Origin of the sequence: Campylobacter concisus (assembly GCF_002165775.1) — a bacterium.
Lineage (GTDB): Bacteria > Campylobacterota > Campylobacteria > Campylobacterales > Campylobacteraceae > Campylobacter_A > Campylobacter_A concisus_E.
The window spans coordinates 115,343-173,013 of record NZ_NDYP01000001.1; the positions used below are offsets into that span (position 1 = coordinate 115,343).

The 57,671-nt window shown below is 35.9% G+C and carries 60 protein-coding genes (1 of these 60 cut by a window edge); 42 read left to right on the plus strand and 18 right to left on the minus strand.

Going from position 1 to position 57,671, the window contains the following annotated elements; all coding sequences use genetic code 11:
- Positions 1-82: 82 nt before the first annotated feature.
- The 7 genes from B9N66_RS00635 to rpsU all read right to left on the minus strand — a co-directional run bounded on the left by B9N66_RS00635 (position 83) and on the right by rpsU (position 5,039).
- On the minus strand, positions 83-580 hold the full coding sequence (locus B9N66_RS00635; RefSeq protein ID WP_021089472.1) for a YajQ family cyclic di-GMP-binding protein: 498 nt from the start codon (positions 578-580) through the stop codon (positions 83-85).
- Between the two features lie 16 nt (positions 581-596).
- The gene (locus B9N66_RS00640) at positions 597-1,355 is read right to left on the minus strand and encodes a hypothetical protein (RefSeq protein WP_087579460.1); all 759 of its coding nucleotides are present in this window, start codon (positions 1,353-1,355) and stop codon (positions 597-599) included.
- On the minus strand, positions 1,355-2,290 hold the full coding sequence (locus tag B9N66_RS00645; RefSeq protein WP_087579461.1) for a D-2-hydroxyacid dehydrogenase: 936 nt from the start codon (positions 2,288-2,290) through the stop codon (positions 1,355-1,357). Before B9N66_RS00645 ends, B9N66_RS00640 begins: the two co-directional genes overlap by 1 nt.
- Positions 2,291-2,292: 2 nt before the next feature.
- Positions 2,293-3,474 carry a glutathionylspermidine synthase family protein gene (locus B9N66_RS00650; protein ID WP_087579462.1) on the minus strand — a complete coding sequence of 394 codons (1,182 nt, stop codon included), beginning with the start codon at positions 3,472-3,474 and terminating at the stop codon, positions 2,293-2,295.
- A gap of 2 nt (positions 3,475-3,476) precedes the next feature.
- Entirely contained in the window at positions 3,477-4,094 is a 618-nt protein-coding gene (locus B9N66_RS00655) for a UPF0323 family lipoprotein (protein ID WP_087579463.1), read from the minus strand.
- On the minus strand, positions 4,091-4,723 hold the full coding sequence (locus tag B9N66_RS00660) for a DNA-binding protein (RefSeq protein WP_087579464.1): 633 nt from the start codon (positions 4,721-4,723) through the stop codon (positions 4,091-4,093). Before B9N66_RS00660 ends, B9N66_RS00655 begins: the two co-directional genes overlap by 4 nt.
- Positions 4,724-4,826: 103 nt before the next feature.
- Entirely contained in the window at positions 4,827-5,039 is a 213-nt protein-coding gene (gene rpsU, locus B9N66_RS00665; RefSeq protein WP_009294994.1) for a 30S ribosomal protein S21, read from the minus strand.
- 138 nt (positions 5,040-5,177) lie between these two features.
- Here rpsU and ccoG point away from each other — a divergent pair, with 138 nt between their 5' ends.
- The 14 genes from ccoG (at position 5,178) to B9N66_RS00735 (ending at position 26,063) form a co-directional block, all read left to right on the plus strand.
- On the plus strand, positions 5,178-6,503 hold the full coding sequence (gene ccoG, locus B9N66_RS00670) for a cytochrome c oxidase accessory protein CcoG (RefSeq protein WP_087579465.1): 1,326 nt from the start codon (positions 5,178-5,180) through the stop codon (positions 6,501-6,503).
- 30 nt (positions 6,504-6,533) lie between these two features.
- The gene (locus B9N66_RS00675; protein ID WP_087579466.1) at positions 6,534-7,160 is read left to right on the plus strand and encodes a TetR/AcrR family transcriptional regulator; all 627 of its coding nucleotides are present in this window, start codon (positions 6,534-6,536) and stop codon (positions 7,158-7,160) included.
- A 108-nt stretch (positions 7,161-7,268) separates the two neighbouring features.
- Positions 7,269-8,429, plus strand: a complete 1,161-nt coding sequence (locus tag B9N66_RS00680; RefSeq protein ID WP_087579467.1) for an efflux RND transporter periplasmic adaptor subunit — start codon at positions 7,269-7,271, stop codon at positions 8,427-8,429.
- 10 nt (positions 8,430-8,439) lie between these two features.
- Positions 8,440-11,565, plus strand: a complete 3,126-nt coding sequence (locus B9N66_RS00685) for an efflux RND transporter permease subunit (RefSeq protein ID WP_087579468.1) — start codon at positions 8,440-8,442, stop codon at positions 11,563-11,565.
- The gene (locus tag B9N66_RS00690; RefSeq protein ID WP_087579469.1) at positions 11,555-12,937 is read left to right on the plus strand and encodes an efflux transporter outer membrane subunit; all 1,383 of its coding nucleotides are present in this window, start codon (positions 11,555-11,557) and stop codon (positions 12,935-12,937) included. Before B9N66_RS00685 ends, B9N66_RS00690 begins: the two co-directional genes overlap by 11 nt.
- A 16-nt stretch (positions 12,938-12,953) precedes the next feature.
- Positions 12,954-13,181, plus strand: a complete 228-nt coding sequence (locus B9N66_RS00695; protein WP_084041844.1) for an ATP-binding protein — start codon at positions 12,954-12,956, stop codon at positions 13,179-13,181.
- A gap of 91 nt (positions 13,182-13,272) precedes the next feature.
- Positions 13,273-13,899: a hypothetical protein gene (locus B9N66_RS00700; RefSeq protein ID WP_087579513.1), complete on the plus strand. Its 627-nt coding sequence runs from the start codon at positions 13,273-13,275 to the stop codon at positions 13,897-13,899.
- Positions 13,900-14,037: a diadenosine tetraphosphate hydrolase gene (locus B9N66_RS00705; RefSeq protein ID WP_087579470.1), complete on the plus strand. Its 138-nt coding sequence runs from the start codon at positions 13,900-13,902 to the stop codon at positions 14,035-14,037. It abuts the gene before it with no gap.
- Between the two features lie 147 nt (positions 14,038-14,184).
- Entirely contained in the window at positions 14,185-14,790 is a 606-nt protein-coding gene (locus tag B9N66_RS00710; RefSeq protein ID WP_072593981.1) for a tRNA 2-selenouridine synthase, read from the plus strand.
- The gene (locus tag B9N66_RS00715; RefSeq protein ID WP_180382041.1) at positions 14,791-18,300 is read left to right on the plus strand and encodes an Mbeg1-like protein; all 3,510 of its coding nucleotides are present in this window, start codon (positions 14,791-14,793) and stop codon (positions 18,298-18,300) included. It begins immediately after the preceding gene.
- A gap of 2 nt (positions 18,301-18,302) precedes the next feature.
- Positions 18,303-22,076, plus strand: coding sequence for a hypothetical protein (locus tag B9N66_RS09635; protein ID WP_180382042.1), 3,774 nt, complete (start codon positions 18,303-18,305; stop codon positions 22,074-22,076).
- A 3-nt stretch (positions 22,077-22,079) separates the two neighbouring features.
- Positions 22,080-23,447 (plus strand): thioredoxin reductase, encoded by a 1,368-nt coding sequence (locus B9N66_RS00725; protein WP_087579471.1) that lies wholly within the window; start codon positions 22,080-22,082, stop codon positions 23,445-23,447.
- Between the two features lie 414 nt (positions 23,448-23,861).
- The gene (locus B9N66_RS00730; RefSeq protein ID WP_087579472.1) at positions 23,862-25,052 is read left to right on the plus strand and encodes a NifS family cysteine desulfurase; all 1,191 of its coding nucleotides are present in this window, start codon (positions 23,862-23,864) and stop codon (positions 25,050-25,052) included.
- A gap of 18 nt (positions 25,053-25,070) precedes the next feature.
- On the plus strand, positions 25,071-26,063 hold the full coding sequence (locus tag B9N66_RS00735; RefSeq protein WP_087579473.1) for an iron-sulfur cluster assembly scaffold protein: 993 nt from the start codon (positions 25,071-25,073) through the stop codon (positions 26,061-26,063).
- A 30-nt stretch (positions 26,064-26,093) separates the two neighbouring features.
- On the opposite strand, the gene miaA is transcribed toward B9N66_RS00735, so the two are convergent.
- On the minus strand, positions 26,094-26,969 hold the full coding sequence (miaA, locus tag B9N66_RS00740; protein WP_087579474.1) for a tRNA (adenosine(37)-N6)-dimethylallyltransferase MiaA: 876 nt from the start codon (positions 26,967-26,969) through the stop codon (positions 26,094-26,096).
- A 2-nt stretch (positions 26,970-26,971) separates the two neighbouring features.
- A complete protein-coding gene (locus B9N66_RS00745; protein ID WP_087579475.1) occupies positions 26,972-28,186 on the minus strand; it encodes an FAD-dependent oxidoreductase in 1,215 nt (404 codons plus the stop codon).
- Positions 28,187-28,291: 105 nt separating this feature from the next.
- On the opposite strand from B9N66_RS00745, the gene mqnP reads away from it, so the two are divergent.
- The 24 genes from mqnP (at position 28,292) to B9N66_RS00865 (ending at position 45,316) form a co-directional block, all read left to right on the plus strand.
- The gene (gene mqnP / locus B9N66_RS00750) at positions 28,292-29,152 is read left to right on the plus strand and encodes a menaquinone biosynthesis prenyltransferase MqnP (RefSeq protein ID WP_087579476.1); all 861 of its coding nucleotides are present in this window, start codon (positions 28,292-28,294) and stop codon (positions 29,150-29,152) included.
- On the plus strand, positions 29,149-29,670 hold the full coding sequence (locus tag B9N66_RS00755) for a hypothetical protein (protein WP_087579477.1): 522 nt from the start codon (positions 29,149-29,151) through the stop codon (positions 29,668-29,670). Before mqnP ends, B9N66_RS00755 begins: the two co-directional genes overlap by 4 nt.
- A gap of 9 nt (positions 29,671-29,679) precedes the next feature.
- The gene (locus B9N66_RS00760; protein WP_021091068.1) at positions 29,680-30,186 is read left to right on the plus strand and encodes a DUF6115 domain-containing protein; all 507 of its coding nucleotides are present in this window, start codon (positions 29,680-29,682) and stop codon (positions 30,184-30,186) included.
- Positions 30,187-30,321: 135 nt separating this feature from the next.
- Positions 30,322-31,290 carry a GTP 3',8-cyclase MoaA gene (gene moaA / locus B9N66_RS00765; RefSeq protein WP_087579478.1) on the plus strand — a complete coding sequence of 323 codons (969 nt, stop codon included), beginning with the start codon at positions 30,322-30,324 and terminating at the stop codon, positions 31,288-31,290.
- Positions 31,290-32,045 (plus strand): 7-carboxy-7-deazaguanine synthase QueE, encoded by a 756-nt coding sequence (locus B9N66_RS00770; RefSeq protein WP_087579479.1) that lies wholly within the window; start codon positions 31,290-31,292, stop codon positions 32,043-32,045. The genes moaA and B9N66_RS00770 overlap by 1 nt, the downstream gene beginning before the upstream one ends.
- The gene (locus tag B9N66_RS00775; protein ID WP_087579480.1) at positions 32,045-32,626 is read left to right on the plus strand and encodes a 6-pyruvoyl trahydropterin synthase family protein; all 582 of its coding nucleotides are present in this window, start codon (positions 32,045-32,047) and stop codon (positions 32,624-32,626) included. Before B9N66_RS00770 ends, B9N66_RS00775 begins: the two co-directional genes overlap by 1 nt.
- Positions 32,626-32,829 carry a hypothetical protein gene (locus B9N66_RS00780; RefSeq protein ID WP_084041593.1) on the plus strand — a complete coding sequence of 68 codons (204 nt, stop codon included), beginning with the start codon at positions 32,626-32,628 and terminating at the stop codon, positions 32,827-32,829. Before B9N66_RS00775 ends, B9N66_RS00780 begins: the two co-directional genes overlap by 1 nt.
- Positions 32,826-33,227: a hypothetical protein gene (locus B9N66_RS00785; protein WP_087579481.1), complete on the plus strand. Its 402-nt coding sequence runs from the start codon at positions 32,826-32,828 to the stop codon at positions 33,225-33,227. Before B9N66_RS00780 ends, B9N66_RS00785 begins: the two co-directional genes overlap by 4 nt.
- The gene (locus B9N66_RS00790; RefSeq protein WP_087579482.1) at positions 33,228-33,884 is read left to right on the plus strand and encodes a 16S rRNA (uracil(1498)-N(3))-methyltransferase; all 657 of its coding nucleotides are present in this window, start codon (positions 33,228-33,230) and stop codon (positions 33,882-33,884) included.
- 83 nt (positions 33,885-33,967) lie between these two features.
- Positions 33,968-34,168: a 50S ribosomal protein L31 gene (gene rpmE, locus B9N66_RS00795; RefSeq protein WP_002942443.1), complete on the plus strand. Its 201-nt coding sequence runs from the start codon at positions 33,968-33,970 to the stop codon at positions 34,166-34,168.
- Positions 34,169-34,171: 3 nt separating this feature from the next.
- Positions 34,172-34,987, plus strand: a complete 816-nt coding sequence (gene rsmI / locus B9N66_RS00800; RefSeq protein ID WP_087579483.1) for a 16S rRNA (cytidine(1402)-2'-O)-methyltransferase — start codon at positions 34,172-34,174, stop codon at positions 34,985-34,987.
- 110 nt (positions 34,988-35,097) lie between these two features.
- On the plus strand, positions 35,098-35,778 hold the full coding sequence (rlmB, locus tag B9N66_RS00805; protein WP_087579484.1) for a 23S rRNA (guanosine(2251)-2'-O)-methyltransferase RlmB: 681 nt from the start codon (positions 35,098-35,100) through the stop codon (positions 35,776-35,778).
- The gene (locus B9N66_RS00810) at positions 35,771-36,712 is read left to right on the plus strand and encodes a phosphatidylglycerophosphate synthase (RefSeq protein WP_087579485.1); all 942 of its coding nucleotides are present in this window, start codon (positions 35,771-35,773) and stop codon (positions 36,710-36,712) included. The genes rlmB and B9N66_RS00810 overlap by 8 nt, the downstream gene beginning before the upstream one ends.
- Entirely contained in the window at positions 36,706-37,488 is a 783-nt protein-coding gene (locus B9N66_RS00815) for a hypothetical protein (RefSeq protein ID WP_087579486.1), read from the plus strand. The genes B9N66_RS00810 and B9N66_RS00815 overlap by 7 nt, the downstream gene beginning before the upstream one ends.
- Positions 37,489-37,497: 9 nt before the next feature.
- Entirely contained in the window at positions 37,498-38,706 is a 1,209-nt protein-coding gene (locus B9N66_RS00820; protein WP_084109200.1) for an LL-diaminopimelate aminotransferase, read from the plus strand.
- Entirely contained in the window at positions 38,703-39,965 is a 1,263-nt protein-coding gene (locus B9N66_RS00825) for a homoserine dehydrogenase (protein ID WP_087579487.1), read from the plus strand. The genes B9N66_RS00820 and B9N66_RS00825 overlap by 4 nt, the downstream gene beginning before the upstream one ends.
- Before the next feature lies 1 nt (position 39,966).
- A complete protein-coding gene (locus tag B9N66_RS00830; RefSeq protein ID WP_087579488.1) occupies positions 39,967-40,308 on the plus strand; it encodes a YraN family protein in 342 nt (113 codons plus the stop codon).
- 72 nt (positions 40,309-40,380) lie between these two features.
- On the plus strand, positions 40,381-40,695 hold the full coding sequence (gene trxA / locus B9N66_RS00835) for a thioredoxin (protein WP_012001054.1): 315 nt from the start codon (positions 40,381-40,383) through the stop codon (positions 40,693-40,695).
- Positions 40,695-41,141, plus strand: a complete 447-nt coding sequence (locus B9N66_RS00840) for a hypothetical protein (protein ID WP_087579489.1) — start codon at positions 40,695-40,697, stop codon at positions 41,139-41,141. The genes trxA and B9N66_RS00840 overlap by 1 nt, the downstream gene beginning before the upstream one ends.
- A 9-nt stretch (positions 41,142-41,150) precedes the next feature.
- Positions 41,151-42,089 carry an NAD(P)/FAD-dependent oxidoreductase gene (locus B9N66_RS00845; protein WP_087579490.1) on the plus strand — a complete coding sequence of 313 codons (939 nt, stop codon included), beginning with the start codon at positions 41,151-41,153 and terminating at the stop codon, positions 42,087-42,089.
- 148 nt (positions 42,090-42,237) lie between these two features.
- Positions 42,238-43,008: a 4-hydroxy-tetrahydrodipicolinate reductase gene (gene dapB, locus B9N66_RS00850; RefSeq protein WP_087579491.1), complete on the plus strand. Its 771-nt coding sequence runs from the start codon at positions 42,238-42,240 to the stop codon at positions 43,006-43,008.
- A gap of 97 nt (positions 43,009-43,105) precedes the next feature.
- Positions 43,106-43,285 (plus strand): DUF2314 domain-containing protein, encoded by a 180-nt coding sequence (locus B9N66_RS00855; protein WP_374057411.1) that lies wholly within the window; start codon positions 43,106-43,108, stop codon positions 43,283-43,285.
- A gap of 34 nt (positions 43,286-43,319) precedes the next feature.
- Complete coding sequence (gene purF / locus B9N66_RS00860; protein ID WP_087579493.1) at positions 43,320-44,657, plus strand: amidophosphoribosyltransferase; 1,338 nt, start codon at positions 43,320-43,322, stop codon at positions 44,655-44,657.
- On the plus strand, positions 44,654-45,316 hold the full coding sequence (locus B9N66_RS00865) for a hypothetical protein (RefSeq protein ID WP_087579494.1): 663 nt from the start codon (positions 44,654-44,656) through the stop codon (positions 45,314-45,316). The genes purF and B9N66_RS00865 overlap by 4 nt, the downstream gene beginning before the upstream one ends.
- A 122-nt stretch (positions 45,317-45,438) precedes the next feature.
- Here B9N66_RS00865 and B9N66_RS00870 read toward each other — a convergent pair whose 3' ends face one another.
- The 8 genes from B9N66_RS00870 to B9N66_RS00905 all read right to left on the minus strand — a co-directional run bounded on the left by B9N66_RS00870 (position 45,439) and on the right by B9N66_RS00905 (position 50,750).
- Positions 45,439-45,990, minus strand: a complete 552-nt coding sequence (locus tag B9N66_RS00870; RefSeq protein ID WP_087579516.1) for a DUF2393 family protein — start codon at positions 45,988-45,990, stop codon at positions 45,439-45,441.
- A complete protein-coding gene (locus B9N66_RS00875; protein WP_180382043.1) occupies positions 45,990-46,541 on the minus strand; it encodes a DUF2393 family protein in 552 nt (183 codons plus the stop codon). Before B9N66_RS00875 ends, B9N66_RS00870 begins: the two co-directional genes overlap by 1 nt.
- Positions 46,510-47,244 (minus strand): bifunctional phosphoribosyl-AMP cyclohydrolase/phosphoribosyl-ATP diphosphatase HisIE, encoded by a 735-nt coding sequence (gene hisIE, locus B9N66_RS00880; protein WP_087579496.1) that lies wholly within the window; start codon positions 47,242-47,244, stop codon positions 46,510-46,512. The genes B9N66_RS00875 and hisIE overlap by 32 nt, the downstream gene beginning before the upstream one ends.
- 4 nt (positions 47,245-47,248) lie before the next feature.
- Entirely contained in the window at positions 47,249-48,367 is a 1,119-nt protein-coding gene (locus B9N66_RS00885; protein ID WP_087579497.1) for a prohibitin family protein, read from the minus strand.
- 17 nt (positions 48,368-48,384) lie between these two features.
- Entirely contained in the window at positions 48,385-49,299 is a 915-nt protein-coding gene (locus tag B9N66_RS00890; RefSeq protein ID WP_087579498.1) for a branched-chain amino acid transaminase, read from the minus strand.
- 102 nt (positions 49,300-49,401) lie between these two features.
- Positions 49,402-50,043, minus strand: a complete 642-nt coding sequence (locus B9N66_RS00895; RefSeq protein ID WP_087579499.1) for a thiol:disulfide interchange protein DsbA/DsbL — start codon at positions 50,041-50,043, stop codon at positions 49,402-49,404.
- Between the two features lie 9 nt (positions 50,044-50,052).
- Entirely contained in the window at positions 50,053-50,550 is a 498-nt protein-coding gene (bcp, locus tag B9N66_RS00900; protein WP_087579500.1) for a thioredoxin-dependent thiol peroxidase, read from the minus strand.
- Positions 50,547-50,750, minus strand: coding sequence for a tautomerase family protein (locus tag B9N66_RS00905; RefSeq protein WP_085657868.1), 204 nt, complete (start codon positions 50,748-50,750; stop codon positions 50,547-50,549). Before B9N66_RS00905 ends, bcp begins: the two co-directional genes overlap by 4 nt.
- A gap of 114 nt (positions 50,751-50,864) precedes the next feature.
- On the opposite strand from B9N66_RS00905, the gene B9N66_RS00910 reads away from it, so the two are divergent.
- A complete protein-coding gene (locus B9N66_RS00910; RefSeq protein ID WP_087579501.1) occupies positions 50,865-51,269 on the plus strand; it encodes a hypothetical protein in 405 nt (134 codons plus the stop codon).
- Here B9N66_RS00910 and B9N66_RS00915 read toward each other — a convergent pair.
- Complete coding sequence (locus tag B9N66_RS00915; RefSeq protein WP_087579502.1) at positions 51,266-54,574, minus strand: DUF748 domain-containing protein; 3,309 nt, start codon at positions 54,572-54,574, stop codon at positions 51,266-51,268. The genes B9N66_RS00910 and B9N66_RS00915 overlap by 4 nt on opposite strands.
- Positions 54,575-54,746: 172 nt before the next feature.
- Between B9N66_RS00915 and B9N66_RS00920 the strand changes: the two genes are divergently transcribed.
- The 3 genes in view from B9N66_RS00920 to B9N66_RS00930 are tightly spaced (at most 12 nt apart) and all read left to right on the plus strand, a layout consistent with a single transcriptional unit that may run on beyond the window.
- Positions 54,747-56,279, plus strand: coding sequence for an ABC transporter substrate-binding protein (locus tag B9N66_RS00920; protein WP_087579503.1), 1,533 nt, complete (start codon positions 54,747-54,749; stop codon positions 56,277-56,279).
- A gap of 12 nt (positions 56,280-56,291) precedes the next feature.
- Positions 56,292-57,230 carry an ABC transporter permease gene (locus tag B9N66_RS00925; RefSeq protein ID WP_087579504.1) on the plus strand — a complete coding sequence of 313 codons (939 nt, stop codon included), beginning with the start codon at positions 56,292-56,294 and terminating at the stop codon, positions 57,228-57,230.
- Positions 57,227-57,671: the 5' portion of an ABC transporter permease gene (locus B9N66_RS00930; RefSeq protein WP_087579505.1), read on the plus strand. The gene runs 356 nt beyond the window's last position; only the first 445 of its 801 coding nucleotides appear in the window; the start codon lies at positions 57,227-57,229; the stop codon falls past the right edge of the window. Before B9N66_RS00925 ends, B9N66_RS00930 begins: the two co-directional genes overlap by 4 nt.

The window sequence follows — 57,671 nt, forward strand, 5'->3', positions numbered from 1 at the left end:
GAAAAAATCAAGCGTGCGCTAGGCATATAGCCTGCGGAGCGATAATTTCTCTAGCTCATTTAAAGACACTCACGAGAAGCTATTATTTTAGGTTTTTAAAACTGATCGGAAGTTCTAAATTTAACCCCCTCACCAGCTTTATACACTCCTGCAAATCGTCTATGCTTTTGCTTGTCACCCTGATCTCTTCGCCCCTGATCTGCGCGCTAACCTTGATCTTTGAGTCTTTGATCGCTTTGGTTATCTTTTTTGAGTTTTCGCCGTCAAGCGTGTCGTTTAGCTTTAGCGTTGCCTTTAAATTTCCCCCACTTGCTGGCTCTCTTTTTGTCTCTGTGATCGCTACTGGTGGGATGTTACGCTTGATGAGCTTTGAGATCACTATATCTTTTAGCGCGTCGATCTTATTATCGCTTGAGCTAAGAAGCGTGATAAATTTCTCCTTTTCGTTTAGCTCGACTTCAGCTGCAAGCCCTTTAAAGTCATACCTCGCCGCGATCTCTTTTTTTGCCGTCTCCAGCGCGTTTTTGACCTCCATCATATCGACCTCGGCACTTATATCAAAACTATGTTCGGTTGCCATTTTTATCCTTTCAAATTTATTTAAATAGCCCTTTGATCTTCTCAAAAAGCGACTTTTTGCCAGTCTCTTCTTGATTTATAGCCTCGCCAATCTGCTTCACTGCGGTCTGTGCGTAGATGATAGCACCCTTTGGATCGCAGTTAAAGAGGTTTGAATATGAGCTTGATTTGTTTAGATCAAGTGGATTTGGCTCCACGACCTCTGTAGCCTCAAGTAGGCCTGTTTCTAGCTCGCATGCGTAGTTTAGAGCATCTAAAAATGCAGGTAAATTTTGCGCGTAAAAACCATCAACCGCCTCTTTTATCTCACCACCTGCTTCGTAGTCAGCCTTTATTTTAGCTACGTTTTTAGCACTCACATAAGCGCCACAGCAGTAGTTTTCGGTGATCTCATTATAAATTTCACCACTAAATTTATCCAAAAACTCACTTGGTAAAATTTCTCGCCAGTTGCTAATATAGTTTTTAAATTTCTCATTTTGCCGCGCCAAAGAGCTTAATGCTGTGCCGCGAGTGTAGAAATATTTTCTAAAAAATCCTTGTGTGACGGCGATACAAAAGCCATGAGTTTTGTTAAAAATTTCATCGTCTTTATATTGCAGTGCAGCTCTTAGCGTATCTTTGTACTTTTGCGCGTAAAATTCCTCTACTCCAGCTTTGCTAGCAAGTGCTAAAACCTCGTCAAATTTACTAGCCCTTGTAAGCTCAAGTGCCTCAAAATACCACTTTGAAATTTCATCTTCGCTAATGGCGTGATAGCTTATATCATAGCCCATTATCTACTCTCATTGATGAAATTTTCGATGTTTGCGACGATCTTTGCGATGAGCGTCTTTCTAGCCTCCAAGCTGCCCCATGCTACGTGCGGTGTGATGAGTAGATTTTCTTTATTTTTTACATTTAAAAATGGGCTATTTTCGCTCATTGGCTCGCTCTCCAAAACGTCGGTGCCAAAGCGCAAATTTCTCTCATCTATCGCCCTTGCCATCGCAGCTTCATCCACTATGCCGCCACGTCCTAAATTTAGCACTATTGCATCATCTTTTAGCAAATTTATCTCGTTTGCGCCCAGTAAATTTTTGGTCTTTTCATTTAGCGGTGCATGGATGCTGATGATGTCGCTGCTTCTTAGTATCTCGTCTAAGCTTTTTTGCTTAAATTCGCTATTGTTATTTGCTCCGCTTGTCGAATAGTAGCTCACGTTTGCGCCAAATGCACGTGCCACTGCCGCCACGCCGCGTCCTATCTCGCCAAGTCCGATGATGCCAAATTCTTTGCCAGCGATCTCGCTGATATCTGCGCCAAGATAGGTAAAAATTTCACTCTTCACCCACTCTCCGCTTTTAACGTATTCGTCATAAAATTTGATGTGATTTGTTAGCTCAAAAAGCATGGCAAACGTGTGCTGCACGACGCTTGCAGTCGAGTAGCCAGCAACGTTTTTAACAGCTATGTTTTTGGCTTTTGCATGCTCTAGATCAACATTATTCATTCCAGTTGCACTTATGCAAATGAGCTTTAAATTTGTCGCCTCCATCACGGCTTTATCGATGACGACCTTATTTGTGATGACTGCATCAACGCCCTTTAGACGAGGCACGATCTCTTCGCTTTTAGTTTTTTGGTAGCTGATAAACTCGCCAAATTTCTTAAAAACACTAAGATCAACGTTTTCTCCAAGCGTTGCCGCGTCTAAACAAACGATCTTCATCTTTAGTCCTTAATAAAATGTCCTACAAATTTAGAGTAGTTATCTAAAATTTTGCCACCTTTTCTATATCCAAGCGCGCACGCCTCATAAGCGTAAAATACGCCTGCTTGGTAGCTCTCGCCCCTCTCATCTTGGTTAAACTCGTAAAATTCTTGATAGATGGCTTTGTTTGAGTCGTATTCGCCATCGTTGCTTGCTATTTGTGCGCCGTTTTCATCGTATATAGAGACGTTTGCACCTTCTCTGCCAAATACCGGCTTTTTCACATATTTTTTGCCCTTTAGCGGCTCGTTTGAGGTCTCAAGCAAGAGCGGGTGATTTGGATAAAGATCCCAAAGGATTTTTAAAATCCCTTTGCTTTGGAAAAGTAGCGTGTAGGCAGGATTTATGATGATGGCTTTTTGGTTTTTGATGATATTTGAGAGTATGAGCGCTAGCTCGCCCTCATCGATCGCTATACTCTCCCAAGGCACAAGCTTAAACCAGTATTCGAAATTTTCATCGCCTTTAAAAATGCCCTCGTCATCGTTAAAAACGACCTCATCAACGTAAGCAAAGTCGGTTTTAAAGCCGGCCTCTTTTGCGATGTATTGCAGTAATTTCACGGTTTGCTCATCCTCGATACTACCAGCGATAGAGCTAAAGAGTATCCCCCAGCCCTCGTAAACATCCTCAAAATTTACATTATCATCGCCAAGCGTGATAAGGCGTTTAAAATTTTGCTTTAGAGCTTCGTAAAGGTTATTAAATTGCTCTGCTTCATCCATATGATTTAGTTTTAGCATCGCCCACTGAATGATCGCTGTCTCAAAGACTGCCGTTGGCGTATCGGCGTTAAATTCGATCAGTTTTATCGGCTTGCCATCAAGCCCACCAGCAAGATCAAATCTGCCATAAAGGTGCCAGTGAACGTCATTTTCCCAGCTTTTTTTTATACTATCAACGAGATTAAACGGTATGCCTATCTCGTGAAAAAGGTTATTGTCAATGACGTACTGAGCGGCATTTACATACATATCGTATAGCTCATTTGCCGCTTCGTAGTAAGCATCCGCCTCGCTTGCTTTTACCTGTACGATCTCATCTGCGATATATGAGCTGTTATCGTTATCTGTATGCCAAGCAAAGCCGATTTTTTCCATAAATTCGTTATTTAACGGAGTGATTTTTCTTAAATTTATCATTTTCAGCCTCCAAAGCTTGATGAGCTAGAGCTTGATTTTGAGCCACCACCGAAAAATCCACTCTTGCCGCCACTGCTTCTTGCAGCAGAATTTGCCGCTTTTTGCTTATTAAAGCTATCAACGCTTCTTGTGTATGCGCTTGGATTTTTGTAAGAATTTTGACGAGTAGCTTGGAAATTTTGATTTCCAAAAAGCTTGCTACCTATCCAGCTACCAAGTATCGCACCGGCTGCTGAGGCAAGTATCGTCTCACCAAGACTTAGCCCACCGCTACTTAGTTGTGCGTCACTCGTTTTTGTTAAATTTGAAGTGCCATTGTCGATATTTGCGTTTGCTTGAGCTAGGAGTTTATCGATCTCGTCTTTGCTTAGCACACGCTCAGTGCCGTTGATATCTTTTAACACGACTCTAGTTTCAGTACTTGGATACTCTTCTAAAATTTTATAAACTCCAGGTGCGCTCTCTTCTATGATAACAAAGGCGCCGTTTTTTTGCGCAACTTCGTTTAGTGCGTTTTCATCACCGCCATCATTGCTTCCACAGCCAGCAAGGCCAGCCATAACGATCGCACCAAATCCGCCTACCGCAGCATAAGTAGCTATCTTTTTAATGTGTTTCATATCTCTCCTATCAACTCTTTTAAATTTTTATGTCTTCTAACAAGTATCACGCCTCGTTTAAATTTGATAAATTTGGAGTGATGTATCGCTTTTATTATCTTTTCACTAGCTTTTTTCGTTGCCTTTGGCTTTAGATTTAGCTCCTTTAAGTACTCGCTTAAATTTATCCATTTTGACTCATTTTCTATCTCGGCCTCTATCGCTTCATTATTTGGCATATCGTCATTTTTTTGTGTTAAAAGCGGCCTTTGCATAGCATTTAGAAACTGCATGAGTTTCTCATCTCTGTCCTTATAAATTTGCAAAATTTCATTTTTTCGCTCGATTAGCATCTGCTCTTTTTCTTTAAAAAGCCTATCTTTATCGGCTTGCAAGTTTAAATTTAAGCTCTTTAATTCGCTTAACTCATTTAGCAAATAATTTACAAACTCATCATTTTGGGATTTGGTTTTTGTACTTTTTGGAGCGGATTTTGTGGCTTTTTCGCTACTTGGTTTCTCATCAAGGATGACAAATTTTGTGCCATTTTCAATGACTGTATTTATCGAACCACGGCGGATTCTATTATAGACTGCTTCTTTTGTTATGCCTAAAATTTCTGCAGCTTCGTTTATAGCTAGCTTTTGCATCGAATTTCCGTTTAAAATAAAATAAAAAATTTGCTTTGATTATAAAAAAATAAGGCTAAAAGAAGAGTTAAACAAAGAGAGCAAAGCCCTCTTTGTCTTGGTTTTAGAGTCTTGACTCGTAGCGTCTAAGCATATAAAGACGTTTAAGCATTTTCTTGCGAGCTGCAATTTTTTGTTTCTTGCGGATCTCAGTTTTAGGCTCAAAGAAGCGTCTAGCTCTTGCTTCAGTAACGACTAAATTACGGTCAGTTTGTTTTTTAAACTTTCTGTAACCCTCGTCAAATGACTCGTTAGGATGTACCTTAATACCAGGCAACGTCCTCACCACCTTTCAGATTAAAATAAGCCGTGAGTATAGTTTAATTTTCATAAATTTAAGCTTTTAACTATTTTTTTTTAAAACTCTTTTAATGCCATAAGCTTTATAATCATAAAATTTCAAAAAAGGCTTATTATGTCAAAGGATTTTCATCTTAGCTACGCCAAGAGGCGTTACATTTTTTTCGCCTGTATTACGCTATTTGTCTTTATTTTGCCATTTATCAGGGTAAATGATGCACAGCTATTTTTGCTAAGTTTTAATAAAAGTAGAGTTGATCTATTTTTTACAAAATTTGATATGCAAGAGCTTTATTTGCTGCCATTTTTATTTATCATTTTGTTCTTAAGCATATTTTTCCTAACGACACTTGCAGGGCGCGTTTGGTGCGGTTGGAGCTGTCCGCAAACTATTTTTAGAACGATATTTCGTGACCTTTTGCAAACTAAAATTTTAAAGATCAGAAAAAATATACAAAATAAGCAGAATGAGCCAAAAGGACAAATTTTAAAGCGTGCTTTAGCAGTTGGAATTTGGTGTATTTTAGCTCTTGTTATTTCGGCAAATTTTTTATGGTATTTTGTGCCACCGCTTGATTTTTTTGCTTATTTAAAAGAGCCAAGCGAACATGGAGTTTTGCTTGCATTTTGGCTTGTTATAGCTATTTGGTTAGTTTATGATGTCATCATTTTAAAAGAAAATTTTTGCATTTATGTCTGTCCTTACGCTAGGGTGCAATCAGTGATGTTTGATAACGATACGATCCAAGTTATTTACAACCAAAAAAGAGGCGGCGTAATCTATAACGGAAAAGAGAAATTTAAAAAGCCAAAAGAAGAGGGTGCGCTGTGTACTGGCTGCGAGGCATGCGTGAGGATATGCCCAACACACATTGATATAAGAAAAGGTATGCAGCTTGAATGTATAAATTGTCTAGAGTGCAGCGATGCTTGTGCTAAAGTGATGAAGCATTTTGATGAAAGCTCGCTTATTGAGTGGAGAAGTATAAACTCTATAAAAGAGCAAAAAAGAGTCAAAATTTTACGCTTTAGAACGGTTGCTTATCTCGTCATTTTGGGCATTGTTTTGACAGCTGGGGTATTGATGAGTGGCAAAAAAGAAAGCATGCTTTTAAACATAAATAGAACAAGCGAGCTTTATAAAATTTTAGGTGAAAATGAAGTCGAAAATTCTTACGTATTTTTGGTGCAAAACACACAAAACAAAGAGCACGCCTTTTACTTTGAAGTAGATGATAAGAATATAGAAATTTCTCGTCCAAATAAGCCATTTATATTAAAAGCTGGTGCAAAACAACGAGTAATCGTCACGCTAAAATCAAAAAATGAAAATTTAAGCGATAAAGATCTTTTAAAACATATAAATATAAAAGCCTATGCCACTGACGAGCCAGCTATCAGCGTGCAAAGGCAAAGTACTTTTATCTATCCTAAAAGATGATAAAATGGCAAAAATTTAACAGGAAGCAAGATGGCGATCTCAGAAAAGGGTAAAAAAAGATACGAACTTATCGTAAAAACAGCACTTGAGCTATTTTTAGAAAAAGGATACGAAAAGACAAGCTTAAGTGACATCGTAGCGATAAGTGGCGGATCGCTTTCTAGTATTTACACGTTTTTTGAGAACAAAGAGGGGCTTTTTGAGGCGATCGTTGAGCAAGAGATAGATAGCCTTATAAAAGAGATCGATGAGAAAATAGATCTTAAAATTTCTCACAGCTTGGAGGAATTTTTAACCAAATTTGCAACCATAATATTTTCTATTACTTGCAGCAAAAGGCATATCTCCCTTGGTAGGATAATGATGAGTGAGGGTTCTAAAAATGGTGGCAAACTTGGTAAGACGTTTTTGGATCAAATTTTAAAAAAGATCGATCTTGTGCTTATAAATTTCTTTGAAAGAGATGAGATAAAAGCCAAACTTGATCCAAAATTTTCAGCCAAATTTGCTGCAAAGTACTTTATACAAAGCGTGATAGGAGCTTATTACTACGATTCGCTTTTGATAAATGAAGAACCAAAGCTTAGTGAAAAAGAGCGTAAAAAGCATATTAGCTTGTGTGTTGAGTTGTTTTTGAATGGAGTTAGTAAAAAATAAAATTGACTTTTTATTTGTTTTCTAATAGAATCGAGAACTTTAAATTTTTGTAACAATTATTACAAAAACTAAATATGATATTAAAATTTAAAATTAAGAGAGGTTTTTATGGCAAATTTTAAAAGTGCTCTTGTGCTTTCGGTTGCAGTTTTATTTCTAAGTGGTTGTTTTGAAAATAAAGAGAATAAAGCGGCAGCAGGTCGCCAGATGCCACTATCTCACGTGGATATTTTTACCGCACAAAAAACAGACATACCTATTAGTTTTGACTACACGGCGACAGTTACAAGTAGTCAAGATGTTATTATCTATCCAAAAGTTGGCGGAACTATCATAAAGCAGTTTTTCAAACCAGGAAGTAAAGTAAAAGCGGGCGATAAGTTATTTTTGATAGACCCAGAAAAATATCAAGCTAGCTTTGACTCACTTGATGCTTCTGTTGGCGTAGCAAATGCAAATTTGAAAAATGCCGAGACCGAGTTTAAAAGAATTTCTGCCCTTTATAAGAAAAATGCAGTTTCTCAAAAAGACTATGACGCAGCAGTTGCAGCCTATGATATTGCAAATGCGAATTTAGTAAGCGCAAAAGCAAATTTAAAAAATGCGAAAATCGATCTAGGATACACGACTATTACAGCGCCATTTGACGGCGTAGTGGGTGATAACCAAGTAGATGTTGGCTCGCTTGTCGTAGCAAACCAAACAAAACTTGTAAGGCTTACAAAAATAAATCCTATTGAAGCAGAATTTTATATCGCTGATGTGGATAATCTAACTAGAAAGACAAATTTGGATAACGGCTCATGGCAGCAGCTAAATAGTGACGCTGTGTTAAGCGTCAATGGCGAAAATTTTAATGGTAAAGTAAATTTTATAGATAACGTCGTAAATACTGCAACTGGTAGCGTTTTGGCAAAGGCTAGTTTTGATAATAGTGAAGGTAAAATTTTACCAGGTGCGTTTGGCCATATAAAGATGAGCGGTTTTGTGCAAAAAAATGCCTTTAATATCCCACAAGTTGCCCTTCAACAAAGCGCTACAAACACTTATGTTTTGGTTGTAAAAGATGGCAAAGTGAGCCAAAAAAATGTAAAAATAGGATATCAAACAAAAAATATGGTAGCAGTCACTGAAGGTCTTGAAGAGGGAGATAAGATAATCGTTAATAACTTCCTTAAAATCGGAGTTGGTGCACCAGTTGAAACTGATAAAGACCTAAGTGCAGAATTTATAAACGGCAAAGATGCAAATGCTACAAGTAGCAAGTAAAGGCAGATAGATGTTTTCAAGATTTTTTATAAACCGCCCGATATTTGCGACTGTTATATCTATCATCATAGTTATAGCAGGTCTTATGGGTATCAAGGGGCTTCCAATAGAGGAGTATCCAAGTCTTACTCCACCTACTGTCTCTGTAAGTGCGACATATAGCGGCGCTGATGCGCAGACTATCGCCGACTCAGTCGCAAGTGCCATTGAAGATCAGATAAATGGTGTTGAAAATATGCTCTATATGCAAAGCACATCAAGCTCAGCAGGTACTATGAATATAAGTGTATATTTTAAGATCGGCTCATCAGCAAAACAAGCTACGATAGATGTAAATAACCGCGTGCAAGCTGCCCTTTCAAGGCTACCTCAAGAGGTGCAAAATATGGGTGTAACGGTGCGTGAAAGAAGCGGTTCGATCCTTCAAGTAGTTGGCTTTACAAATCCAAATATGGATTTGATCGAACTATATAACTATGTAAATTTAAATATTGCTGATGAGATAAAAAGGGTTAGTGGTATAGGTGATACAGTATTGATAGGTACTAAAGAGTATTCTATGAGAATTTGGCTAAAGCCAGATAGACTAGCTCATTTTAAACTAACTCCAAGCGACGTCATCTCTCAAGTAAAAATTCAAAACTCACAATACGCTGCTGGCAAGATAGGCGAACAGCCATCGGATGGTGGTAATCCTTATGTTTATTCTGTTCGTACCGATGGACGTCTTAAAAATGCAGCCCAGTTTGGCGATATAATAATTAAAAGTTCCGATGGATCAGTGTTGAAGCTAAAAGATGTAGCTACCATAGAGCTTGGAGCAGCTAGCTATGCTAACGACGCGATGTTAAACGGCAAACCGGCTATTCCTCTTTTGCTATTTTTACAAAACGATGCGAATGCTCTTGCTACCGCAAATGCTGTAAAAGAAAAGCTTAACGAGCTAAAGAAAACTTATCCCGTTGGCCTAGAGCACACCATAGCTTACAATCCAACAGAATTTATAGATGTTTCAATTGATGAGGTTATAAAAACTTTCATTGAAGCGATGGTACTCGTCTTAATCGTAATGTACTTTTTCTTAAAAAGTTTTCGCGCTACCATCATCCCGATGCTTGCTGTGCCAGTTTCTATCATAGGTACATTTGGCGGACTTTATGTGATGGGCTTTAGTATAAATTTGATCACGCTTTTTGCCTTAGTTCTTGCCATCGGTATCGTCGTAGATGACGCTATTATCGTCATAGAAAATGTCGAGAGAATTTTACATGAAGATAAAGAAATAAGCGTAAAAGATGCGACATTTAAGGCGATGGAGGAGGTGCAAACTCCGGTTATCTCTATCGTACTCGTGCTTTGTGCTGTTTTCGTACCGGTCTCTTTCATGGAGGGCTTTGTAGGTGTTATACAAAAGCAGTTTGCGCTCACACTTGTCGTTTCTGTTTGTATCTCAGGCTTTGTCGCTCTTACTCTTACGCCAGCACTTTGTGCGGTTATGCTTAAGAAACAAGAGAATAAGCCATTTTGGATAGTTCAGAAATTTAACGACTTCTTTGACTTTAGCACTAGACTCTTTACGGCCGGAGTGGCTAAAATTTTAAGGCATATTATTATTAGCTTTATTGTAATTGGTATTTTAGGATTTGCCACTTATAAGCTATTCGATGCTGTGCCAAAAGGACTTGTGCCTTCAGAAGACAAGGGTGCTTTAATGGTTATCACCTCACTTCCGCCTTCAACAAATATGCTAAAGACAAAAGAAGAAGTAGTCTCAATTAGCAACGCCATTTTAAGCAATCCAAATGTTGAGTTCACTATGGCTTTTGCAGGTTATGACATACTAGCTAGCTCGCTTAGGGAAAATTCAGCCGTTAGCTTTATAAAGCTAAAAGATTGGAGTGAGAGAAAAGGCGTTAACAATGGAGCTGATACATTGGCTGGCCAGTTTAATGGTATGCTTTGGAGCTCAAAAAACTCAATGACATTCGTTGTAAATTTACCACCTATCATGGGTCTTTCAATGACTGGTGGTTTTGAGATGTATCTACAAAATAAAAGCGGCAAGAGTTACAACGAGATAGAAGCAGACGCTAGAAAAGTATCAGCAATAGCTAATGCAAGGCCTGAACTAACAAATGTCAGAACTACGCTTGAGACAAATTATCGTCAGTTTAAGATAACAGTTGATAAAGAGAAAGCAAGGCTATTTGGCGTAAGCGAGAGTGAAATTTTTAGCACGATAGCAGCTAGCTTTGGCTCTTACTACATAAACGACTTCAACCTTGCAGGCAAATCTTACCGCGTATATGCAAGGGCAAGTGATAACTTTAGAAACAACCCTGAGGATCTAAGAAAAATTTTCGTTCGCTCATATGATGGCGGCATGGTGCCACTAAATTCAGTAGCAACACTTACAAGAACGATCGGACCTGACATCGTTGATAGATTTAACCTCTTTCCATCAGCTAAGATCATGGGCGATCCAAAACCTGGCTACACGTCAGGCGATGCGATCAGAGCGATCCAAGAGGTCGTAAATGACACGCTAAGCAGCGAGGACTACGCTATAAGCTGGGCGGGAACGGCGTATCAAGAGGTAAATTCTCAAGGAACAGGCACGGTCGCCTTTATCTTTGGTATGATCTTTGTCTTTTTGATCCTTGCCGCTCAGTACGAAAGATGGCTCATTCCGCTTGCGGTCATCACAGCCGTACCATTTGCGGTATTTGGCTCATTGCTAGCAGTTTGGATAAGAGGTCTAACAAACGACATCTACTTTGAGATCGGACTCTTGCTGCTCATCGGTCTAGCGGCTAAAAATGCCATTTTGATCGTAGAATTTGCTATGCAAGAGCGTGATAGCGGTAAGAGTATATTTGACTCAGCGATAAATGCAGCTAGACTTCGCTTTAGACCAATTGTAATGACATCAATTGCATTTACGCTTGGCGTATTTCCTATGGTTATAAGCACAGGTGCTGGTGCAGCTTCTCGCCACTCACTTGGAACTGGCGTGGTTGGTGGCATGATCGCTTCAACTACGATAGCAATATTTTTCGTGCCAATGTTTTACTATTTGCTTGAAAATTTAAATGAGAAATACTGGAAAAAGGGAGCAAAAAAAGATGAAAAATAAGGCGTTTATACTTATAACGGCGGCGTTTTTGGCTGGTTGCTCATTTCGTTCAGATATGCCAAAGATAGATACAAATTTCACTTCAACATATACTTATGAGACAAGTGATATAAGAGATTTTTGGTGGAAAGAATTTCACGATGAAAATTTAAATTCTATAGTAGAAAATGCACTCGAGAAAAATACAAATTTACGTGTCGCTTATTTAAATTTAGAGAAAGCAAAAGCAAGCCTTGGCGTAGCTGAGGCAGATTTGCTTCCTAGTATAAATTTAAATGTAGGCTACGAAAAAGCAAAAAGTAGTGGTGAAACATATACCAAGCAACCACAAACTCGTTATAGAAAATCAGATATAAATTTAGGATTAAACTATGAGATTGATCTTTGGGGTAGAGTAAGAAATAATGTAGCGGCAGCTGAAGAAAGCCTAAATGCAACCAAATTTGACTACGATAGCGCGAGACTAAGTATCAGCTCAAGTGTTGCGAAAAGCTACTTTGCGTTAGTTTCATTAAATATGCAAGAAGCTGTGCTAAGAGAGACTCTAAAAACTTATGAAGACACGTTAGCGCTTCGCAAAACACAGCTTGATCTTGGAAGCATAAATGAGATGACTTATTTGCAAAGTAAGGCAGCAGTAGAAAGCGCTAAGACCAATCTTACTTCTATATTAAATGCAAAGTCAAAAGCTATCACTTCACTAGCCATCTTGACTGGTAAAAGTAATAATGAAATTTTAAATGGAGCTGTTGCTAGCTCACAAAATTTACCAGCTTCTCCCGAGATAGGTGCTGGTATCAGCTCTGAAATTTTGCTAAGAAGAAGCGACGTGGCAAAGACACTGGCTGATTTAAAAGCTACAAATGCTCTTGTTGGTGTTGCAAAGGCCGAGTATTTTCCTACGATTTCACTTACTGGACTTTTTGGCTTTTCAAGTATTGATTTTGAAAATATCTTTGTTGGAAATGCCAATACATGGAGTATAGGTGGCTCTTTAGCACAGAAAATTTTTGATTTTGGTAGGATAAAAAATAATGTCGCAGTGGCTAAAACAAATGAACAAATTGCCGCTGTTAATTATGAAGCAGCGGTAAAATCGGCTCTTGGCGAAGTAAGAGATGCGCTTGTTTCAAGGCAAAATGCAAAAATTTCTTTGGAACAAGTGAAAATTTTGCTAAAATCCCAACAAAGAATTTACTCGCTTGCTAAAGAGCAATATGATGCTGGCTACATTGGACATTTAGAGCTTCTTGATGCACAGAGGAATTTGCTTCAAGCAAAATTACAAGATGTCTCGGCAAAGCTTGATGAGGTCGATAGTGCAGTCGAAGTTTATAGAGCTTTTGGTGGCGGTTTTAAGTTAGAAAAATAATTAAAAAGGAGAGAAATTGGGAACTAAGATATTAAATTTCTTGTTTTCTTGGGGTTTTTTCGTTTTTGCTATCGCTCTTGGCGTAGCATTATGGTTTGCGATAAATTACGTTGATACATTTAGGCTTGAGTCAAGCTTTTATGATATCGGTGAGATATTTATGATGGCGACTGTTTTTTGTATTGCTTTTTATGTGATCGCAGCAATATTTGTTATTCCTATTAGAGCGATCAAAAAATCTTAATCATTCATCTAAGGACGAGATCCTTAGATGAATCTTGACTTCATTGTGTAAAATTTTTAGATTTTTGATTATTTATTTTAAAAATTTATTTATGAAATTTACCGCATTTATATTACTACTTCTAACAAGTATATTTTTAATAGCTTGCTCAGCTAATCAAGCAAACAAAAAGATAAGTAACTCTGAACTAGAAAACTTAGCTAAACAATATGGTGGAGTATATATATTTAATCAAAAATTTGTTGATGAGATAGAGAGAAGAGAAAAAGAAAGAAGCGATTATATGGATGATTTCTTTAGAAATAACAAAAGAAATTTTAAAAGAGCTGACCTAGAAATCATGGATCAAAAACTCCCTCAAACCCTCTCAAATGGTAAAAGATATTATGAAAATTCAACAGACTATGAAAACCAAACCAAAAAAAAGATAAAAATTCCAACACAATACAAAGAAAAGGTTATAAATTTTATAGGTATAGATAATTACAACAAATATAAACCAGGATTTGATCTAGGTTATTTTTGTATAGATAAAGAAGGCAATATCGAAGTAATAGATATGACAGTTGATTACTATATTGTAAAAACAGATTATGGACTATTTGGTGACGAAGGAAGGGGATTTAGTTTTAAACAAAATAGATATGTAAATATAAGCGGTGGAAACAAATTTATTCTAATAAACAATAAATTTATAAAAGCAAACAAGGACAAGTAAGTGCAAACTAAAAAATCAAATAAAGAGCTAATAAATTGCTTTAAAGACTATATTGATATAGCTGATGCAAGTTATGCAATGCTTCATAATGTATTTGAGAATGAAAGAAATGGACTTGATGAGCTTTATGGTAAATAAACTAAGCTATGAAAATACCCGAAATAAATTTTTATCTGCATAATAAATTTTAATAAACCCCAAACAGCACATAATAAATTAATAATATTATAAATACAATAACAATAAAATATCCAAACTAAAATTTCAAACATAAAAGGATAATCAATGAAATTTCTAGCTATAACACTCTTACTTCTAACAAGTATATTCTTAATAGCTTGCTCAGCTAATCAAGCAAATAAAAAGATAAGTAACTCTGAACTAGAAAACTTAGCTAAACAATATGGTGGAGTATATATATTTGATGAGAAATTTGAGAAAGAGATAGAGAGAATAGAAGCTGAGAGGAAAGAGCTAAGAAAAAATACAAAAGGTAAAGATTTAGGTGGCGGTCTTTATGCTGTCAATACTAAGTTGGTAGATGAAAAATTCCCTCAAATCCTCTCAAATGGTAAAAGATATTTCCTAGGTGGAACATCTAGTAAAATTTCACAAAGTTGTTATGAAAAAATTTATAATTTCATAGGTCATGAGAATTTAAAAAAATATGAACCTTGGATATTTTCAAATTTATATTACAAAGATAAAGAGGATAATATAGTTCAAATTTCATGTACTGTAGTTTATGAAAGAGTAAAAACACAGTATGGCTTATTTGGAGATGAAGGTAGAGGATTTAGTTTTAAGAAAAACAGCTTTGAAAGTCTTGGTGGTGGAAACAAATTCATTCTAATAAACAATAAATTTATAAAAGCAAACAAGGACAAGTAAGTGCTAACTAAAAAATCAAATAAAGAGCTAATAAATTGCTTTAAAGACTATATTGATATAGCTGATGCAAGTTATGCAATGCTTCATAATGTATTTGAGAATGAAAGAAATGGACTTGATGAGCTTTATGATAAATTTGGTAAAGATAATGTCCCTGAAAACATTGTAAATTCTTATAGAGAAGATGAAATAAAAAAGCCTATTTGGAGATACAAAGATAACATAAGAAAAGGTGATATTTTAAATGGCGATATCCAAGATAAAGATGGAAATATAGTAAAAAAAGAAGGCGATCCCACTGCTTATGCCCTTTGTATAGAAGCTAGATTTATGGCTGACAAAGTAGTTAAGAAGCCAGTTGGTAAAAATGGAGAGATAAAAGATATAAAAATAGATAATGATGTTAAAAATTTTATCTACTATGATAAAGACACAAAAGAGCAAAGATTACTTGTTGGAAAAGATGAAATTTATAAAATCTCCCCTCGCACAAAACTTTTTGTTAATCGCTATGAGCTAGTAAAGCACATACCTAATCAAAAATCGGGTTTTAGCTCAACTATATTTTATGACACACTTAAGTCAAATTATATAATAGGTTTTAGAGGAACAGAGATGAAAATGAATGATCTCTTAGATGATGCCTTTATGGCTATCACATCAAGAGCGCTTATGCAAATATCTGCCTTAAAATCACTTCAATCCTCTATGCAAGAAGCTATAAATTCTCATAGTCAAAACTTAAGTGGTTTAGACAACACCGCCAAAGACATCATTTTATCAGGTCACTCATTAGGAGGTCATCTAGCTCAAATATATGCAGTAACTTTCAAAGATAGCGGAGTAAGAGAACTTTATACTTATAACGCTCCAGGAATTTATGGTGGCATATTAGCTTCAGCTTTTACTTGGAGCTTAAGGCTTCTTAGCTTTGTAGCCAAAGCCATAGCAAAAGGTGCAAGATGGATAGCAAGAGTCATAGACAAAGATGGCTTTATAGGAAAGATGGTAGGCTCAGTCTTTAACAAGATAAAAGGTATGTTTGGCTTTAAAGATGATAAGAGCAGCGTAGACGAATATGTAGATGTGGTTAAAAATAATGAACAAGCTCAAAAGACTCTTGCAGATAAAAAGGTGAGCTCTAATATAAATAAAGCTAGCAAAGAAAAAGATATAGACATAGAGATACATCACGTAGAGAGCGTTAAACAAAGCATCAATAGAGATGAAGATAGCTTTTCGAAAGATGTGGCTGTTTTGATAGAACCTACCTTTTCGGTCATATCTGATCTAGGCTATAAGCTAGGCATAGATACAACTGGCGAAGTAAAGTATGAAAATACCGAGAATAGACACTTGGTGAATATATTAATTAGATCTCACTTTTTAAAAGAGAGTGTTTTGGTTTTATATATGTTGTGTTATCTCTTGGAAAACAAAGAAAATGAAGCCAAGATAGAGGGCAAAGATATAGCTGAAGCACTTGACTATCTAAATGAATATATCCAGTCGCTTAAATTTAAACTAAAATGCATAAGATCGAAGTTAAATTTGGATTTAAATATAGATGATATAAGTGATGCTTCTATGCTAGATACGCCTTTATATATCTTTTATGCTTATTTAAATCTCTTTTACGAATATGGTAAATTTGGTGATGAAAATTTTAAGCAAGATATGGTCGGGTATATAATAGAAAATTTAGGCAGCAACATAGATAAAAATAGCAATAAAGAAGCACATCTAGTAAAGATACTAGATATAGATGATCTAGATAAACTAGATGCGACAAAGATAGTAAGTGATGCTAGAGCTGGCGATATAGATATGCTAGTGGCTATTTGTGCTTTGAATTTATTTGTATTTGAAAAAAAGATAGATGTAAATGAAATTGGCAAATACTTCTCTTATAGCAAAAATATCTATAAAAATATAACGATACTACGAGATAATAGAGTAGATACAGCGGAGGCTAGCATCTTTGTAAAAGATAGAATAGATATGCTAAAGAGTATAATAAATCTAAAATATGCGGATCTAGCAAAGCTAAAAGAAAATGAAAATTTCTTGGCTAGCATAGACTCTAAGGATATAAGCTCTAGCGATGAAGCCATAGTAATAGCTAATAATAAATCCGCTCAAAATAACGATGATGTAGCCTACAACAATAAAGTAGCAACCGATGATATAAAAGCTCTTGTGAATGAGAGCGTGGGAAGTATCTTTTATAAAAACAACGATACCCTTAGTGTAAGTGCAGTAGATAAAAGTATCGTTGATGTTGAGGTATTAAAGGAGATATTTAAGCTAGATAGTAAAAATATGAATCAAAGGATATATCTAAACTCTGCCCTTTTGTCTAAGGCCAATGAAGAGGAGGATTATCCACTTTATTTTAAAGACGAAAAATATAATAGTGATGAGAATATCCCTCTAAATTTTACTCATCAGCCAAGAGATGAGGATAAAGATATAGGAAGGCTAAATGTTGCTTATAGAAATTCTCAAGCAAATATATTAAATTATTCACTATTAAATAAGAGTCTAAATATCGATCTAAAACCAATGAGCAAAAAGACTAAAGAGGCTCTTTCAAATTTAAATCAAAGGCAAAATTTACAAAAAGATAATCAATCTAAAGAAATTTCATCTACTGCGACTTCATGCCCTGTCATAGAAGACGACACTATCATTTGCCCACACGGTGGTCATGTGATCTTAAAAAGTAGGGCAGGTAGGAGCATAAGATCAGACGATCAAGGCGTGATACTCGATGTTGATTTTATAAACTCGCCGATAGTAGGCTGCTCAGCTAGGATTCCATGCGTCATAGTAGCTTATGTACCAAGATCGGCACTTAGTCTAAAAAGTATGAATGATCACTACGCTGTAATGCAAGATCTAGTGCCAAACTGCCTAAGCAACACTGGATCTTCGCTAAGGTGCATAAAAAAAGAGAATAAACTAAAACTAGAGCATAGTTTAAGTAATCCTGGTATGCAAGATAGTAGCGAAATAATAAAAGATATAAATTTAAATAATGCCTACATAAGGCTTCATATAAAATCGGCCCTTAATCAAACAGATAATCTTGCTGTTTGTATATATAAGCTAAATGATGTGGAATATAAAAACCAAGAGGGATTTAAAGAGGTGGAGCTAAATTTAGATGAAGGCTCTGATATAAAAGATAAGAAGCTAAAAGAGTATCTAAAGGCCCGATTTAGAGATGATAAATTTAGTATCTCATCGTTTAACTTCAAATACTCGCTTATGGATAAAAATTTTATTTTTATTACCCCTAAATATACTGAGCCTATCTATAAAGATATGACGCTTCCTAAGAGTGGAATAGGATTTTTTCAATTTGTAGATGATATTAGCGACGATAATAACCTTATCTATATTACGCCAAGTAAGGCAAAAATAGTATGTATAAAATTTGCTTGTGGGTTGGATAGTGAATATAGCGATGATATAAATATAATTAAAACAGTAGTGGTGGCATAACGATGAATGATATAAATATAACCTACTCTTGCGAAGAGAGTTTAAAAAAGATAAAAGAGTATATGGCTGATGCAAAGAGCGTGACGCTTTATACGTCTAGTTTAAACTATCTCTCTTCATATTCTGGCAATATAATTGCGGAGATTGTCTCTGATCTTATCTATTTTAAAAGAAAAGATAAAGACATATCAATAATAACTGATTTTTATGTAGACAAAGAGAGCTTTAAAGATAGCAAACTAAATAGAGTAAGGGTGTTTAAATATAAAGGCATTCCAGTAAAAGTAGTTCATAAAAAAAGTGCTATTGATAAATTCTTTGAAAATTTAAGAGAAGGGCTTACTCCTTTACAAACAAAAATACATAATCAGGAGATATTGGATTTAGCTCAAGATGAGCATGATAGAGAGTTACTAAAAGATGGTAATGAAGTAGAAGATAAACCATCAAGTTTTTATCATATGTTTGAGCTTATTGTTTCTAATTATAATGAGGCTAAAAATATTTTAAGAGATTGTTTAAATACTCTAAAAAATGATCTACTAAATGACGCTAAATCATTGATAGCTAGCGAAGGATTAGACGAGGGCAAATTTGAAAGAAGCATAAAAGAGTGTTTTGATGAGCTAGATAAAAATTTAAAAGAGCTAAGCTCGGAAAATGGAGAATTTATAATAAAACAAATAGCTCTTTTTATATTAAGTCTAGTCGATATAACCGATCCAAAGGCCATAATAAAAAAATCAAATCTTGGTTTTGTGGCTTATGAGCTTGGAAAGATGACGTATGCAATTCATGAATATGATAGCAATAGGGCATTTTACGGTGTATCCTTACCAATACTAAGTTTTTTTACATCTAGGTTTGCTTCTGTCGTAAATACCTTAAATATAAGTTCAAACTGTAATGTCTTGGTGTTTAAAAGTGATAAAAATTCTAGATCTGGTTTTTTCTTGGACTTTACTCACTTAAATTTAGACTACCGCCCTTTTAAATATAGCATTAACGAAAAAGAGACAAACTATAATACAGATGAAGGATATAGTGTATATGGATATTTAGATGATGTATCTGTATTTGATTACTCCAAAGAGGTTTGCTCTTATGATGTGGTAAATAAAAATTTAGGCTTTGGCTCGAGTGATGATACTTTATTTAGTAGATTAAAAGATGAGATAAAAAGTACAAATGCAAATTTAAATTTTATCTGTGCTTCAAATTTTAACTCTATAAAGTTAGCTAATCTAATAGCAGATAAATCCGATAAAAATAATACCTCAGTAAATGATGAGATGAATAGTAAAGACTTCTCAAATTTAAATAAAAACTACATCGTTCTTTCAAACTCCCCTTTTAGATCAAGTGCAGGATTAAGAGAGGAAGTTATTAGCAAAAGTCTTGATCAAACTATAAAAGACGATATAAATAGATCAAAAAGTAGCAACCTGGTAAAACAAAAATTTAGTGACATAAAGACTCTAAATCCAGTAAAAGACTATAGCAAATATAGTATAGATATAGATCAAAACAATGATAAATCAACTCTTTTACTAAATTTATCTCCATTTGCAAGGATAGAAAAAAGCTATATAGATAATATTGAAGAGAATAGAAAAAAATATAGCGATATTCCTCGTAATGCTAATTCGAAGTATATAGATAATTACATGAAATATATCGAATTATTTGATATAAATATCTCTCATGTAAATGCTTATACAAAACAACCAAATGATATGGAGAAAATAAAAGAGAGTGAAAAAGAGTATATGGAAAAATCAACTATAGCATTTAAAGCAGTCTTTGATAGAGTTAATAAAAATGTTATTGACAGGATGAAATTTGAAGAGCATGACCACAATAAGACAGAAGAGGTAGAAGAATATAAGGAGTTAGAAGATATAGACTATTTAGTAAAGAAGGCGCTAGAAGATCAGCCAAGTCCGTACTACTCTCTTTTAGAAGTACTTTGCCTTGGCGTGGCTTACTTTATAATGACCAAAAGCTATTCAGGAGAGTTATTAAATAAATCTATAAAAAACTCCCGTGAATATATAAAAATAGGTGATGAAGAGATAAGTACTATAAATGCAAATTCTTTTGTAAAATTAGGTGATAGTGATATAAGATTATTCTTTTATAAAGATAGTGCTAAAAGTAGCGGATTAAGCAAAAATGAGTATCTATGTATAGAAGAGATTAGTGATTATATGGATGGTGCAGGAAATACTAAGAATGTATATAGTATAAAAGAACTTTTAGAAGAAAATGATAGTAGCGTAAATACAAATATAAAAGATCCTTTACAAAGTGATCTAATGAAGCTTCTAATAGAGCAAGCCAATGATATAGATGAAAGCTGCAAGAAAGATAAAACTTTGATAAAAGAAGTGATAGCTTCTAAGGATAAAGACGTCTTAAAAAAAGCCATAGACTTAGAATATAAGGCTTATCATAATGATAGAGATATGGATAAAGAGGTAAGCTCTTTACTTGTAAAAACAGCCATTGAAGGATTATTCCCAATAGCAGGCTTTGCAAGTGAAGATGGCATATCTAAAATTTATGAGATGCTTAGCTCTTTTATATTTGAAAGGGATGCAAAGAAATTAAAAGATGCCTTTTTAGACGAGCTTGGAGTATTAAATTTAATAAAGAAATTATTTAGTGCAAAAAAGACTAAACAAATAGATGAATATTTCTTGTATATCACAAGATTAAAAACTACAAATATAGTACTTCAAAGATCAAAGCTAAATTTAATTTTGCAAGCCCAAAATACCTCTATGCTTTATAGAACGATAGAACATTTTAAACTAAATATATCTTATAGCGAGATAACGACATATACTTTTATGAGATACACATATAGCTTTAATATAAGAGATGTAGAGCTTATGAAAAAAGAAATCAAAGACTATACTAAAACTCTTGGTAAAGACATAGGTATATCTATGATAACCGGTCTAATAGAACTTTATAAAACATCCTATGAAAAACTAGAAGAAAACTACAATGAAATAATGCACACAAGATACACATATAAATTTAATGAAGCTTACGCGCTAAATAATATCTCATATAAACCTATGTCTATAAAAGAAGCTTATGATAAAAATAGTACAAATACCTATTGCTACTATCCAGTAATGATCTATCAAAACTATATAAGTCTAAATTTAAATAGACTATTTCTAGGAGCTAATATAAGTAGTGGAGGATTAGACTATAACTCATTTATCTACTATGATATAAACAATAAACAAAGCAAACTCTCACATAACCTTGCTTCAAAGCTAGCACTAAATAACCTTAGTGCTTATCTATGTTTAGATGAACTAAGAGGAGCTGGTAATGAGATAGATGCAAACTACTTTAATTATGCAAGAAGTAGATATATTAACTCTGATGTAGAGATAAGAGGATTAAATTTAGATGTAAAAGAGGAGAAAGAAATTTATGATGTGTATAAGCAAAATATATTAGCAGGTGATAGTGAAGATGCCGAATACGCAATAGACTCTTATCAAGAAGCAGTAAAAATCATAAATTTATTTAAAAAAGGAATCTTTAACACCAGCGATGAAAACAACCACTCTAATCTCTCAAGAGATTTGGTAGAGGCTCTTGATACTATTGGCAACAATAACATTAAGGGCGTGTATGTGGGGTGTAAAATAGAGCACGGAAAAAGAACAAAAGAGAATATTCCTCCTCGTCTAATCGGTCGTCTAGCTACCACCATAGTCATGGAAGATGGTCTTTACATAGGATAAAAGATGAAAAAGATTATATTTACAGCTTTAGCTATCTTAGTAATAGCCATATCACTAATAGAAATAAATAAAAGAATAAATAAAGGAAATTTAATGGATAACAATAATACATATATAGTTATAGCTCCAAATGGAGAAGAGGTATTATTTGATAAAAAGACAAATTTGATTGTTTCTAAAACTAAAGATGACAATACAACAAAGTATTTTGAGGAAAAATCTAAAATGCTCCTTGAAGCTCGCTCCATCCTAGACTCATCTCCATATAAAAACTATAAACCACTATACTATAACCCTAAACCAAATTCTTTAGGTCAAACAGACTATCTATCATTTAAGCCATGGCTAGATATTAGCTATAAACCAAGCTCAACTAAACTATCACCTTGGACTAAATCAGAAAAAGCCTACTATGAAAGCTTAAAAGATAAAAGAGATAGATATATCTATCTAGTAAAAAGAAGTAATCTAAAATGCACTATGATAGATATTCCTGAAGATGCAATAGCTAGAGTAGATAGTAATGGCAAACTAACTAAACCAGAATATGCTGAAATTTATGATGAAGTAAATGCTAATAGAAATACTCTAAAATCAGAACTGTTTGCAGCAGAGTGGAATATATGTGCCGGAACTTTAGGAAATACGGCTGGATTTTCAAGAGGAGTTGGACTAGGATATGCAGGATTTAAAGCAAGAGCATATCAATCAATGTTTTTATCAGCCCAGCTTGGTAAAAAGGAAGCCCTAAGAGCTTTAGCTGATATGTTTGAATATTCTACATACCTAGCAGGTCTAAACAAAAATTTACAAATGGCAGAAGAGTTTAGAAAACTATTTACTAATCCTCCACTAGATGAATATGGTATGATGCCTTATCTTGATGAAATAGTAGGTAATTACTTTGTGATGGATTTTAATAGAGGCGGGATAGTGATTAATCCTACAGGATCAATGCATAGAGTTTTAAGAGAACTAGTAGAAGACAAGGGCGAGCTGCTAGACCCTAGAGACTTTGATGCCAATGAGACTACAAGAGAAAAATTTGTCTCTTATGTTAAAAAAGAACTGCCAGAATATGCAGAAATTTTTTCTGAAAAAGGCTATCCTGCTAATTATGAAGATAGAGACATAGACCTTTACATCGACTCCACCCTCCTAGAAGCAAAGATAATGTCTCTAACCCCACCAGAGGGATATCCTAATGCACCATACTACAACACACCAGAAGAGCTAACAAGACTATATGAGGCTGGTAAATTAGACAAAAAGCTAAATCCTCTAACGCCAGTGATGTATAGAGATAGCTTTCCTGAAGATCTTAGGCAAAAGATACTAAGTTATGCCAAAGAGCATAATATAAAGGATTAAAGAATAAATTTAATATCTATGGCTCCAAACGGGGCCAAATATAAATATATTAAGCCACTACAATCAAAGACATAGGCATCTATATGGTAACCGACCTAATAGAACTTTATAAAATCTCATATGAAAAACTAGAAGAAAACTATAAAAAGGTAATGCACGCAATTAATATGTTTATCGCACTATAAACTTAAAAAAATGAATTAATTTTAGGAGATAATTAGACTTTTTTATAAGAAAAATCGCAAATAACGATCTATACAAATCTTGATAAAGAATTTCAATATATTTTAATATCAAAATGAGCTAAATTTTGAAAAAATTAAAGCATATTTTTAAACTTGCTTTTAACTTTTTTGTTATAATATCCCATCAAAAATAAAAAGGATATTTTTTATCCTAATTAAGGTTTTAAATTTGAGAGTATATTTAGACAATAACGCTACAACAATGGTTGATCCTGAAGCTTTTGAGCTTATGAAACCATATTTTTGTGAAAAATACGGTAATCCAAACTCGCTTCATAAATTTGGCTCTGAAACACACCCAGCTTTAAGAACAGCGCTAGATCAACTCTACACCGGACTAAACGCAAAAGATAGCGATGACATCGTCGTTACCTCATGCGCGACTGAGAGCAACAACTGGGTAGTAAAAGGCATCTACTTTGACAAAATAGCAACTGGCGAGAAAAAACGTATCATAACAACCGCAGTTGAGCATCCAGCTATTTTGGCGACTTGTAAATTTTTAGAAAAATATGGCGTAGAGCTTACTGTTTTAGATGTGAATAACGATGGTATAGTCACTCCAGAACAGTTAAGAGCTGTAATGGATGAGAATGTAGCACTTGTTTCTATAATGAGCGCGAATAACGAAACTGGCATGATCTTTCCTATAAAAGAGCTTGCTAGTATCGCTCATGAATATGGGGCTTTATTCCACACGGATGCGGTTCAAGCAGTTGGTAAGATAAAGATAAATGTTCAAGATCTTGACGTTGATTTTTTAAGCTTTTCTGCGCATAAATTTCACGGGCCAAAGGGTGTTGGAGCACTATTTATAAAAAATAGTATGCCACTAAGTAGCTTGCTTCATGGCGGCGAGCACATGGGTGGACGCAGAAGTGGCACGCTTGATGTTCCTGGCATCATTGGCATGGGTAAAGCACTTGAACTGGCAAATAAATTTATGGATTATGAGCACTCTCATGTTCGCCGTTTACGTGATAAGCTTGAAGATGCAATTTTAAAAATTCCTGACGTTAGCGTTGTAGGAAAAAAAGAACAACGTGTGCCAAATACCATTTTAGCTTCTATAAAAGGCGTTGAAGGCGAAGCTATGCTTTGGGATCTAAACAAAGCTGGCATCGCAGCTTCAACTGGTTCAGCATGTGCAAGTGAAACATTAGAGAGTAACCCAATAATGGAGGCCATAGGGGCAGATAAAGAGCTGGCTCACACCGCACTTAGACTATCTCTTTCTAGATTTAATACAGAAGAAGAGATTGATTATGCGATCGAGCACATAACAAAAGCAGTAAATAGACTAAGAGGTATCTCTAGTACATTTGCCTACGCCCCAGAATGGCATAAGAGCGGATTATAAAATTTAAAGGAAAATAATATGGCAAAGAATAATTTGATCGGAGGCTCTATCTGGGATGAGTATTCTAAGGTAGTGCAAGACAGGATGAATAATCCTAAATTTATGGGAGAGATAACCGAAGAAGATGCTAAAAAGGCAAACGCAAAGCTTATTGTGGCTGACTTTGGTGCAGAAAGCTGCGGTGATGCAGTCAGGCTTTACTGGCTGGTTGACGAAAAAACTGACAAGATAATAGACGCTAAATTTAAAAGCTTTGGCTGTGGCACAGCGATAGCTAGCTCTGATACGATGGCTGAGCTTTGTATCGGCAAAACAGTTGATGAAGCTGTCAAGATAACAAATTTAGATGTTGAAAGAGCTATGCGTGACAACCCAGAAACACCGGCTGTCCCGCCTCAAAAGATGCACTGCTCAGTTATGGCGTATGACGTTATAAAAGCAGCTGCGGCAAGCTATAAAGGCATAGATCCAGAGCATTTTGAAGATGAGATCATCGTTTGCGAGTGCGCTAGGGTAAGCCTTGGCACGATTAAAGAAGTGATAAGACTAAATGACCTTCACACAGTTGAGGAAATCACGCAATACACCAAAGCTGGAGCATTTTGCAAGTCTTGTGTAAAGCCTGGTGGCCATGAAAAAAGAGAATATTATTTGGTGGATATTTTGCGTGATACTAGGGCTGAGATGGAGCGTGAGAAGATCGAAGCTCAGGCAAATGCCCAAGCAAATCACACTTTAGGTGACATTAGTTTTGAAAATATGACGATGGTAGGGCAGTTAAAAGCAGTCGAGTCTGTCATAGATAAAGAAATTCGCCCAATGCTCGAGATGGATGGTGGAAATTTAGAAATTTTAGATATTAGAAATGATAACGGCGAAAATACTGATATTTATATCCGCTATCTTGGTGCTTGCTCGGGCTGTGCAAGTGGCTCAACTGGCACTCTTTATGCGATTGAAAATGTCTTGCAAGAGAACTTAAGCCCAAAAATTAGGGTAATGCCTATTTGATTTTATTAACTAGCCCTTGTGGGCTAGTTTTTATTCTCTTAAAAATTTTAAAATTTCACTTCTAATTTGATTCAAATCACCCACAAATTTTTTTTCAAACTGTGAGCGATTAAAAGTTCGCTGACGTTTTGCTAACTGAGCCGTGTGCGTAGCTATGAGCTCTTCAAGCTCGTTTTGAGAAATTTCTTTATCTAAAAATTGCTTGCACTCTTTTAAACCTATTGATTTTAGTGGTTTTGGCTCACTTTTGTATTTATTAAACAAAAATTTTGCCTCATCTATGAGCCCAGCTTCAAGCATACCTTTTGTTCTCTTTTTGATACGTTCTCTAAGCTCATCTTTATCCCATAAAATTTCAAATATCGCTAGCTCTTTTATGATGCTCTCTTTAGTATTTTCTCTTAGCCAAATGCTTGGGATTTGGTTACTAAAATTATAAATTTGATACCACTTTTCGAGGCGATAAGAGTCATTTTGACTAAATTTACTTGCAAACTCAGGATCGATTTTTACAGCTAGCTCATAAATTTCTTCATTGCTTAAATTTATCTCACATTTTGGCACATTTGGTGCAAGTCCACTAAGCATTGATTTTAGATAAAAGCCGCTGCCTCCTGTAATGATGAGTGGGCAGTCTTGTAAGCACGCAAAATTCTTTGCATTTTTATAAATTTCAAAAAATGCCACAACGCTAAATTCTTCATCAGGATAAATTTCATCTACACCAAAGTGTTTTATGGCTTCAAGCTGTTCTCTATTTGGCTTTGCGCTGGCGATATCTATCTCTTTATAAAGTGCAAGCGAATCAAGACTTAAGATGACGCCATTAAGCTTCTTTGCAAGCTCAAATGCAAGATCGCTTTTGCCACTTGCCGTGGTACCAATTATTGCAAATTCTTTAAACAAATCTAGCCCTCGTAAAACGAGCTAAAGAGTAAAATTTCATCATTTTCCTCGTTATTTTTGCCATCTTTTATAAGATCAGCCAAAACACCAGAAAAATACGGAGCAAAGCTAAGCTCATTTAGTCCATAAGCTTGGTTATAGATCAAGTTGCTATATGTGTTATCGCGTCCAAGAGCTGGCTTATCGTTTGAGCTAAGAAGCACGTAGTTTGCCCTAAAACTAGGCTCTTTTAGCTCGCTTATACCAAGATGCATCTTTAGCTCATTTAAAAATGCATTAATCTTTTCAGTTTTAACAAGCGTATCGATAGCGCCGACTTGTAAATTTGTAATAATCGTAACACCATTTTTAGTAGGATAAATTTTGGCAAATAGATCATTTAAAATGATTGGTTTTTTAGGGATTTGCCCTTCATTTAGGCTAAGATCAATGGTATAAAATTTAGCCAAAATCGCATTTAAGCTCGTGCCTAGCTTATTTGAAAGCTCTAAATTTTTTGAAGCGATCACAAAGTTATCAGCCTCATATTCGCCGTTATTGCCGGTAGCTTTTTGCACTATTTGCCCCTGCGTTTTTAGCTCATAAATTTCATCATTTATAAATTTTACCCCAAGAGAATTTAGCTCATTTATCAAAGCTTTTTTTAGCTCATTTGTGTCAATACTTGCGTTTTTGACTAAATTTATAGCGCCTTTTATATTTTTATTTATTAGCCCAAAATTTGCTAGCTCTTTATCTACGCTTAAAATTTCTTGCTCGCTATGGGCAACCTTTATCTCATCAAGCCTTTTTTTAAAGCTTTCGTCATTGCTAAAAAGTAGATAAATACCGCTCTCATCGAAATTTATCTGCGGATATTTGTTGTTTAGCTCTCTTAAAATTTCAAAGCTTTTCTTACCAAATTTTGAAAACAAAATTTGCATCTTTTTGTCGTGAGCTTTGGTTGATTTAAGTGTAAAATTTGTCATCCAAGCTCTAAAATTTTCATTTAAGCAAATACTTATATCAAGCTCGCTTTTTTTGCTAACTAGCCCCATAAATGAGCTAGATATCGCTCCATCTTTTGCAAGAGCGTGTGTGCCAAAAGGCGCTAAAATTCCATTTGTAAAATCATCTTTTTGGCTGCTAATAATTAAAATTTCTTCACCTTTTTTAGCTAATTCGTAAGCCGTAAATAACGCACTAAAACTATCTCCAATAATCGCTACTTTTCCCATAATAAACCTTTGTTTTAAATTAATCTTGTAATGATAATATAAATTCAAATTTAAAGCAAAATGGTGTAAAATCAACCATTTTTAAAGAAAATGGAAATTTATCAAATGATAGAAAAATTAAAAATTATCGCTGAACTTATCGTTTTTAAGCATTCTGTTTTTGCTCTGCCTTTTATTTTTGTGGCGATGATAGTTGCTAGCAAGATAGAAAGTGGCTCGGCTTGGTTTGGCTTAAAACTGCTTATTTTAGGTATTTTTTGCGCTGTTAGTGCTAGAAATTTTGCTATGGCTTTTAATAGATATAAAGACGAAGATATCGACAAGCTAAATCCGCGAACTGCGAGCCGCCCAAGCGTTGATGGTCGTATCGGCAGGAGCAATATGCAGCTTTTCATCGTGGCAAATGCGTTTATTTTTATTGTATGCGCTTATTTTATAAATTCGCTCGCATTTTGGCTAAGTTTTCCTATTTTAGCTGTTCTTGGTGGATATTCGCTATTTAAACGCTTTAGCGAGCTAGCACACCTGGTGCTTGGTCTTAGCCTAGGTCTTGCTCCTATCGCTGGTGTGGTCGCAGTGAGCGCTGCTATACCGCTTTGGAGCGTGTTACTTTGCCTTGGTGTGACATTTTGGGTAGCTGGATTTGACTTGCTTTACTCGCTTCAAGATATGAAATTTGATAAAGAAAATAAGCTCTTTAGCATACCAGCTATTTACGGCGACAAGGCTGCGCTTTTTTTATCGGCCATTTTTCACGCTTTAGCTTTTATATTTTGGCTACTTTTTGCTTGGGCAGCTGGGCTTGGAGCGATGGCATTTTTTGGAATTTTAGTAAGTGGCGTTATTTTATTTTTTGAGCATAGGATCGTAAGACGCGATTTTAGCAAGATAGATAGAGCATTTTTTACGTTAAATGGCTATCTGGGAATTTTATTTTTTATCTTTGTTTGGATTAGCGTATTATGAGCGAGATTAAGCTGTTTAAAGCACCTCTTGATATGGAATTTGAGTCCGATAAAGATGGGAGCGAGAAATTTAAAAGAGAGTTTGACTCTATCTTGCCGGGCGAAGAGGACGCGCTTGGCGCTTGGCTAAAACGAGCTAAATCACGTGGCGAAACCAAAGAGAGTGACCAAGTTTTACTAACTTTACTAATCGAGCTTCACAGAAAAGTTGATGCGCTGAGTGATTACATTAAAAATGAGCATAAGCAATATTTGCCACTAAAAGAGAGAGCGAGTATCGAAGAAATAGGCTTTACACACATCAAAATAAGCGAAGAAAAATTTCAAAAAGATGAAATTTACTACGCAAGGATTGCTATGCCTATCTTTCCAAAGAGAAATTTGAGTCTTTATTTAAGGGCTGTTAGTGAAAATTTAGCAAAGATAGAAAATATGCACGAAGAGGATGAAGCCGACTGGAACGCTTACGTAACAGCTAGAGAGCGTGTAATGATAAGAGAAATGAGAGCGAATTCGTAAAGGAAAAATATGGAAATTTATATTTTTTTAGGCTTTGGTATCGTTTTGGCGATAATAGTAGCTTTAATGTTGATAAAAGATAGCGAGACAAATAAAAAATTTGCGAGATTTGAGCGAGCGATAGAAAGCGTTATGCAAGAAAATTTCAATCTAAAAAAGCAAATTTCAATGCTTGAGGGCGAGGCGTTTAAAAATAGTGAACAATATGAGCCACTTAAAAAACAGATAAAAGAAAATATTGATTTACAAATAAATGAGAAAATTGTGCCAATAATTCGTGCGATTAAGAGCATTGAGCGAGTAATTGATGATTTTGCAACAGAGCAAAAAGATAGGATAGTTAGTCTTGAAGAGCGAACAAGAGATATTAATAAAATCGCACCAAGCGTCATCAATGAAGAAGAGCAAATTTTAAAAATGTTTAAAGATGGCAAAAGCGCAGCCATGATCGCTAAAGATCTTCACGTGGGTATGGGGCGAGTTGAATTTGTGCTTAAATTTCATAAATTAGCCTAAATTTGGGCTAATTTTAAAAGACAAAACTACTCTTAAACTACAAAAATTAGCTTAAATTTTTATTTTGATTTAAATCTTTTAACATATAATTGAAAAAATTATAAAAAGCTCTAACCAAGCTTAAGAAGGTGCTTTATGCTAATCGATAAATATGGTCGGGTTGTTGATTATTTAAGGATTTCTGTAACTCAGCGTTGCAACTTTAGGTGTAGGTATTGTATGCCTACAACGCCATTTAGCTGGACGCCAAGGGAGAATTTATTAACCTTTGAAGAGCTATTTTTATTTGTAAAAGTGGCTATCGATGAAGGTATAAAAAAGATAAGAATTACTGGTGGCGAACCGCTTGTACGTAAGGATTTGGACGTTTTTATAAAGATGATAAGTGATTATAATCCAGACATCGATCTAGCACTTACTACAAATGGCTATATGCTTTCACACTTTGCCAAAAGGTTAAAAGACGCTGGACTAAAACGCATAAATATGTCACTTGATACACTAAATGAGCAAAAGGCTAAATTTATCGCACAAAAAAGCGTTTTACACGAAGTTTTAGCTGGCTTTGAAGCAGCTCATGATGCTGGATTAAAGGTAAAAATAAACACTGTCGCACTAAAAGGCGTAAATGATGATGAGCTTATAAATTTGCTCGAGTTTGCTAAATTTAGAGATTCTCAGATTAGATTTATTGAGTATATGGAAAATTCACACGCTAAAGATGATTTAAAAGGGCTAAGTAGCGATGAAATTTTAAAAATCATCTCACAAAAATATAATGTCACAAAAGATGGAAAACTACTAAATGCGCCTGCGTCTATTTATAGACTTGATGATGGTTATAAATTTGGTATCATTGATCCGCACAAGCACGATTTTTGCGAGAGTTGCAACCGTATCAGGCTAAGTGCTGAAGGACTTTTGATACCTTGCCTTTACTTTGAAGAAGCTCTTAGCATCAAAAAAGCGGTTGAAAAAGGTGATATCGTAGCTGCAAGTGAAATTTTAAGGCAAGTGCTAGCAAACAAACCAAAAGAGAACAAATGGGCGATAGGTGCTAGCAATGAAACCTCTTCGCGTGCCTTTTATCAAACTGGTGGTTGATGAGCAAAGAGCTAGAGCTAGTTGAGGCGTTTTTAAGTATCCAAGGCGAGGGGGCTTACCAAGGCAGACTCGCTATATTTTTACGCTTTTTAGGTTGCAATCTAAACTGCTCTGGCTTTGGCGTGCAAAAAAAGTCTTTAAAAACCGGCGAAAGCTTACTAGGATGTGACAGTATAAGGGCTGTTTTTAAAGGGCATTTTAATTATAAAATTTACAGTGTAGATGAAATTTTAGGTTTAGTTAATAACCTATGCAAAGGCTTAATGCAAAAACCGATCATTGTTTTGACCGGTGGTGAACCGCTCATTTGGCATGAAAATGAAAATTTTATAAATTTGGTAAAGAAATTGCTTGAAGATTATGAAGTGCATTTTGAGACGAATGGCACTATCTTAATTGATTTTGCTAAATATGAAATTTATAAAAAATGCCATTTTGCACTTGGTGTAAAGCTAGCAAATAGCGGAGTTAATGAGCAAAAACGTATAAATTTAGACGCTATTTTGGCTATTAAAAATAATGCAAGAAGTAGCTTTTTAAAATTTGTCCTCTCGCACTTTAACAAAAGTGAGTTGGATGAGATTATAAATATAAAAAATCAAGTTGATTTGCCAGTTTGGTGTATGGCAATAGGAGCGAATAGAGCTGAGCTAAACGAAAATGCTTTAAAAACAGCAGAATTTGCTATAAAGTATGGATTTAACTACTCAGAGCGTATCCACATCAGGCTTTGGAGCGATAAAGAAGGTGTTTGATGATTATTAGAAAGCTTTTTAGATTTGAAAATGCACATATTGTGAGATTTTGCAGCTCAAAGCGTTGCAGAACTAGCATCCACGGGCACAGCTATGTGGCTGAAATTTTACTTAGCTCAAATTTTCTTGATAATGCCGGCATGGTCTATGATTTTGGCTTAATGAAGCAAAATATAAAAACGATCATTGATAGTTTTGATCACGCTACGACAATATTTTCAGGCGATAATGATGAATATAAAAATGATCTAAAAAAGCACTCGGCAAGATGGATCGAGATCTCGCTAAATCCAAGTGCAGAGCAGTTTTGCCGCATATTTTTTGTACTCATAGAAAGACTACTTGAGCTTAGCGTGATGAACAACGGTGAGCGTGAAGTGAAGCTTCATAGCATTATCGTGCATGAGACTGATACAGGCTATGCACAGTGCTTTAAAGAGGACTCCGCAAATGCGCAAATGGGCGAGATAAAGCTAGATGAGATCAAATTTTCAGACGCTATCATAGAAGAGTGGGAAGATAAAAATTTATTCGAGAAAATGAAAAATAGGTTAAAAATAGAAATTCCAAAGGACGTTTGATGAAAAAAATTATAACTTCTTTTTTATTTATAGCTGGTCTATTTGTGGGTTGTGGAGATAAAGATGAGGCTAAAAATGATATTAGCGAGCCAGTACCGAGTGATGTGACCATAGCTCAACCAGACGCAAATGTCACAATCGATGAACAACTCCCGCCTGAGCCAGTCGTCGAAGAGAACGAGCCTTCTAAAGAGAAGAAATGAACGAACATCTCTCCTCGCTTTTTGCATATACTTTGCCTTTTCATGTGATATTTTTTTATGCACTAGTTGCCTGTAATATACTTTATTTAATACTTACTCAGTTTAGCAGCAATAGTAAAAACTATGTGCTTCGTATAAGATATTTTTTACCGATTTATCATATGTTACTTAGTTTTCTTGTGCTAACCGGACTTATTTTATGGGCGTATTACGGATATGAGTTTAAATTTAATGCTATAAAAATGTTAATTATCTTAATACTTTTAATCGTACTTAGTGCCATAGGTTTTAAAAGGCTAAAAATTTATGCAGCTAATGACGATTTAGAAAAATTTAAAAAATTTGCCCTTATTAAGGGATTTTGTGATCTTGTTTTAGTTATAGTTGCAGGGATTTAGATGAAATTTTTATATGATAAAAATGCAGGTAATGAAAACTTAAAGATAGTAAATGAAGCTTTTTTGCACCTAAAAGCTAGAAGAATGCAAGCTGGTGAGCGAATAAGTGTTAGAAATTTACGAGACTTCAAAGAGTATATTTATGAAATTGATGAGATTGATAGGCGAAGTGCGAGCTTAAGTCTTGTCTTTGCCAGCTCAAATGGCGAGCAAAAATTCGACTTTACGATCGCTTGGGCTGTTGTAGATCCAAAGACTATTGAAAAAACACTGCCGTTTTTAAATGAGATAGGTGTTGGCAAAATCGCATTTGTTTACACGAAATTTTCTCAAGCAAATTTTAAGATAGATATCGAAAGGCTAAACTATATAAATGCACTTTCATGTGAGCAGTGCGGACGAACGTCGCTAATGGAATTTGAAATTTATAAAAACTTAGATGAGCTGATGAGCGTTTATAAAAATGTCTCAGCTATAAATTTTGGCGGTAAAAATTTAAATGAAAAAAGAGATGATGAAATTTTAATAATAGGTCCAGAGGGTGGATTTAGCGAGGATGAGACGGCTAAATTTAAAAATAGCTACTGCCTAAATACTAAAAACATTTTAAGATCACAGACCGCGGTTATCTCAGTGGCTGCAAAATTCCTGGCTTAATTTATTTGATTTTTAGATTTCTTTTTATATAATCAGCAACTTTTAATGTAGATAATTAGCCCAAAAATAATAAAGGAAAAATGATGAAAAAAGATATCCATCCAGAATACGTAGATTGCACTGTAACTTGTGCTTGCGGAAACACTTTTAAAACAAAGTCAAACAAAAGCGAGATCAGAATTGACATTTGCGACAAGTGCCACCCATTTTTCACAGGCAGCGAAAAGATAGTTGATAGTGCTGGCCGTGTTGAGAAATTTAAGAAAAAATACGCTCAAAAATAAGCCTTGCTCTACTTTATTCCTACTCCAATAGGAAATTTAGAAGATATCTCGCTTCGTGCGATTAGAATTTTGCGTGAATGCGAGATAGCTATTTGCGAAGATACAAGAGTCTGTAAAAGTCTTATAAACCTGCTAAATGAACGCTTTGACGCAAGTATAAATATTTCAAAATTTATTCCACTTCACACCCATAACGAAGATGACTTTTTCACAAATTTAAGTGATGATTTTTTTAGCAGAAATGTAGCCTACATGAGCGATGCTGGTATGCCAGGTATCAGCGATCCAGGCGTTAGCCTAGTAAGATACGCTCAAAAAAATAACATTGAATATGAGATTTTAAGTGGAGCAAATGCCGCACTTTTAAGTGTAGTCGCAAGTGGACTTTGTGATAAGGAATTTGTCTTTTTGGGCTTTTTGCCAAACACTGGTAGAGATAGAGTCCTCGCTATCCAAAATGCTCTAAATTTAGCTTATCCAGCCGTTATTTACGAAAGCCCAAAACGCATACTAGGCTTAGTACAAAGTATCACAAATCTAGAACCTGAGAGAGAAATTTTTGCCATAAAAGAGGCTACAAAAAAATTTGAGACTAAATTTAAGGATAGAGCCAAAAATTTAGTCCAAATTTTAGAAAAAGCAAATTTAAGTGGAGAGTGGGCGATTGTCATCTCAAAAAGTGACAAAACAGCCACTCAAAATATCACAAAAGATGAGATACTTTCGCTTGATCTTGCTCCAAAAGTAAAAGCAAAATTGCTTAACAAAATAACTGGAGAAGATGTAAAAAAGATATATGATGAGCTTACGAAAGCTTAAATTATAGGCTACAAAACTACTAGTGACACTAAAACGAAAGTGCAAAATTTACTCTAGCTACATACAAAAATAAGTTAAATTTTAATTGACTTTAGCTACCATAGGTTACCATGATAATATACGGAAAACAACTATTTTTACATATTTTGAACAAGCGACCACAGATACTAGAAGAGATATATCTCTCAAAAGAGTGTGACAAAAAACTCTTCTCTAAAATTTGTGGCACAGGCAAAAAAATCATCCGCGTGGATAATCAAAAAGCACAGTCTTTAGCTCGCGGTGGGAATCATCAAGGTTTTTTAGCGAATGTTAGTGAGTTTGAATTTTCAGACATTGCTGAGCTTAAAAAGCTAAATTTTATCGCTATTCTTTATGGTATAAGCGATGTTGGCAATATCGGTGCTATCGCTAGAAGTGCCTATGCTCTAGGCTGCGAAGGTCTTGTGATAGTGGCAAAAAGTATAAATATGCAAGGCGTTTTAAGATCAAGTAGTGGTGCTGCTTATGAGATACCAATAGCGATTTTTGAAGATGGGCTTAGTTTATTAAATGAACTAAAGCAATTTGGTTTTAAAATTTATGCAACCGCAAGTAATGGTAAAAACGTAAAAGAGATGAAGTTTGCCGGTAAAAGAGCTTTGGTGATGGGCTCAGAGGGCGAAGGCATACCGCAAAAGGCTCTAGCGAAGTGTGATGAGTGTATTGGTATAAAGTTAAAAGAGGGCTGGGACTCCTTAAATGTAAGTGCAGCTTTTGCAATAATTTGTGACAGGATGATATATGAATGAATTAGAGAATTTAAAAGAGATAGGTTTAAAGGAAATTTCACGTAAAACGCATATTGAGCCTACATTTTTACAATATATTTTTGATAAAAATTTTGAAAAATTATCACGTTTAAATATTAGGGGCTATGCCAAGATTTTGCAACGTGAATATGATGTTGATTTGAGCGAGTTGCTCGCTGAATATGATGCCTTTATGCAAGAAAATACTCCAGATGAGAGTCACAAAACTAAAGTTACTCCAAAAATTTCTTCTTACACTCCAAAAGATATTACCATACAAAAACAAAGCGGTAGTGGCGGTGCTGGATTTTTATTTTGGCTCATCATTTTAGCTATTATCGCTGGTGGGGCATATCATTTTGATGCTTACAAATATATCGAGAATTTTTTATCATTTTTAAATGATGAGAATAAAAGCGTGAGCTATTCGCAGTCAAGCATAGTAAATGAGGTGAAGAAAAATATCATCGATACAAATATCACCATCTCTCAAAATAGCCCTAAAATAGAAGAAAACATATCAAGCGTAAAAATTTCAGCTCCAGTTGAGCAAAATGTGACAACAAGTCCTGCAAACATGGAGCAAAATGCTGTGAAGCCAAGCATGACAGCTCAGTCAGCTCCTAAGATAGAGCAAAACATTACAAAGCCACTAAATGAGGCAGTCATTACACCAAAACAACGCGTCTGGATAGGCATCATTAATCTTGAAAATGGTCAAAAAGTATCAAACGACACAAGCAAAAGCATAAATATAAATTTAGACCAAAGGCAGCTCGTAGTTTGTGGAAATGGTAACATTGAGCTAAAGATCGGCGATAAGGTAACAAAATATAATCCAAGTCGTCCAGCTAGGTTTTTAGTAGAAAATGGAGAGATGAAATTTGTGAGCTATGATGAGTTCGTAGAACTTAATAAGGGCAAATCTTGGTAAGAAAAATAGCGATTTTCACCGCTTTTAGTGTATTTGCCTATGCTTTTAGCTTACAAACTAGTGCAAGTGCTTTAAGCAATGTTGAAAATGTGCAAATTTCTTTAGAAAATTTAGACCAAAATGGCTCACTCAATGTCAATGAGCTAGTATCAAGATTAAAACAAAACTCGAGTTACGATAGCATTTCATTTGGCTCAAATAGTTTGAATTTAAAATTTATAAGTGAGCAAAAGGCTCCTTCTACATTATTTGTAAAATCAATAAATTCAACTCTAGACGATGCCAACATAAGTATTTCAAGGATAAATTCTCTAAAAAATGGAGATCAAATTTCTTATGGAATTTCAGCCATAAAAAATGGCGGAATAGATCCAAGCTTATTAAGCTTAGCACTTAGTCAAAGCGGTTTTAAAATTTTAGGATTTGATAGAGTTGATGGGAATTTGGAGATATTTTTAGATGCTCAGAATATGATTCTTAAGGCTGCAAAGGTAAATTTTGACGAAGAGACACCACTTTTAAAAAGCGGTGGTACTTATTTTGTTGATGTTGAGGGTGCAAGTAGTCTGGATATCGCGTCAAAAGAGTCAAATAGATGGATGCCACTTGTTAGGATTTATGATAAAAATTTAAATCAGATTGACTCTATAAAAGAGGAGCAAGCAAAAACTACCGTTTCTATAAATTTAGCAATAGGTGCAAAATACGCATTAATTAGCGACAATGTTGATATAAATAATATAAAAAATGAGATAATTATCAAGCTTATAAAATAGGAGTAAGCAGTGTTTGATGAGATAAGATTTAATACAATTGAGCGTTTACCAAACTACGTTTTTGCCGAAGTAAATGCAATAAAAATGGCTGCACGAAGAGCTGGCGAGGACATCATCGACTTTTCTATGGGTAATCCTGAGGGCAGAACACCACAGCACATCGTCGATAAACTATGCGAAAGCGCGCAAAAGGACAAGACTCACGGCTACTCAGCCAGTGCTGGAATTTACAAGCTCCGCCTTGCCATTTGCAACTGGTACAAAAGAAAATACGGCGTAAATTTAGACCCAGATACCGAAGCAGTCGCTACGATGGGTAGCAAAGAGGGCTTTGTTCACTTAGCTCAAGCCGTGATAAACCCAGGCGATGTGGCTATCGTGCCTGATCCTGCTTATCCGATACACACGCAAGCGTTTTTATTTGCTGGCGGAAGTGTCGCAAAGATGCCACTTCACTACAATGATAAATTTGAGCTAGATGAGAATAAATTTTTTGAAAATTTGATCCAAACTATACACGCAAGCTCACCAAAGCCAAAATACGTAGTCGTAAATTTCCCTCACAATCCAACGACCGTGACAGTGCAAAAGAGCTTTTACGAGCGCCTTGTAAGTATTGCAAAACAAGAGAGATTTTACGTTATCTCTGACATCGCCTACGCGGATCTTACATTTGATGGCTACAAAACGCCAAGTATCTTTGAGGTTGATGGTGCAAAAGACGTTGCAGTCGAGTGCTACACACTTTCAAAAAGCTACAATATGGCTGGCTGGAGAGTTGGCTTTATGTGCGGAAATAAAAGACTTTGCGCCGCACTTAAAAAGATAAAATCATGGGTTGATTACGGCATGTTTACGCCGATACAGGTGGCTGCCACAGTCGCACTTGACGGCGATCAAAGCTGTGTTGAAGAGATACGCCAAATTTATGAAAAAAGAAGAGATGTGATGATAGAGGCCTTTGCTCAGGCTGGTTGGGAGCTTAAAAAACCAAGCTCAAGTATGTTTATCTGGGCGAAACTTCCGCCAAAGGTTAGCCATCTGGGCAGCCTTGAGTTTTCAAAGCAGCTTCTTACAAAGGCATCAGTTGCAGTTAGCCCTGGTATCGGTTTTGGCGAGGGCGGAAATGACTATGTGCGTCTAGCTCTTATCGAAAACGAAAATAGAATAAGACAAGCAGCAAGAAATATAAAAAAATATTTGAAAGAATTTGAATGAATGTAGCGATATTGGGCATTGGAACCGTTGGCGAGTCAGTTGCTAAAATTTTACTAAAAAACAAAAAGCTAATCGCAGCAAGAAGTGGCGAGGAGATAGTGCCAGTCATCGGAGTGGTCAGAAATTTAAATAAAAAAAGAGATGCTGGCATCCCTTTGACTGACGATATAAATAGCGTTATAAATCGCGATGATATCGACGTTTTTGTCGAACTTATGGGTGGTGTGGAAGAGCCTTTTAGGGTTGTGAGTGAAATTTTAAAGCGAAAAAAAGCAGTCGTGACCGCAAACAAAGCACTTCTGGCCTATCACAGATATGCTTTGCAAAATTTAGCCAAAAACACGCCATTTGGCTTTGAAGCAAGCGTGGCTGGTGGCGTACCGATCATTAGAGCCTTAAGAGAAGGCTTAAGCGCAAACCACATCGTTAGTATAAATGGCATACTAAACGGAACTAGTAACTTTATCCTAACCTCGATGATGGACGAGGGCTCAAATTTTAAAGACGCACTTAAAAAGGCGCAAGAGCTCGGATACGCTGAGGCTGATCCTACTTTTGATGTGGGTGGCTTTGATACGGCTCATAAGCTTCTTATACTGGCAAGCATCGCATACGGTGTACACGGCGATCCAGAGGATATTTTGATCGAAGGAATACAAGGTATCACACCTGAAGATATATTTTTCGCAAAAGATTTCGAATACTCAATAAAACTTCTAGCGATTGCCAAAAAAAGTGAGGGTAAAATCGAGCTACGCGTACATCCAGCGCTTGTACCACAAAATAAAATGATAGCAAAGGCAAGTGGTGTGACAAATGCGATTAGTGTCGTTGGCGAGGTCGTTGGCGAGACGATGTACTATGGACCTGGGGCTGGCGGTGACGCAACGGCAAGTGCGGTGATCAGTGATCTTATCGACATCGCAAGAGATAGCAAATCGCCGATGCTAGGATATAAAGCACCGTTTGAATTAAATACGCTTGAGCTACTTGACCGCGATAGGATAAAGACGAAGTACTACTTTAGATTAAAGGTCGAGGATAAAATGGGTGTGCTAGCAAAGATTACAAATTTAATGAGCGAAAACAACTTATCGATTGATAGCATACTTCAAAAACCAAAAGATGAGAGTGAATTTGCTGTATTGTTTTTTACGACACATACGAGTCTTGAGGCTGATGTAAGAAGGACAATTGAAATTTTAAAAGAGCAAGAGTATATAAAAGAAGAGCCATTTATGATGAGGATCGAGGAGTAGCTTGGGACTAAAAGAGTATCTCTTTGGCAAAAGCTCAGAAAATAGGGCGTGTGATTTTTTACAAAAGCTTGGTTTTGTCATTTTAGAGAGAAATTTTCACTCTAAATTTGGCGAGATCGACATTATCGCACTAAGCAGTGATAAAATTTTACACTTCATAGAGGTAAAAGCAACTAGCGGAGAATATGAAGCAGAGTATAGACTAAATAAGGCAAAATATATAAAAATTTTAAAAACTATAAATTTTTATATGATGAAAAATGAGCCAAATAGAGATTTTCAAGTCGATTTACTCGTTATAAAAAATGAAAATTTAGAACTGATAGAAAATATTAGTTTATAATAAAATTTATTATTTAGATAAAATTTAAATTTAATTTGTATAATTGCCACATTTTAAAAATAAGGAGAAAAAATGGGAAAATACATCGAACTTACAAAAGAAAATTTTGATGTTACAAAAGAAGGCGTTGCTTTAGTAGACTTTTGGGCTCCATGGTGCGGACCTTGCCGTATGCTAGCTCCAGTGATCGAAGAGCTTGCTGAAGACTTTGACGGCAAAGCAAAAATTTGCAAGGTAAATACTGACGAAGTGCAAGATCTTGCGGTTGAGTTTGGCATCAGATCGATCCCAACATTGCTATTTTTCAAAAATGGCGAGCTAGTTGAGCAAATGGTCGGTGCACAGTCAAAACAAGCCTTAACTGATAAACTAAATTCGCTTCTTTAATGAGCGAAAAAAGAAGAGGAAGTCTGCTTCCTCTTACGTATATATTTGGTTCATTTTTTGGTGCAGCTATGATAGCAGCTGCATTTGCGTATAGCAACTATCGTTTTTCACAATATAAATTTGTTGATTTTGCGAAGCTGGTTTTCTACGAAAAAAGCGAAATTTTCACTCCAAAAGAGCCAAAATACACGCTTTTAATCTTCAGTTCAAATCAATCAAAATTAGACGAAATTTTACCAACCAAAAATGAAACAGTTGTAGCAATCGATATCTTTCAAAAAAGATATGAGTCAAACTCAACACTAAAATATATAAGCTCAGATATAAATACAGTCTTGGAGCTGATGCGAAATTTGAGCATTACAAAGCTGCCAAGCAGTGTTGAGATAGTTCATCAAAGGGACGAAATTTACAAACAAAATTCGTCCATAAATGTTTTAGAATAAAGGAAATTTATGCTTGATTTAGCGATCATCGGAGGCGGTCCAGCAGGACTAAGCGCCGGACTTTACGCCACTAGAGGCGGACTAAAAAATGTTGTAATGTTTGAAAAAGGCGAGCCTGGCGGTCAGATCACCTCGAGCTCAGAGATAGAAAACTACCCAGGCCAAAAAGCCCCTGGCGAGAGTGGCTTTGACTTTATGAGCACTTGGTGGAAGCAGTGTAGCGCATTTGGTCTAGTTCATAAATGGGCAAACGTTGTTGGTGTTAGAAAAAATAGCGACGGCAGCTTTGAAATTTTACTTGAAGGTGGCAAAAGTGAGCAAGCAAAGGCGGTTATCGTAGCTACAGGATCTACTCCAAGACGTGCTGGTTTTAAGGGTGAGGATGAATTCTTTGGCAAAGGTGTTAGCACATGCGCAACATGCGATGGCTTTTTTTACAAAAATAAAGAAGTGGCTGTTCTTGGCGGTGGCGACACAGCTGTTGAAGAGGCACTTTATCTAGCAAATATCTGCTCGAAAGTATATCTAATTCATAGACGTGACGAATTTAGAGCGGTGCCAACAACCGTTGAAAAAGCTAGAAAAAATGAAAAGATCGAGTTTATAACAAGTGCAACGATAAAAGAAGCACTTGGCGATAAAATGGGTCTCACAAAGATCGTGCTTGATACCAAAAATGGCGAGCGTGTGCTTGATGTGCCGGGAATTTTTACCTTTGTAGGACTAAATGTAAATAATGAAATTTTAAAAGATGAAAATGGCAAATTTATCTGCGAGATGGTTGATGGTGGACAGGTTAAGACCGATCTTAAGATGCAAACTAGTCTAAAAGGGCTATTTGTGGCAGGTGACATCAGGGAAGACGCTCCTAAACAAGTAGTTGTAGCCGCAGGTGATGGCGCAGTAGCAGCACTTAGTGCTATGAGCTACATTGAAAGCTTGCATTAATACCTAAAAATTTAGCCAAATTCTTGGCTAAATTTTTCTTCTTTTTTCTATCAAATTTTTGATTTTATACGTATTTTTTAAAGCCTATTTGTAATCTATCTATAATAAATTTTATGTTAAATTTCAACCAAAAATCAAAGGATAAATTTTGGTAAAAATAGGACTTTACGGTGCTAGCGGAAAGATGGCTCAAAGTATTATCTCTTGCTTAAGAGATGAGAAAAATGCACTTTTAAGTGTCGCTTTTAGCCAAAAAAATGAGGTTGAAAATTTAAATAGTGAACTTCTGACAAATGACTTTGCTAAATTTTTTGAAGCGTGTGATGTAATAATCGACTTTAGTCAAAAAGAGGCTACGGTAGCACTGCTGAACTACGCTAGAACTAATCCAAAACCACTAGTTATCGGTACGACAGGGTTAAATGACGAAGATAAAAACTTACTCCATTTAGCATCTGGAGCTATGCCTATTCTTTACGCAACAAATATGAGTTTGGGCGTGGCTGTACTAAACCGCCTTGCAAGGATTGCTTCAAAAACATTAAGAGAATTTGACATAGAGATCGTCGAGCAACACCACAGGCACAAAAAGGACGCTCCAAGCGGTACAGCGATGACATTGGCTGGCTGCGTGGCTGAGGCTAGGGATTTAAATTTAGAAGATGTTTTAGTCACTGGTAGAGCTGGTATGGTAGGGGTTAGGAGCAAAGACGAGATCGCAGTTATGGCACTTCGTGGTGGAGATGTGGTCGGTCGCCACACGGTTGGCTTTTATAATGACGGCGAGTTTATTGAGCTAAATCACACCGCAACGAGTAGGGCAACCTTTTCAAAAGGTGCGATCAGGGCTGCTATTTGGCTCAAAGATCAAAATAGTGGTCTATACTCGGTAGATGATAGTTTGGGGCTTGATGATTAAATTTGTGCTTGATGATGTAGAGAGCTATAAGCTAGAATTTGGTAATAAATTCTAGCTGCCGGAGCGTGAAAAACGCCAAAATTTAAGAACTGGCGATATAGTAAAGCTTATATTTAGATTTGAAGATGATGAGTTTGCTCAGGTTGAGCGCATGTGGGTGGTCGTTAGCGAGACAAATAACGGCGAATTTACCGGCATTTTAGACAATGAACCATTTACAAAAGGCTGTTTAAAAGTTGGCGATGAGATCAAGTTTAACTACAAAAAATGTTCTTGAAATTTACAAAGATGATGAAAAATAAAGGAAAAAAATGTGTGCAATAGTTGGCATTATAAATTCTAAAGATGCAGCAAAGACTGCCTATTATGCGTTATTTTCTATGCAGCATCGCGGCCAAGAGGCAAGCGGTATTAGCGTTTGCGATGATGGAGAAATTTCTACTCACAAGGGTAATGGCCTAGTTACAGAGGTTTTTAATGAAGAAATTTTAAGATCGCTAAAAGGCGATATGGCTATTGGTCACAACCGATATGCAACGGCTGGTAAAAACTCAGGTCGTGACGCCCAGCCAATAGCCGCTAACTACTCTTTGGGGCAGATTTCAATCGTCCATAATGGAAATTTGGTAAATAAAGATGAGGTTAGAGATGAGCTTATTAAGGATGGTGCGATATTTCAGACAAATATGGATACTGAAAATATCATCCATCTAATCGCAAGAAACCATAGCAAGCACTTGCAGGACCGTATTATCGCGGCACTTGATAAGATAAAAGGTGCTTATTGTCTGCTTATCCAGTCACGCCATAAAACCTTTGCCATAAGAGATCGCTGGGGTGTTAGGCCGCTAAGTCTTGGCAGGCTAAAAGATGGTGGATATATCGTAGCTAGCGAGACTTGCGCTTTTGATCTTGTGGGAGCTAGCTTTATAAGAGATATTAGGCCTGGTGAGATGATAGTTTTTGAACATGGAAAAAGTGAGTTTCAAAGTATCCAAATTTATGATCCAGATCCTAGAATTTGTGCATTTGAATATATCTATTTTGCTCGCCCAGATAGCGTGATAGAAGGTAAAAGTGTCTATGAAGTTAGAAAAAAAATGGGTGAAGTACTAGCTAAAAAGAGCAAAATTAAAGCAGATTTCGTCGTACCTGTACCAGATAGCGGTGTGCCAGCAGCGCTCGGATATGCAAACGAGAGCAAGATCCCTTTTGAGCTAGCTATCACTAGAAACCACTATGTGGGTAGAACCTTCATCGAGCCAAGCCAAGAGATGAGGAATTTAAAAGTTAAGCTAAAACTTAACCCGATGTCATCAGTTCTAAAGGGTAAAAGTATCGTTGTCATAGATGATAGTATCGTTCGCGGTACTACTTCAAAAAAGGTGGTTGATCTTTTAAGACATGCGGGCGCTAAAGAGATTCATTTTAGAGTCGCATGCCCTGAGCTTAAATACCCTGAGCGATACGGTATCGATACGCCAAGCTTTGAAGAGTTAATAAGCTCTAAAAAAAATGCAGAGGAAGTAAGAGAATATATCGGTGCAGATAGCTTAGAATTTTTAAGTATAGACGAACTTAAAGAAAGTATCGGTAATGAGCGAAAATATTCGCTTGTAAGCTTTGATGGTGACTATTTCATAAAGTGAAAAATTTAGCTATTTTTTTGCTTGTTGCACTATTTTTTAGCGGTTGCTCACAAAAGAATCCAAGCAAAAAAGACGAAATTTCTATTTACGTAAGCTACTATGAGATAAATGGCACAAAGCAGCAGCTACAAATAAAAACCGTTCAAAATTTCGCAGAACAAAATGCTAGTGTGCCATTTTTTGGTGTAGTAAATTTTTTAGCAGAAGATAAAATTTTAAATGCTTATTCGCTTGCAAAGGGCACTATAAACGTACTTGAGGTAAATAATAGCTCTATAAATTTAAATAAATCAAGTGATATTCTGGCTTTAAAAAGAGCTAATGAGATAAAATTTTATGAGATAAGGCCTGATGTGCTTGAGAGTGTTAAATTTGGCTCACAAAATAGTGTTTGCGGTGATTTTTTGTTACAAAAGCCAGTGCATGTAAATGTAGCAACAAACTACTATTTAAGAGATGATAGCTTTTTTGCAAGCATTATAGAAGCAAATTTCTTTTATAAAAAAGGTGCAAAGATCCTAAAAAAAGAGTTTGTTTATAATATAGCCGAGACTAAAATCCTTGAAGAAGCAAAAGAATTTACACAAAAAACAAAGCAACTCTTTTTAAATGACCTACAAAAATTGGGCAGACTACTTGACATACTTTGTACTTTTTAAGTCTTTAGCTTAGAAATTAGTGTTCAGTGCAGATACTAAAAAAGATAAAATTTAATCTAAAGTCAAACTAAGACTTAGCGTTTTATCCTATGAAATTTGTAAAAATTTGCTTTAAATTTGACTTAGTAGCAATTTAGTTTTGTGATATTCATGCCATTTTTAAAGTAAGGCGGATATGGCATATATACGGTAAATGGTGTGCTTTTTTGCTTTGGTAAATTTTTGGCTACATCAAATTTATATTCAACTGTATTTGGCCTCTCGTCCTTATCTGTGCCAAGAACCCATGAGAAAAATGAAAGCCCACTTGGCTTAAAAAATGCTTCCTCACCAAGGTCATTTTTATTTAGCGGTTGATTGATTAGTTTGACTGTCAGCGTGCAGTTGCTAATTGTAAATTTACCGATGTTTCTTACTTGCCCCTTAAAAACAATACTCTCATTTCGTAAAATTCGCTCACTTTTTACATTTTCGAGCATACCTTTTTTTGTATATTTATCAAGCACCAGCATCAAAAAAACAGCAAGTGTAGTTGAGACTAGAATGTTTGTAAAAAATAGTGATAAAAATAACTTTCGCTCAGCTCTAAGCGAGAGAACAAGAAATAAAATAGAAAGCAGAGCAATCGCAAAAAGAACGATAATATGAACGATCGTAAAATATGCTGAACTCATCAAAAACACTCCACTTTTTTAGAAATATTGTAGTCTATAAATGCAAAATCATTGACAAATTCTTTAACCTCTATGCTTTGCTTTGGCAAAAATTCCTCGTTTAAGATGATTCTTTTTCTAGCAAATGGATTAAGCGAGTTAAAAAAATCTTTCGTATTTTGCCTTGAGCTTAGATAGAAGTTAAGCTCGATTTTACAGACACTAAGTGCATTATTTGAATTATTTGTAATATTAAAATCGACCATTAACGCATCGACATATTGAAGCTGCTTGGTGGTTATTTTGCTTATGCTAACTGGCCTTAAATTTTCATTTATATATTTGTTTGCGTAGTAATTACCTACAAAAAGTCCAAAAAAAGCAGCCAAAATAAATAAAAATCCTATCTGCCACCACGACTTTATCGCGATAAAAATTCCTAAAAGCACAATTAGTATAAATGCTAAAAATATCCAGCCATAGGTTAGAAAATCAATGAGCTTTGCATTTTGCAATACAAAAAGCAAGTTGTGCTTAATGCTATTTAACATCTCGCGATCTTTTCTCTTCAATGCCGCTCATACCAAAACGCCTTGTAAGTTCGTTTTTTACAGCATCTGGATGGATATTATGGGCTGAGAGTGCTACAAGTGCATGAAAGCAAAGGTCGGCTGCTTCATAGATCAGATCATCTTTTGCTTTTTGCTCATTTTGCTTTGAGTTTTCTGCGAAACTAAGATCCTTTGCGGCCATTATAAATTCGCCAGCCTCTTCGCCAACTTTCTTTAAAATTTGATTTTCGCCTTTTTTAAAAAGACTTGCCACATATGAAGTTTCAGGGTTAGCATTTAGCTTCCTATCTTCTATCACATGGTAAAGCTCGTCAAGTACGCCATAATTTGGTTTTTTGACTTCAACTTTTGTATCTAAAATTTTGCCGTCATGCAAATTTATCTCATTAAAAAAGCACGACCTTGCTCCAGTGTGACAAGCTGCACCTCCGTTTTGAATCACTTTTAAAAGCAAAGTATCGTTATCACAGTCTAAAAATGCAGCTTTTATCTCCTGTGTATTTCCGCTCTCTTCGCCTTTTTTCCAAATTCTATTTTTGGTGCGTGAAAAGTAGTGAGCGTAACGGCTAGATAGACTTAAATTTAGTGCTTCTTCGTTCATGTAAGCAAGCATTAAAACTTCATTTGTGGCATAATCACAAACCACTACTGGAAGCAATCCACCAACTTTTTGCCAGTCTATGCTTTTTGTTACGCTGTTCATTTTTTTACCTTTCGCTTGTCGAGCTAGCTTTGGTTTTATCTTTTGTGTCTAGCCAGATGTTTGGCACAGCTCCGCCAGGCGTTAAGAAAATTTTAGCATCTTTGTTTTCTTTTAGAGCTTCGTTAAATTTGTTTTGCGTCTCGATCTGCTTTAAATTTAGTAGATTTTGATCTACACTTTTTGCAACCTCTTTGTTTGCATATGCAGTTGCGTCAGCCTCGATTTTAATGGCATCAGCCTTACCTTTTGCTTCAATGATCGCAGCTTTAGCGGTACCTTCTGCAAGTGCGGCTTGTTTTAAGGCTTCTTGATTTGCTCTTTCTACTTCGTATTTTGTTCTTTCAGCTTCTTGTTTTGCGATTTGGACGCGCTCGATCTGCTCTTTTACCTTTGAAGGCAAGATAATCTCACGAAGTTGCACTGTTAAAAGCTCAACTGGCTTATTTGGCTGAGAGTCGATGTCTTTTCTTATGCCATCATCGATTTGTCTTGCTAGATCGTTTCTCTTTGTTGGAAGCTCTTCTGCTGTATATTTACCAGCGATACTGCGAACTACGTCACGAACGACAGGATCAACTATCTTGCTCTCCCAGCTAAGACCCCAAGAGGCAATAGTTTGAGGGGCATTTTCTGGATTTAAACGGTATTGCACAGTAATATCAATGCTAACTGGTAAATTTCTAGCATCAAGCACTGAAATAGAATTTTTACGTAAAATTCCAGCGCCAACGCCTTGATATGATTTTTGCATTGATTCGCCCATATCCTCGCCAGAAGTATAGTTTATGATCCTAACTCTGGTGTCCACGATGATGATGTCTTGGATAAAAGGTAAAAAGAAGTGAAAGCCTGGTTGCAAAGGATTTGGCTCGTATTTACCTGCCGTAGACTTGATGCCAACTTCGCCTGAGTGAATCACTTTAAATGGCTGAGTGATAGCAAAAATAGCAATAATTGCAATTAAAATATAGGCAAGTGCTCCAAATTTACCAAAACCATTTGGTAAATTTGGCATTTTAAAGTCTTTTTTGAATGGTGGCTCTTTGTCGCTATTTTGACTAGAGCCCCTATTGTCATTACCTAGCTTTTTTTTATTGAAATAATCGTTTAAATCAGCGGGCATTTCGTTCCTTTAAATTTTTAAATATATGTTAAAAATGATTCATATTTTTTATTTAGACCGTAAACTACGTCAAAATAAGCTTTTTGTAGTCTCTTTGTCACTTCGCCTCTAGCTCCGTTGCCGATAATGCGGTTATCTATGCTATTTATCGGCGTTACTTCAGCTGCAGTACCTGTAAAAAACGCCTCATCAGCAGTGTAGGCCTGATCTCTTGTGATGCGCTCTCTTCTTACCTCTATGTCAAGATCATGAGCTAGTTTGATGACCGTATCTTGGGTGATACTAACTAGGCTGTTGTCATTTGGTGGAGTGATCAATGCACCATTTTCAACGATAAAGAAGCACTCGCCCGGACCTTCAGCCACGAAGCCTTCACTATCAAGCAGTAGCGCCTCGTCGTATCCAGCCTCTTTTGCCTCGTAGTTTGCCATTTGTGAGCTTAGGTAGTTTGAACTGGCTTTTGCCCTATTCATTTGAGCAGCAGGGCTTAGCTTTGCATAGCTTGAAATTTTAACTCTGATACCTTTTTCTAGACCTTCATCACCAAGATATGCGCCCCATTCCCATGAAGCGATAGCAGTTTGCACTGGTGCTTTTGTGTGTGCCACACCCATTACACCATATCCTAAAAATACAAGTGGGCGAATGTAGACGTTGCCGTTATATTTGTTTGCGCGAAGCACGTCTATCTGTGCTTGCTCAAGCTCTTCTTGTGTGTATGGTACATTTAAAACGGTCATTTTTGCTGATTTTAAAAGTCTTTTTGTGTGATCTTGAAGTCTAAAAATAGCTAGACCTTTTTTTGTTTTATAAGCTCTTGTGCCTTCAAATACGGCATTGCCATAGTGCAAAGAGTGAGTTAGAACGTGTACTTTTGCATCGTCCCATTTAACTAATTTTCCATCCATCCAGATGAATTCTGAAGCGTTCATTGTTAAACCTTTCTGTTTTTTAGAAATTTGGTCTCAGTTTATCTAAAATTGCTTTAAATTTACATTTCTAAGACCAAAATTTGCAGGCATTGCCGGCTAAAACTACTTGTCCAAAAGCTCTTGTATGATCTTTGCCATCTCATCGATTGATGAAGCTGCGCTTAAATTTATTAAGTATTTGCCACTTACTACAAAAGCTGGCACACCGCTGATACTTGCCACATCATAAGAGGCGAACCATGCGTCTAAAAGCTCTTTTGCTCGGTCGCTATTTAGTGCTTTTTCGTAGTCATCCTTGCTCACGTGAGCTGCTTTAAGGGCTAAATTTATAAATTTCTCTTTGTCTTTGCCATCACTAAAATCATCTTTTTCATCGTGTCTTGCTTTATAGATCGCAAATTTTGCTTGCTTAAATTTTGACTCATCGCTTAGTAGATCAGTGCCATTTGCCTCATCTATCGATATAAGAGCGGTGAAAATTTTACTTGTTGTCTCGCCAAGCTTGCCTTTGGTGCTTAGGTGATATGGAATAAATTTAACCCCATCAAGCTTTGACATTAACTTTTTTGTAATCGTTCGGTCAAATTTATAGCAGTGTGGGCAGTCGTAGCTAAAGACCTTGACGACCGAGTTTTTAGGCACATTAAGCGGCTTTGCTAGAGTTTGATACTCTACGCCCTCAGTCAGTGCTGATAAATTTAGCGCAAAAAACGCACTTAAAATTAGCATTTTTACAAGCTTCATCTTTGCTCCTTATTTTGCTAGATCAGCTAGCACTTTTGCGGCGTGGTCTTTGGCTTTTACGCTTTTATAAATTTTAACTATCTTGCCGTCTTTTCCGATCACAAATGTGCTTCTTACGATGCCAAGATACTCTTTGCCGTAGTTTTTCTTGACCTGCCAAACACCATAAAGCTTTGAAATTTCTTTATCCTCATCGCTTAATAGAATGTGCTTTAAATTTTGCTTTGCGATAAAGCCAACGTGAGATTTCACACTATCTGGGCTAACACCGATGATAACTGTATCGTTTTTGATAAACTGATCGTAGTTTGCGCTAAATTCGCAAGCCTCAGTTGTGCAGCCCGGAGTGTTGTCCTTTGGATAAAAATAAAGCACTACATTTTTACCTACAAAGTCCTTTAGTGCGACCTTTACACCGTCTTGATTTAGTGCTTCAAACTCTGGCGCTTTATCGCCAACTTCAAGTGTTATTTTTCGTTCAATATCTGCTTTACTAAATTCGCTCATTTTATCACCTTTCTCTTATCTTCTACGCTTTCGCCACCTACGCCGATGTTGCTAGCATCGTGAGTTTCTATGAAAATCATCACCGCCTCTTTTTTCTTGCCAAGCACTCTTACAAGCGTCTCAGTTACCTCTTTAAAAACTTGATCTTTTTGCTCTTTTGTCGGCTCTGGGCCTGCTATTTTGATATTAACATAAGGCATTGTTGCTCCTTTTTAAGATGTAAAATATTAGCCAAAATGAGTGAAATTTCAGATTAAAGCCTTTATTTAAGAATTTGGCATTAAAATACAAAAACTTGTTACTAGGAGCGAAAAATGGACTACAACAAACATAACAAAGGCTTTGTTTGCTTTATGTACGGCTTTGGACGAAGCAGGATAGTTTATGCTGTTTTGATGTTTTTAGTCATATTTTTGCTTGGTTTTTTGACATTTGTTTCAAGTGCTCAAGCTGACATTTTAAATTTACAAATAGCCTTTGGTGTCATGCTTTGCGGGCTTTTAATCGTCCTTATAAATCCAAAAATTTTTATCATCAAGCTAATTGGCTATTTAATTTCACTTGCTGGCGTTATAATCGCTCTTCACAATGCAAATTTACTAGGTGAAGGCTTTAGCTTATATTTTTACGCAAGCCTAGTCTTTGGCGCATTTATGATGCTCATGCTTCTTAGCTGGTTTGTTTACAACGCAAGAAGCAGCGAGATAAATGAAATTTAGTTTGCCACTCCCATAAGCACGCTTGTATAGGTGTTTTGTTTAGGCTCTGAGCTTGTTACATCATTTACATTTATGCGGCCAGCCTCAAGCCCAGCTTTTATGAGTGCTTCTTTTACTGCATTTGCACGCTCATTTGCTAGCTCAACCAGCTTTTCCTTATCCGCTTCGATGATTTTTATTGCCTCTTCTCTTAAAGCCTTATCGCTTTTATCTTTAGCGTTTGGAACGAGAGAATTTAGCGCGGTAATATAATCTTTGCCGCTTGAGGAGATTATTTGATTTATCTTTTGATCAAGCTTTTTTTCTTTAAAGTAGAGCGCATCTATTTCGGAGTAAGTAGGCGTGATGCTAAGTTTCATCATAGGCTTTGCACTAGTTAGCTTTATAAAATCAGCTATTTTTGGCGCTTCTGAGCTTATTAGCTCGCTACTTCCAGCAAGAAAATCGATAGAGCTTAGATCCTTGCTGCCAAGTCCTAGAGCATTACCTAAAAATCTAAACGGAGCTAACGTAATGTCTGCAAAGAGTTTTTTAACAGCAGCCCAAATGACACCGCCATATTTAAAGTCAGGATCGTCTAAATTTCCTTCAACTGGCAGGTCGATATTTATTTGATTATTTTGATCGCTTAATATCGATATAGCAAGCGAAAGTGGCAAATTTACAGCATCTTTTGAATCAACCTTTTCTCCAAGTGTGAGTGTGTCAAAATTTATAAGATTTGAGCCGTTTAGTTTTGAATCAACAACGCTATAATTTAGATTTAAATTTAACTTACCTTTTTTTATTTTATAGCCCAAAAATTGCCCGCTGTATGGTGTTATGTCGATTAGATCGATGTCTTTAAAATCAAGCTTAATATCGGTATTTTGCTTTAATTCAAAAGGAAATAGTTTTGCTGTAATCTGAGAAAAGCCATTTTTACCAACTGTGCCTTTGAACTCACCCGAACTTGGACGTTTTTTATCGATGTCAGTTAGCTTGCCATTTAGATTTGAAATTTTCGTAGCAAATGGTATAAATAGTGACGCATCTGAAAAATCAACCTCGCCGTTGTTAAGTGAGAAATTTTTGATACTAAAATTTAGCTCGTCGTCTTTTTTACTAGCCACCTTTTTGCTCTCAGTTTTTTGCTCATTTTGGGCTTTGCTTTTATCTTCTTTTACGATTTTGCTTAGATTAAATTCGCGCTCTTTGCTTAGATGAGCCTTGATAAATGGCGAATTTAAAGCAACTCCAGTAATTTCAAGATTATTTTTAAAAAGTGAAATTTTATCCACTTCTAAACTTTTAAACGCGATTAGCTTTTCTTTATTTTTATCATCTAATCTAATATCTTTTACGCTAAGCTTTGCGTCCGCTTTTATATCTTTTGCATAGTGAAGCTCGGCGTTTGCACTCATCTCTCCACTTGAAAGATCTACCTCTAAAAATGGCTTTGCGTAGGCAAAATATTTTGGCAAATTTGTATCATTTAGTTTGATTTTTGCATTTACGTCAAGTGGCTCGATCTTGATCTTTGAGTCTACATTGAGGTTTAGCTTTTGTGAGCTTTTCATATCCACTTTTGTATCAAATGACCTACTAAAATCGCTACTTAAATTTGCAACTTTTATAAATAGATTATCAAATTTATGAGCGATCTTCTCACCTTCAAAAAGGTGTGTCAAAGCGATATTGGCGTTATTTACATTGATATTTTTTATATCAAATTTAAACTCATTTTCTTTGCTTTTTGAAGCTGGTGTATTCTCTTTTTTAGCTTTAGTGCGATGATTGGCCGTTTTTGCTGGCCCATGCTCACCAAGCCCAAGCTGGTTTATCGCGCTTAAGCCACTGTCATTTAACTCCGAGTTAAATTTTAGTCTATTTATATCGATATTCTCAGCGCTCAAAGCCATATTTAAAATATCAAATTTGATCGTTTTTGTAAGCACATCAGCGATATCTAAAATTTCTTTATTTTTTGCCTTTAAATTTATGCCATTTATACTAAGCTCATTAAGATTTGTAAGGCTTTTATTGGTATCTTGAGTGAAGCTAATATTTGAGATTTTAGTCCCTGCTACATTTACATTTGCATTTTTGCTAAGTGGGGCATTGATACCTTCAAACGCTATTTTTTCAAGCGTTAGAGTGGTTTTGTTATTTGCTAAATTTGCATTTAAATTTGAGGCATTTATATCTTTTAGATTTACTAAATTTTTACTGGTTTCGTCTATTCTTAGGGTATTTGCATTTATGCTATTTAGCGTAGCTGTTGCATTTAGCTCACTTTTTTCATTTAAATTTGCTAAAAGCGAAATATCGTTTAAATTTAGCGATTTTAAGCTTGCTGTTATTGCATTTTTAAATGACACATCGCTTAAATTTATGGCATTTAGCTCTAATTTAGCATCTATCTTGTCTGCTATCTTACTTGATAGATCAAATTTTGGAAGCTCTAGCTCACCAAGGCTTAGTTCGTTTTTGCCCTCATCTATGTTTAGCGATTTTACATTTAAAAGGCTATCCTTTAAATTTATGTTTGTAGCGTTTTCATCGGCAATTAAAGCGTAATTTATTCCTAAATTTATGACCGCATTTTTAAGATTTAGTGTGTCGTTATCTATAAAGCTAATCGCCACTGGATCGATAATAAAGTTCTTTATGCTGATTTTGCCCTCGATTTTTAGTGGATTTAGCTTGATATCGCCATTTAGATCGATCTTGTGAGCTAGAGTCGAGTTTGAGTCAAAAATATGGCTGCCTGCACTATTTTTCTTCGTATTTAGCGAACTTAGCTCATAGTTTATATCATCAAAATTTACGTTAAATGGCTTTGTTAAATTTTGATCGCTGTATGAAAATGATCCTTTGATGATCTTAGCGTTATTTAGGGCAAAATTTATAGAGCTAGTGCTGTTATCTTCGGTAGTTGTGTTATTATCGCTTATAAAATTGCTAAAGTTAAATTTTGAATTTTTATCTCGTAAAATTTTGACATTTGGCTCTTGAAGCCTAAAAATATCAACTTCAACTAATTTTTTAAAGATAGAAAATGGCTTTAGCTTGATGTCGATTTGCTTTGTGCTAAAAAGTGGCGAAGTAGTGTTTAGCTCAGCATTTGTCGCATTTAGCTCGAAGGTAAAAGGATTAAATTTGGCACTTTCCACAAAAAGCATTGCATTGTATTCTTTTAGATACTTTGGAGCGATATTTTTAATGCCATAAGGTACTCCAAAAAATCCAAGAATAGTATAAATAACTAAAAGTGAAACTACGCAGATGGCTGAAATAAGTGCTGTTTTTTTATTTTTATTCATTGTAAAATTTGCCTTGTTGTTATCTAAAATAGGGAGAGATTTTACTTCAAAAAAGGTTAAAAGATAGTTAGAAATTTAAAACTTCTATACTATAAATTTATATTTAGCTTAATAACACTTTTATACGATTCGTATTACTATGCAGAAATATTTTTAGACAAAGGGGATTGTGATGAATAAAATTTTGCTTGTCTTTTTTTTGTTGTTTGGTACTCTTTCTTATGCAAATGAAAATGCCGTTGTGGTCGCTATCGAGGAGCAAACACCTCGTATAAATCCACTCTATGACGAGGATCACGACCCTACGCTTTCTCTAGTTTTTTCTGGTCTTACGAGCCATGATGAAAATAGCCACGTCGTGCCAGAGCTTGCGAAGTCTTGGCAGGTGAGCGACGATGGTTTGGAGTATGTTTTTGAGCTAAGAGATGATGCTTTTTGGCATGATGGGGTGAAATTTAGCGCAAAAGACGTTAAATTTACCATTGAAGCGGCTCAAGATAAGAAGCTGAACGCACCTGCCATCTCAAACTATGAGGTGGTAAAAAGCGTTGAAATTTTAGGGAATTATAAAGTTAGGATCACGCTTAGTGAGCCATTTCCGCCATTTCTTGACGCGCTTAGTTTTGGTGTTTTGCCTGAGCACATTTTAAAGGGCAAAGATATCGCGACTGATAGATTTAATGAGGCTCCAGTAGGAACTGGCGCATACAAGCTAGTAAAATGGAAAAAAGATGAGAGTTTGGAATTTGTGGCAAATGAGAAATTCTATAAAGGCGAGCCAAAGATCAAAAAAGTATTTTTTAAAATAGTTGGCGATGAAAATTTAAGACTTGTAGGCCTAAAAAGCGGTGAGATCGACGTTGCGCTCATCTCTCCAACTGGCGTAAATTTCATAAAAGATGATAAAAAATTAAGCTTGCTTAAGTTTAAAAGTGCGGACTATAGAGCTTTGATGTTTAACCTTGAAGATCCTATCTTTCAAGATAAAAATGTAAGGATCGCCCTAAACTACGCTGTAAATAAAGATGAGATCGTTAAAAACTTATTTCACGGATATGCAAGCGTAGCGAACAACCCGATAGAAAAAAGCTTTGCAAATGACGGCGAGTTTAAATTTAGCTATGACCTTGCAAAGGCTAGGGAGTTACTTGAAAAAAGCGGCTTTAGAAAAAACAAGGCTGGCTTTTTTGAAAAGGACGGCAAGGAGCTTGGCTTTGACATCTACGCCTTTAATAACGACATTTTAAGGGTTAATCTAGCTAAAATTTTAAGCAGCGAGTTTGAGAAATTTGGCGTAAAAGCCAAAGCCTACGCAAAGCCAAAAACAGCCTTTGATCTAAGCAAAGTAGATAGCTTTGTGATCGGCTGGGGAAGCCCATTTGATCCGGACTTTCACACATATAGAATTTTTGGTGGATTTGCCGATGTGAGTGTAAATGAAAATGGCTGGAACTTTAGCCACTACAAGGACGCAAATGTCGATGAGGCCTTAAAAAACGCAAGATATACAAAAGACGCAGAGCTTAGGAAAAAGTACTATAAGGAATTTTTAAAAGCGCTTTATGAAAACCCACCTTACATTTTTATAGCCTATCTTGACTATCCGCTTGCCTTTAATAACAAAATTTCAGGCATAAAGACACAAATTTTAGGTCACCATGGGGCTGGATTTTCGTGGAATATAAGAGAATGGCAAGTAAAATAGTGGATAAAAGCTTTGTCTAGAGCTATTTTAAAAACAGCGATCTCAAGCCTTGGATTGCTGTTTTTTATCTCATTTTTTCTATTTTTACTCATATACTTTTTGCCAGGAAACGTCACTGACGCGATGTTTTCAAGGAGCGAGGCGATAAATTTAGCCATAAAAGAGCAAATTTTAGAAAATTTGGGGCTAAAAGATGGCTTTTTTGTGCAGTATTTTAGGTGGATGGCTCGCTTTGTGACAGGCGACTTTGGTACTAGTTTTGTAAGCGGAGCGAGCGTATCTCTGCTCATTAAAGAGAGGCTTTTAAACTCGCTTATTTTATTTTTTGCTTCGTTTTTTTTGATAGTTTTTTTATCATTTTTCTTGGGGCTTTTAAGCGCCATTTATAAGAATAAATTTGCCGACATCTTTATAAATTTTAGCTCGTTTTTGCTGGCTTCATTACCTCATTTTTACATCGCTCTTGTGCTAATAGCGATCTTTAGTGTCTATCTAAATTTGCTGCCAAGCTCTGGGGCAAACGAGCTAGGATCTAGCGGCGTAGGGGCTAAATTTATCATCTTACCAACTCTTGCCATCATCTTGCCACACCTTGGCGCAAACGTGAAATTTGTAAGAGACACGCTAAATCAAAGTCTAAACGCCGATTTCATCCAGACGGCTCATGCTAGAGGTTTGGGGCGCGGCAAAATCTATCTCTTTGCGATAAAGCACGCAAGCACCGATATAGTCTATTATTTCGCCACACTTGTAGCTGGCGTTTTTGCTGGCTCATACGTCATTGAGAGCATTTTTTCATTTCCTGGCATAGGCAAGCTTAGCCTTGATGCAGTCATCGCCAAAGACTATCCAGTCGCACTTGCGACCATTTTGCTAACGGCTGTTTTTGTAGTTTTTGCAAATTTACTGGCTAAAATTTTTGCCATATTAGCAGATAAGAGAAATTTATGAGAAAAGTCATATTTTTACTAGCCTGTTTTGTCTTTTTGTCGCTTGTCACATTTGCCTTTGTGACGCCATTTTTCTCTAAATTTGAGCCAAATTTCACTGACTTTATGGCGGTAAATTTAGCCCCAAGTAGCGAGTATATCTTTGGCACTGACATCCTAGGCAGGGACAATCTCATAAGAGTGGCCTACGCGCTTAAAAACTCGCTTCTTATCTTGCTGCTAGCTGGCTTTTTAACGACGCTTTTTTCGCTCATCTACGCATATTTTGGCACGAGCAAGAGCAGAGTTTGCGAGAGCCTTTTTGATAAGGGGCTTGATGCCTTTTTAAGCATACCAAACATCGTTTTTATCATGCTTTTTAGCTCATTTAGTAGTGGAGATCTGCTTATAACATCTTTTATCATTGCCATTTGCTCCTTTATGCAGGGCGCAAAAGTCTTTA

What these genes read in the sequence shown, in the direction of transcription:
- B9N66_RS00685 (WP_087579468.1), top strand. Translation starts at nt 8,440, where the DNA reads ATGTTTTCAAGATTTTTTATAAACCGCCCGATATTTGCGACTGTTATA.
- rlmB (WP_087579484.1), top strand. Translation starts at nt 35,098, where the DNA reads ATGATAATATACGGAAAACAACTATTTTTACATATTTTGAACAAGCGA.
- B9N66_RS00785 (WP_087579481.1), top strand. Translation starts at nt 32,826, where the DNA reads ATGAACGAACATCTCTCCTCGCTTTTTGCATATACTTTGCCTTTTCAT.
- B9N66_RS00790 (WP_087579482.1), top strand. Translation starts at nt 33,228, where the DNA reads ATGAAATTTTTATATGATAAAAATGCAGGTAATGAAAACTTAAAGATA.
- B9N66_RS00895 (WP_087579499.1), bottom strand. Translation starts at nt 50,043, where the DNA reads ATGAAGCTTGTAAAAATGCTAATTTTAAGTGCGTTTTTTGCGCTAAAT.
- B9N66_RS00645 (WP_087579461.1), bottom strand. Translation starts at nt 2,290, where the DNA reads ATGAAGATCGTTTGTTTAGACGCGGCAACGCTTGGAGAAAACGTTGAT.
- B9N66_RS00840 (WP_087579489.1), top strand. Translation starts at nt 40,695, where the DNA reads ATGAGCGAAAAAAGAAGAGGAAGTCTGCTTCCTCTTACGTATATATTT.
- B9N66_RS00825 (WP_087579487.1), top strand. Translation starts at nt 38,703, where the DNA reads ATGAATGTAGCGATATTGGGCATTGGAACCGTTGGCGAGTCAGTTGCT.
- B9N66_RS00890 (WP_087579498.1), bottom strand. Translation starts at nt 49,299, where the DNA reads ATGAACGCTTCAGAATTCATCTGGATGGATGGAAAATTAGTTAAATGG.
- rpmE (WP_002942443.1), top strand. Translation starts at nt 33,968, where the DNA reads ATGAAAAAAGATATCCATCCAGAATACGTAGATTGCACTGTAACTTGT.
- B9N66_RS00675 (WP_087579466.1), top strand. Translation starts at nt 6,534, where the DNA reads ATGGCGATCTCAGAAAAGGGTAAAAAAAGATACGAACTTATCGTAAAA.
- B9N66_RS00885 (WP_087579497.1), bottom strand. Translation starts at nt 48,367, where the DNA reads ATGCCCGCTGATTTAAACGATTATTTCAATAAAAAAAAGCTAGGTAAT.
- B9N66_RS00845 (WP_087579490.1), top strand. Translation starts at nt 41,151, where the DNA reads ATGCTTGATTTAGCGATCATCGGAGGCGGTCCAGCAGGACTAAGCGCC.
- B9N66_RS00870 (WP_087579516.1), bottom strand. Translation starts at nt 45,990, where the DNA reads ATGAGTTCAGCATATTTTACGATCGTTCATATTATCGTTCTTTTTGCG.
- B9N66_RS00915 (WP_087579502.1), bottom strand. Translation starts at nt 54,574, where the DNA reads ATGAATAAAAATAAAAAAACAGCACTTATTTCAGCCATCTGCGTAGTT.
- moaA (WP_087579478.1), top strand. Translation starts at nt 30,322, where the DNA reads ATGCTAATCGATAAATATGGTCGGGTTGTTGATTATTTAAGGATTTCT.
- B9N66_RS00640 (WP_087579460.1), bottom strand. Translation starts at nt 1,355, where the DNA reads ATGGGCTATGATATAAGCTATCACGCCATTAGCGAAGATGAAATTTCA.
- B9N66_RS00745 (WP_087579475.1), bottom strand. Translation starts at nt 28,186, where the DNA reads ATGGGAAAAGTAGCGATTATTGGAGATAGTTTTAGTGCGTTATTTACG.
- hisIE (WP_087579496.1), bottom strand. Translation starts at nt 47,244, where the DNA reads ATGAACAGCGTAACAAAAAGCATAGACTGGCAAAAAGTTGGTGGATTG.
- B9N66_RS00755 (WP_087579477.1), top strand. Translation starts at nt 29,149, where the DNA reads ATGAGCGAGATTAAGCTGTTTAAAGCACCTCTTGATATGGAATTTGAG.
- B9N66_RS00710 (WP_072593981.1), top strand. Translation starts at nt 14,185, where the DNA reads ATGAAATTTCTAGCTATAACACTCTTACTTCTAACAAGTATATTCTTA.
- B9N66_RS00760 (WP_021091068.1), top strand. Translation starts at nt 29,680, where the DNA reads ATGGAAATTTATATTTTTTTAGGCTTTGGTATCGTTTTGGCGATAATA.
- trxA (WP_012001054.1), top strand. Translation starts at nt 40,381, where the DNA reads ATGGGAAAATACATCGAACTTACAAAAGAAAATTTTGATGTTACAAAA.
- B9N66_RS00810 (WP_087579485.1), top strand. Translation starts at nt 35,771, where the DNA reads ATGAATGAATTAGAGAATTTAAAAGAGATAGGTTTAAAGGAAATTTCA.
- mqnP (WP_087579476.1), top strand. Translation starts at nt 28,292, where the DNA reads ATGATAGAAAAATTAAAAATTATCGCTGAACTTATCGTTTTTAAGCAT.
- B9N66_RS00655 (WP_087579463.1), bottom strand. Translation starts at nt 4,094, where the DNA reads ATGAAACACATTAAAAAGATAGCTACTTATGCTGCGGTAGGCGGATTT.
- B9N66_RS00690 (WP_087579469.1), top strand. Translation starts at nt 11,555, where the DNA reads ATGAAAAATAAGGCGTTTATACTTATAACGGCGGCGTTTTTGGCTGGT.
- B9N66_RS00650 (WP_087579462.1), bottom strand. Translation starts at nt 3,474, where the DNA reads ATGATAAATTTAAGAAAAATCACTCCGTTAAATAACGAATTTATGGAA.
- B9N66_RS00775 (WP_087579480.1), top strand. Translation starts at nt 32,045, where the DNA reads ATGATTATTAGAAAGCTTTTTAGATTTGAAAATGCACATATTGTGAGA.
- B9N66_RS00780 (WP_084041593.1), top strand. Translation starts at nt 32,626, where the DNA reads ATGAAAAAAATTATAACTTCTTTTTTATTTATAGCTGGTCTATTTGTG.
- B9N66_RS00905 (WP_085657868.1), bottom strand. Translation starts at nt 50,750, where the DNA reads ATGCCTTATGTTAATATCAAAATAGCAGGCCCAGAGCCGACAAAAGAG.
- B9N66_RS00725 (WP_087579471.1), top strand. Translation starts at nt 22,080, where the DNA reads ATGAAAAAGATTATATTTACAGCTTTAGCTATCTTAGTAATAGCCATA.
- B9N66_RS00700 (WP_087579513.1), top strand. Translation starts at nt 13,273, where the DNA reads ATGAAATTTACCGCATTTATATTACTACTTCTAACAAGTATATTTTTA.
- B9N66_RS00735 (WP_087579473.1), top strand. Translation starts at nt 25,071, where the DNA reads ATGGCAAAGAATAATTTGATCGGAGGCTCTATCTGGGATGAGTATTCT.
- B9N66_RS00910 (WP_087579501.1), top strand. Translation starts at nt 50,865, where the DNA reads ATGGACTACAACAAACATAACAAAGGCTTTGTTTGCTTTATGTACGGC.
- ccoG (WP_087579465.1), top strand. Translation starts at nt 5,178, where the DNA reads ATGTCAAAGGATTTTCATCTTAGCTACGCCAAGAGGCGTTACATTTTT.
- bcp (WP_087579500.1), bottom strand. Translation starts at nt 50,550, where the DNA reads ATGAGCGAATTTAGTAAAGCAGATATTGAACGAAAAATAACACTTGAA.
- B9N66_RS00635 (WP_021089472.1), bottom strand. Translation starts at nt 580, where the DNA reads ATGGCAACCGAACATAGTTTTGATATAAGTGCCGAGGTCGATATGATG.
- B9N66_RS00660 (WP_087579464.1), bottom strand. Translation starts at nt 4,723, where the DNA reads ATGCAAAAGCTAGCTATAAACGAAGCTGCAGAAATTTTAGGCATAACA.
- B9N66_RS00680 (WP_087579467.1), top strand. Translation starts at nt 7,269, where the DNA reads ATGGCAAATTTTAAAAGTGCTCTTGTGCTTTCGGTTGCAGTTTTATTT.
- B9N66_RS09635 (WP_180382042.1), top strand. Translation starts at nt 18,303, where the DNA reads ATGAATGATATAAATATAACCTACTCTTGCGAAGAGAGTTTAAAAAAG.
- purF (WP_087579493.1), top strand. Translation starts at nt 43,320, where the DNA reads ATGTGTGCAATAGTTGGCATTATAAATTCTAAAGATGCAGCAAAGACT.
- B9N66_RS00920 (WP_087579503.1), top strand. Translation starts at nt 54,747, where the DNA reads ATGAATAAAATTTTGCTTGTCTTTTTTTTGTTGTTTGGTACTCTTTCT.
- B9N66_RS00770 (WP_087579479.1), top strand. Translation starts at nt 31,290, where the DNA reads ATGAGCAAAGAGCTAGAGCTAGTTGAGGCGTTTTTAAGTATCCAAGGC.